Here is a 57,671-nt window from a genome sequence, read left to right as displayed (position 1 = left end):
TTGGGAGATGCAAAAAACAAAATGGCTGTTTCTGCCTATGCCGGATATTATAACTATAATTTCGGTCCTAACTATGTAAGAAACCTGGGAACCATGAATATCGCAGCATCTGATCCGAATTTCATCGGGAATAAAGCCATCGCAGGGCCTGGAAATCTGCAGCCGACTATCGGAACAGGTAATATCATCTACGCACAGGCAGGTTTACTCTTACCAAGTCAGGCAGAAAAGCCAAAGATCAGAATACAGCCTTTTGCGGCATATACTCACAAAAACTTTGAGGCTTTTGATAAATCATCATCCCAGTTTGATGTGGGAGCCAACTGGTTTATAGATGGACATCATGCGAAAATAACAACACAATATTCAACAAGGCCAGTGTATACCAGCCCTACGGAAAGTCCTTCTTCAAAAGGGGAATTCATTGTACAGTTCCAGATTTACCTATAAAAATCAAACCAACCTAAAAACCCGTAACGGTTAAAAATTCAAATTAATATCCTATTCCACTAACATCAAAAACTAATCAATATGAGCGAAAATCATCACGAAAGCTACGAAAATATGACCGACAGGCAGAAAAACCGCACCATCTGGAGTGTGATCACCGCCTCTTCCCTCGGGACATTAATAGAATGGTATGACTTTTACATTTTCGGAAGTCTTGCCGTTGTCTTAGCGACCAAATTTTTCCCTGCAGACAATCCTACTGCGGCATTTTTATCTACTCTGGCAACTTTTGCTGCCGGATTTGTTGTAAGACCTTTTGGGGCTTTATTTTTCGGAAGGCTTGGAGACCTTATCGGAAGAAAATACACTTTCCTTGTAACACTTCTGATCATGGGTTTTTCCACTTTTCTTATCGGATGTATTCCAAGCTATGAAACCATTGGATTCCTGGCACCGGTTTTAGTTTTAATTTTAAGATTACTTCAGGGACTTGCTCTGGGAGGTGAATACGGAGGAGCTGCCACTTATGTTGCAGAATACGCGCAACCTCACCGCCGGGGGTACTGGACTTCCTGGATTCAGACTACTGCTACTGCAGGGCTGTTCATTTCACTGATTGTTATTTTAATTACCAAGACCACATTGTCTGCAGAAGAGTTTGATACCTGGGGATGGAGAGTTCCTTTCTGGATCTCTATTCTGATGGTTGCTGTATCCTATATCATCAGAAAAAATATGAAAGAGTCACCGCTTTTTGCGAAAGCTAAAAGCGAGGGAAAAACTTCTAAAAATCCATTAAAGGAAAGCTTTGGAAATAAATACAACTTCAAATTTGTACTGCTAGCTTTATTCGGGGCTGCTATGGGGCAAGGGGTAATCTGGTACACAGGGCAGTTCTACGCCATGAGCTTCCTTCAAAAGGTGATGAATGTAGAATCTGCTCAGGTAGATTCACTGATGGCTACTGCTTTATTTTTAGGAACACCTTTCTTTGTCTTTTTCGGGTGGCTGTCTGATAAAATCGGAAGAAAAGCAGTGATGATGACCGGAATGCTGGTTGCCATTTTAGCGTACAGGCCTATTTATGACAGCATGTTCAAAAGTGTGAGCCTTGAGAGTAAAACTGTTGCCGCTAATGGAATTACTGAAAAAAGAACAGCAAAAATTCACAATGATATTGCAACAGACAGCCTGGTTACTTTCCATAAAGAAACACTTTATACAGATGGAACTCTGATTAAAAAAGACAGTATTGTTCACTGGTCCCCTGCAGGAGTTGTCATGAAAGACGGAAAAGCTGAAGAACCCAAAGTTTCCCAAAGCTTGAAATTAAGTGACAACACCAAATGGTACCTGATCTTTCTTGTGTTCACCCAGGTGATATTTGTAACCATGGTATACGGACCTATTGCTGCTTTTCTAGTAGAAATGTTCCCTGTGAGAATCCGCTACACCTCAATGTCATTACCTTATCATATCGGAAATGGAGTTTTCGGAGGTCTTTTACCAGCAGTAGCAACATATCTGGTAACCACCGGAAAAGAAGCGGGACACGCGACATGGTACCTTGAAGGATTATGGTATCCGATCGGAGTGGCTACAGTATGTCTCATCATCGGATTATTTTATCTTAAAAATAAGAACAACAATCTTCACGATTAAGCACTGAATCACTCAAATTTTTATTAATTTTAAAACTACTAAAATGAACGGACTAAAAAAAATATTAGGTATTCTCTGGATCGCCGTTGCGGTGATTGTAGGGTATTTCGGAATTACAGTATTGGGAATTCCTAAAATAGCATCTGGAAAACAGGAAGATCTTGTTTTTGGCATCATCATACTTTTTGTATTGATGCCGATTATCTCTGGCGGAATGGCAGTTTTCGGATATTATGCGTTAACAGGAGAATATTCTGACGATAAAATTTAAAAACAATAAAACAGATAATTGGTGGGTGATACATTCATCAATTATCTGTTATCAATTATAAAAAATGGACATCACGATTAAAGCAATTCCTCATCCCTCTGAAGATAAAAGAGTTATTGATCTCATCCACAGATTAAATACTTCTCTTACTACAATCTCTGGTGAGAGTGGAAGCAAAAGTGCAAACCTTGACGACTTTACTCAGGAGAAAGCTTTGTTTCTCATTGCTGTAAGTGATGAAAAAGCCATAGGCTGCGGAGGCTTTCGCCCCCTTTCACCAGAAATATGTGAAATTAAACGCATGTTCTCCCTGGAAAAAAACATAGGACTAGGCGGAAAGATCCTCTCAGCATTAGAAACGGCAGCAAAACAATTTGACTATAAATACATCTATCTGGAAACCCGTAAAAAAAATGACAATGCCGTGAAATTTTATCTGAAAAATGAATATAAGGTCATTGAAAATTACGGAATTTACATCGGACGCGAAGAAGCTATATGCTTCGGTAAGGAACTAAAACAGTTATGAAAAAGAGACATGAACAAAAACTAATCATACTGAGTGTAGGACTCATGATAGCTTTCAGTATTCCTATTTCATTGCTTTTTAACAGTGAAAGAGAGATTTCCGGCTATCCCATGATCCTGATCTACCTGTTCGCGGTATGGATGATCTCTATTATCATTTCTTTTGTAATTGTAAAAAGATATGATGAGTAGCTTCGCCTTATTTTTTGTGGTTTTGTTTTATCTGGCACTTCTGTTCTTAGTGGCTTATTTAGCAGAGAAGAAAAGAAGTAAGATCTGGATCAACAACCCTTATATTTATGCTTTGTCTCTTGCCGTTTATTGTACTGCCTGGACGTATTATGGAAGCATAGGCGTTGCTGCAACAAGCGGATTAAATTATCTTCCGATCTATATTGGTCCTATTATGATCATTCCGGCATGGATCTACATTAATACAAGGATCGTAAGAATTTCAAGAGTCAACAAAATAAGCAGTCTTGCCGATTTTATTTCATTAAGATATGGTAATAGCAGAAGCCTGAGTGCCATCATCACGGTGGTCTGTCTTCTGGCAATTGTTCCTTACATCGGACTGCAGATCAAAGCGATTTCTGAAACCTTCCATCTGGTAACGGAAACACCTATGTCAAAAGATATCCTTACAGATAATTCAACTTTTGTTGTGATTTTAATTGCTTTATTTTCTTCTTATTACGGAACCCGATATGTGGATGCTTCTGAAAAAAGGCTGGGAATTATCTCGGCAATCGCGCTGGAAAGTTTTTTAAAGCTATTTTTCATTATTATTCTGGGATTTTTTGTCATTTATTATGTTTTTGATGGATTCTCAGACATTTATGAGAAAGCCAGTAAATTCGAAGATTTCAAAGAAAAAAATACCTTCAACGGGATTGAAGGTGCTATAAACTGGATGATTCTCTGTATGATTTCTGCCACGGCGATCTGTATCCTGCCAAGACAGTTTCATACGGCCATTGTTGAAAACCGACAGGAGAAACACATCAGAACAGCCATTTGGTTCTTCCCTCTTTATCTTTTGATCTTCACTGTATTTATTTTTCCCATTGCCTGGGGTGGCAGACTGATTTTTGACGGACAAAAAGTAAATCCTGAGTTCTACTCCATTCTGATTCCTCAGCACTTTGACAATACCTTAATTACTGTCTTTGTATTTCTTGGAGGATTGAGCTCGTGTATTTCTATGATTATTATTTCGGCTATTACCCTCTCTATCATGCTTTCCAACAACCTCATCATCCCTTATGGATTGCTGGGAAAACTAAAATCTGAAAACGAGGAACAAAATACCAGAAGTATCACCAATATCAGAAAATTCAGCATTTTTGCCTTGATCATCATGGCTTTTGCTTTCTATAAATATTTCATTCTGAAAACTTCACTGGACTCCGTAGGATTGATCTCATTTGTAGTGATTGCACAATTGGCTCCTGCATTCTTCGGAGCTTTATTCTGGAGAAGAGGCAGTTATAAAGGCGCTGTTACAGGACTTATAGCCGGATTAATAATATGTTATTTCGGACTGATTATTCCTCAGTATTATTTTTCGTACAACCAGGAATTCAAAGGAGTGCTGAGAGACATGTATAATGCTTTCGGCTTTTTCACGATTCCTTATTTAGGAAGAATTCCACAGATATTTTTCTGGTCAATGCTGGTAAATACAGGCTTGTTTACTATTATTTCCGTAAGCTCAAAAGGAAATTACCGCGAAAGAAACTTTGCTGAACTCTACGTGGATATTGATAAATATATTCAGAATCATGAAAATGCCTTTATCTGGCGCGGGACAGCTTATATTTCAGACATTCAGAATATTCTTGAACGGTTTTTAGGTAAAAACAAAACGGAACAGGCCTTAAGAATCTTTAATTTAAAATATAATATCGATTCCAATACGGAGACTGCTGATTCAAGATTCATCAAATTTTCAGAAAACCTTTTAGCAGGAAGAATCGGTACTGCTTCAGCAAAAATATTGATTGAAGGCGTTACCAAAGAAGATAAAATATCCTTAAAAGAAGTATTGAATATCCTTGAAGAATCTCAGGAAAATATCAGTTTGAACAAGAAACTTACGGAACAGTCTGAAGAACTTCAGAAACTTTCCGATGATTTGAGAACCGCTAACGAAAGCCTTATCATCAAAGACCGTCAAAAAGATGACTTCCTGGATTCTGTTGCGCACGAGCTGAGAACTCCGATTACAGCCATCCGTTCTGCAGGAGAAATTTTAGCGGATGACGATGATATTCCCTTTGACATTAAACAGGAATTTTTAAACAACATCATTACAGAATCTGACAGATTGAGTGAAATCATCAACGATATTCTTTATCTGGACAAATTAGAGCATGGTGAAATCTCTTTACACATTCAGGAAAATAATATTATTGAAACCTATAAAAAAGCACTCAATCCTCTTCTTCACATGATACAGCAGAAAAATATTCATTTAAGTGAAGTTAATCTTCTGAATCAGTTTATATTTGAGTACGATGAAGCCAGAATGATTCAACTGTTCCAGAATATCTGGGGAAATGCTTTAAAATTTACAGATGAACAGGGCACCATACAAACCAAATTATCTGAAAAAGACGGTCAGCTGATCATTAATATTTTCAATACCGGGAAACACATTCCCGAAGAGGATCTGGAAATGATTTTTGACAAGTTTTATCAGTCGAAAAATCAAAATATTTTAAAGCCTACAGGAAGTGGATTAGGACTGGCTATTTCAAAAAAAATAGTACAGGCACACGGAGGAAGTATAAAAGCTGAAAACAGTGGATTAGGCGTAACATTCACCATAAGCTTACCCAAAACAACTAAAAAAGAGATTATAAATGAAGTTGAACATCATTAAAACCCTTTTATGAGAAAGATAATCATTGCGGATGACGAGCACAAAATTTTAATGTCGCTGGAATACAGCTTTAAGAAAAACGGATATGATGTCTATATTGCCCGTGACGGAACAGAAGTCCTCGACTTTCTGAAAACAATGGTTCCTGATGTCATTCTTCTTGATATCATGATGCCTAACCTTGATGGGTACAGCACTCTGGATATTATCCGACAGGATGAAAAGCTGAAAGACACCAAAGTCATCTTTCTGAGTGCCAAAAACAATCCCAGAGATATTGAAAAAGGATTGGAAATGGGCGCTGATGCCTATGTCACAAAACCCTATTCGATCAAGAAACTGATCCAGCAGATTGAGGAAATGTTTTAAGAGACTGCTTCGCCTCCGCTCGCAATGACATGACTACATATCCTTGTCAAGGTTTAAAACTTTGACAAGGATAAAAAACCTAAACACAACTAATGATATGAATATAGATAACTTATTTAAACAAAGCATAGAAAATAAAGAAGATTTCTGGAAAGAACAGGCCGGAAAAATACAATGGTTTGAATTTCCCGGAAAGATTCTTTCCAAAGATGAAAATGATTATTCACAATGGTTTGCTGACGGAAAACTCAATATGTGTTATTTATGCATTGACAAACATATTGAGGACGGTTTCGGAGATCAGGTTGCCATTGTTTATGATTCACCTGTAACCAATCAAAAGAAAACCTATACTTTCAGTCAGGCCAAAGAGGAAATAGCAAAACTGGCGGGAGGCCTAATTTCTTTAGGATTAAAAAAAGGAGATACGGCCGTTATTTATATGCCCATGATTCCGCAGACTCTCTTCGCTATGCTTGCGTGTGCGAGAATTGGCGTCATTCATAATGTAGTTTTTGGAGGTTTTGCTCCCCATGAGCTTGTGGTAAGAATTGATGACTGTAAACCTAAAGTTTTAATCACCGCTACAGCCGGTGTGGAAATTGCCAAAAGAATACCTTATCTGCCACTGGTAGAAAAAGCCATTGAACTGGCACAGGATAAAGTGGACAACATTATTGTATACAACAGGAAGCTGGTCGACAATCAGAATGAAATGTTTGACGGACTGATAGATTATGAAGAACTGGTAGAGAAATCAGCTCCGGCAGACTGTATTTCTTTAGAATCAACCCATCCGCTGTATCTGCTTTACACCTCAGGAACAACCGGTAAACCCAAGGGCATTGTTCGCGATACCGGAGGATATGCCACTGCACTACAGTTCTCAATGACTTATGTCTATGGGGTTGAGCCGGGAGAAACCTACTGGGCAGCTTCAGACTTTGGTTGGGCTGTAGGACACAGTTTTTCGGTGTACGGACCATTAATCAACAGAAACACAACGATCATTTTCGAAGGTAAACCCATCATGACTCCTGATGCCGGAACTTTCTGGAGAGTCATCTCAGAATATAAAGTTTCGGTGATGTTTACGGCACCCACTGCTATCAGAGCTATTAAAAAAGAAGATCCCAGCGGAGAACTGGTAAAAAAATACGATTTAACCCACTTCAGAAAACAGTTTATGGCTGGTGAAAGGTGTGATGTAGCCACTTTGGACTGGTTTGCAGAACATATTGGCGTTCCGGCAATAGATCATTGGTGGCAGACAGAATCCGGATGGCCTATGCTTGGATTGCTGACTTATGATGAAAGCTATCAGATCAAAAGGGCATCTGCCGGAAAGCCTGTTCCAGGATATGATATTAAAATCTTTGACGAAAATGGCTTTGAACTGGATCCTCACCATGAAGGTTACCTTGTGATCAAACTTCCTCTCCCACCCGGTGCTATGCTTGGAATCTGGAAAGACTATGACCGTTTTGAAAGCAGCTACCTTTCTCAGTACAAAGGCTACTATTTCTCAGGAGACGGTGCCATACAGGATGAGGACGGCTATATCTTTATTACAGGAAGAGTGGATGACGTGATCAACGTGGCAGGACACAGGCTTTCCACCTCTGAAATGGAGGAAATTGTTTCTTCTCATCCTGATGTTGCCGAATGCGCTGTGGTAGGTATTGATGATGACCTCAAGGGACAGGTTCCTTTTGCGACAGTTGTTTTGAAGAATGGCTCCACTATTCCTGAAGAAGACATTGAAAAAGATATTATCCAGATGGTCCGCAACAAAATCGGAGCAGTAGCTTTTCTAAAAAATGTAATGGTTGTCAAACGTTTACCTAAAACAAGATCCGGAAAGATTTTAAGAAAACTGATCAGGACTTTACTGGACGAAAAAGATTTTCAGATTCCATCAACCATTGATGATGAGAAAATCATTGATGAAATTCAGGAAAAAATCAAGGAATATAAGGCTTAAACGGGAAATTAAACATAAATTTAAAATATAATAAATTCAAATTTCAAAAAACGAAAGGGATATGAGAAATTACTTAATAGAAGATTTACCACAATATTTTGAAGATTATAAAAAATCTATCAAAAACCCGAAAAAATTCTGGGATAAGGTAGCAGATCAGAATTTCGTGTGGTACCAACGATGGAGCAAGGTTGTTAAGTACGATATGAATGAAGCTAAAATTACCTGGTTCAAAAACGCGAAACTCAATATTACCAAAAACTGTATCGACAGGCACCTGGCGATAAGAGGAGATAAAACGGCTATCATCTGGGAGCCCAATGATCCGAAGGAAGAGGCACAACATATTTCCTATAATGAACTCTATACACGTGTCAATAAAACAGCCAATGTGCTTCGTGATATGGGCATTGAAAAGGGAGACAGAGTCTGCATTTACCTTCCTATGATTCCTGAACTTGCCATTACGATGCTTGCGTGCGCAAAACTGGGTGCTGTACATTCGGTTATCTTCGCAGGGTTCTCAGCTTCAGCTGTCGCTTCCAGAGTAAATGACTGCGGAGCAAAAATGGTCATTACTTCAGACGGAAGCTATAGAGGAAACAAGGTATTGGATCTGAAAAGTATAGTGGATGATGCATTGGAAAAGACCCCCACTGTTGAAAGTGTCCTTGTGGTAAAAAGAACCCACAACGAAATCAAAATGAAAGAAGGAAGAGATCACTGGATGGCTGATCTATATGAGAAAGCCTCTCCTGATTTCGTCACTGTGATTATGGATTCTGAGGATCCGCTTTTTATTCTGTACACTTCAGGATCTACAGGAAAACCAAAAGGAATGCTTCATACCTGCGCCGGCTATATGGTATACACCGCTTATACTTTCAAAAATGTCTTTAATTACAAGGAAAATGATATTTATTGGTGTACTGCAGATATCGGATGGATCACCGGACATTCTTATATCCTTTACGGGCCTTTATTGAATGGTGCAACGACAGTAATTTTTGAAGGCGTCCCTACATATCCTGAACCGGACCGTTTCTGGGAAGTGATTGAAAAGCATAAGATCACTCAGTTTTATACTGCTCCTACTGCCATCCGATCTTTGGCAAAAGAAAGTGCAGAATGGGTAGATAAGCATGATCTCAGTTCCCTTAAAGTAATCGGTTCTGTGGGTGAACCTATCAATGACGAAGCATGGCATTGGTTCAATGATCATGTAGGAAGAAAAAAATGCCCGATTGTAGACACCTGGTGGCAGACAGAAACAGGAGGAATTATGATTTCCCCACTTCCTTTTGTAACGCCAACAAAACCTACCTATGCCACCCTCCCATTACCGGGTGTACAGCCTGTTCTGATGGATGATAAACGAAATGAAATTACAGGCAACCAGGTAACCGGAAATCTTTGCATCCGTTTTCCATGGCCGGGAATTGCCAGAACGATCTGGGGAGACCATCAACGATATAAAGAAACCTACTTCACAGCCTTCCCGGGAAAATATTTTACGGGAGACGGCGCATTAAGGGATGAAGTTGGTTATTATAGAATTACAGGCCGTGTAGATGATGTAATCATTGTTTCAGGGCATAACCTTGGAACGGCACCTATTGAAGACAGCATCAACCAGCACCCTGCCGTTGCAGAATCCGCTATTGTCGGTTATCCTCACGATATCAAAGGAAATGCACTTTACGGATATGTAATGCTTAAAGAAACCGGGGAAAGCCGTGATAAGGAAAACCTGAAAAAAGAAATTAACCAGCTTATTTCAGATCAGATTGGCCCAATTGCCAAACTGGATAAGATACAGTTTGTTTCAGGACTTCCTAAAACGCGCTCCGGAAAGATTATGCGTAGAATCCTGAGAAAAATTGCAGAAGGTGACTTCAGTAATTTCGGTGACATCACTACTCTTTTGAATCCTGAAATTGTAGAGGAAATTAAAAATGAAAGAATTTAAATTAATCATTATTTAACCAATAGTGAGGCCCTGGAAGTTTATTTCCGGGGCTTTTGTTTTTTCATACTTTATTTAGTTTTCAAAAAACACGACAACTTTTGTCGCCGTGTTTAGATAATTTTGCATCAGAACCAGACAAAATCATTATAATATGAATATAATCAAATAATGTATAGTATGATTTATATTAAATCGCATTAACGTGAGTTTCGCTTCTTAAAAAGTGTTAAATTTGCAAAGTTTCAAAAAACTAATTACGAACTCAAAAAACAACATTGAATGAGAAAGTTTTATCTCAGTGCACTTACTTTGTGCATGATTCCGGGAGTATCTGCCCAGGAAGTGGTGTGGCAGAAAGACATCAGATCCTCCACCCAGGATTTCCTGAGCCAGGTTACCACAACCATCGATCAGCAATACCTAATTACAGGAAGTTCGATACAGTCAGGAAGCGGAAAACTGGAGGCTGGAAGTAAGCAGAACAACGGTTATGATTTTCATCTGGTCAAGCTGAACCAGCAGGGAGAAGAAATCTGGGAAAAATATTTCTCAGGACAAAATCATGATTATTTATCAGCTACAGTTACCACACAGGATGGAGGATTTCTTTTAGCAGGCACTTCTTATTCAGGGAAAGGGCTGGATAAAAAAGAGGATTCCAAAGGAGGATCTGATATCTGGCTGATCAGGATCAATGAGTTTGGAGATGAATTATGGCAGAAAACCTTAGGCAGCTCTTCTGATGAAGAAGCCAGAGCGGTTATCCAGACTACCGATTTGGGATTCTTTGTCGCGGGTAACATACAAAACGCTGCAAAAGGCTACGGTTCTAAGGATGTCTTCATCACAAAACTGGACAAAGACGGAAAAGAACTTTCACAGCTTATTTTAGGTGGAAAAGGATTGGATGAGGTGGAGAAGATGATTCCAACAAAAGACGGAGGAGCTTTACTAGGAATATATTCAAGAAGTTCAGCTGTACAAAGTAAAATGTATAATGTACAAAGTCCTCAAAATACATCCGACACCCGACATCTGACAACGGTACAAAAACAAAGCGACAACTTTGGCGAAGGCGATTACTGGATCGTAAAGCTGGATAAAACAGGAAAAGTGGAATGGGAAAAGAACTTCGGAGGAAAAGGTGATGATCATTTGAGAACTCTTGCATTAACCTCAACCGGATTCATTATCGGTGGAGAATCCAGATCAGAAAGATCAGGAAATAAAACGGTAGGATTAGAAGAAGGAACGGACCTATGGTTAATTTCTTTAAATGACAGAGGCGATGAACAGTGGCAGAAATCTTACAATTTCAAAAACCGTGATATTCTGATGGGAATGAGTGTTCTTCATTCAGCAGATGACAAATCTTCCAAAGGAATTTTATTGGGAGGTTATACTCAGTCTGAGGGAAGAGTAGAAACCGACGATGAAACGTTCTGGATGCTCTATCTTGATCAGGATGGAAATGAACAGTGGAGAAAGCACGTGAAAGGAGAATCCAGAAAGAAGGAAGAAAGGCTTTCAGATTTGAAACTCAACAGAGACGGTTCTATTATACTGGCCGGAACCAGCGCAGAAGAGCTTGGAAAAGAAAACTGGAAGATTGTAAAGCTGGGAGATAAACAGGTTGACCAGTTAATTGAGAAATACGATATCAAAATCTATCCGAATCCTGTTTCTGATTATGCTTATGTAGAAATTGGCTTTGATTTTAAGGATGCAGATATTCTGTTGTATGATATGAGCGGAAGACAGCTTCAAAGTATTAAAACAAAGAATACGGTGACAAAGATTAATACACAGGCACTGATTCAGGGAGCTTACGTTGTTGTGATAAAAACAGATGCGAATAAAACAGCGAATGCTAAATTAATCAAGAAATAAAAACACAATGACAAAACACTTTATTTTTCTTTTGTTGGCATTTTGTATATGCCTAAAAGCACAAAGTAATCCTACTGAATTCAATAAGCCAATACCTACACTTTCGTATCTGTCTACATATATTGATACACCTATCGATATTTCAACCGGTACTCCTAAAATAGATGTGCCTGTTTTTGACCTACCCACAAGAAATAAGAATGTGAATATTAGTTTGGGAATGTCTTATCACGTTAAAAATTCTGCACGATTTCAAAAATCTTCAGATGTTGGTTTAGGATGGAGCCTGATGAATGTTAATAATGCTATTTCTAAAGTTACAATTGGAGCATTGGATGAAAAAACGGCGAATAACCCCCTTATGAATATGGATTTGTTTCAGTTCGATGATGTATTTTATTTTAATGCATTTGGAATGTCTGGTAAGTTTGTTTTCATAAAAAGTGGTAGTACTATTACTGTTAAGAATTTAGGAACTTCAAAGGAAAAAATCGAATTTACTAACTCAACCAATAAATTCTATGATATTTTAGATTTTAAAATCACTGATGAATATGGTAATCAGTATTTTTTTAATAAAAAAGTTCTAGCTATAGAAAACCATTACCATGAGGTTCACCCAGGGGCTTATTATTTAACAAAAGTATTGGATGCTCAGAATCAAGAGCTTGTTACAATTGAATATGCAGAATATCCTTACTCAGAATATCAACTCGCTATGATGGATTATAAACCTAAAAAAATCATTTCTAAAGATTATGGAGTAATTAATATTGAATATGATTATTTTCCAGAGAATAGGTATATGTCCAATACTACTAATATGGCAGATTGTTACCGTGTCAAAAAAGTAGAATTAAAAGACACACAAAACAGACTTGTACAACAGCTTGATTTGGAATATGGAGGTTTTGCTTATTATAAATACGAGTTCGGTAATACTGTGACTTATAATACAACAACGCTCGATAAGATCACTAAGAAAAATAGCCAGGGAAATGAAATTGAATCCCGATCATTTGTTTATAATACAACAGGAACTGACAGAAATTATGGACCATCACCTAATTTTGGGTTTGATGTATGTCCTAATGATCCTGAACCTGTCAGAGAATGGATTGATAATCCAAAATATTCTGCCATTGGAAGTTTGTCAAAAATGATCTTGCCTACTAAAGGCTATGTTAAATTTAATTTTGAGTCCAATCAATTTGAAATGCCATCCTGGATGTCGGGAACAGGATATATAAGCGGTAAAGAGTCTTATTATTTTAAGCCTATTACTTCTTTCAGTTTTGATACAAAAATTAACAATACTTACGCTTTTAATATAACACCAACGGGAAATCCTCAATATAATTACAGGGCACTTGTTTTTTGTTTTCAGGTCAATGGTTATGATCCCAATCCTTTGCTTGATCCTGAAGCAATTCCCAATATTACCTTCTTCGTAGATGGCCAAACAGTAATGCAGACTGCTGATGGTTATGGAAGAATATATATGCCCGAAGTGTTGGAAGGTCAACATACCATTACGATTTCGGGAAACACGACTGGTGTTGGATCTTTATCTGTTTCAGAAGGAACAGAGGCAGAGTATCCTCAAAGCTATGTAAGTAAATATGGGGTAAGAATTAAAAGTATAGAATATTTTGATACTGAAATTTCAGTCAAGCCTTCTAATTCTAAAACCTATTACTATGAGAAGTTTTCGGATATCAATGGTTCCAGTGGTGTACCTTCTCTGTTCAATAGTTTTAAAAAAAGCTCGGATTTTATAACAATGTATGGAGGATATGAACTCAACAGAAATATCATCTATAAAAATGTGAAAGAAGTAGATCGTGATGGAGGATATACTAAATATACTTTCCTTGGCATGGATGATATAAACCCCTCTATGATTAACAGTTATCCGGATAATCTGGATTATATGGAAGATATTAATAACAGAGGATTGTTAAAAAAGAAAGAAATGTTTGACTCAGCTAATCAAATTGTAGCTTCAGAAAGTCATGAATATACTACGCAAACTTTATCTGCCACGCCTATCATGGTAGAGCAGCCTGGAGGATATTTAAAACTCAATCCTATATACGTCCGAAATCATAAAATTTCAAATACACTTTACTATCCTCAAAATAGATTTGTCACTTCGTTAAATGAAACACAGATAAATAAGTTTGACTTCAATGTAGATTATACTAAAGAAACTACAGAAAGAGGGGTGTATGAAACTTATTATTCCTATCCACAAACTAAGTTATTGAACAAATTATTGGATAAAAATATTTATAAATATCTATTAGAGAAAAAAGAAACTTTCAATGGTAAAACACTATCTCGTGTAGAAACTAAATATGATAATGCTACTAATCTGTTTCCAAGTTCGGGGCTATCTTATGATCTTCAGGATATTCCATCTACAGATATTGTGTATGACCAATATGATTCCCAAGGAAATCTTCAACAATACACTACAAAAGACGGTATTTCCACAGTAATCATCTGGGGCTATAACCTGACCCAACCTATTGCCAAAATAGAAGGAGCGAAATTAACAGATATCCAGCAGTCATTCATTGACTCTATTGTGGCCGCATCCAATACAGATGCATCAGCAGGTGTAAACAATGATGAAACTTCATTTTTATCAGCATTGAATACCTTCAGAGCTAATACTGCATTATCCGCTTATCAGATCACTACCTACACCTATGACCCTTTAGTAGGAGTAAGAAGCATCACTCCACCATCAGGAATCAGGGAAAGCTATATTTATGATTCGGCTAACCGACTTGAAAAAGTGATTGACGTGGATGGCAAAGTGCTGAAGGAAATGAAATACAACTATAAAAACTAAAAACCGATGAAAAAATTATTAATTCCGGCAGGAGCCCTGCTTCTGTCCAACCTTGTATTTGGGCAGGCTTCTACCACAGAAAATTATGTTCAGACCAAAACCTATCTTGACTACAATGGAACTACGCCTACAAAAACCTCTGAAACAGTTCAGTATTTTGACGGGTTGGGAAGACCTAAGCAAATCGTCAATGTAAAAGCATCACCTCTGGGACGTGATGTAGTGACCCATATCGAGTATGACCAGTTTGGAAGGCAGGTGAAAGATTACCTTCCTGTTCCCCAGGGGAACACTTTAAATGGTGCCATTATTCCTAATCCTTTGAGCAATACAGCAGGTACTCCCTATGGTCCGGAAAAGATCTATTCAGAAAAGATCCTTGAGAACTCTCCTCTGGACAGGATTCAGCAGCAGATCCAGGTGGGGAATGACTGGAGTAATAAACCTGTTAAGTTTGAATATGCAGCCAATATAGGAAATGATGCCTACAAGTTTGTTCCTACAACAATATGGGAAAACGGAGCTACAAAAACGACGTTAACCGTATCTGCATATAGCAGTGCCAATCAGCTTTACAGGAATATGGTCACAGATGAAGACGGGAACAGGACCTATGAATATAAAAACGGACAGGGACAGACTATTTTGGTAAGGAAAATGATTTCAGATACGGAATACGCAGACACCTATTATGTATATAATGAATATAACCAGCTGGCTTTTGTTCTTCCTCCCAAGGCTGCTAATCAGAGCCTGACAGATGATCTGCTTAATGCCCTTTGCTACCAGTACCGCTATGACGCAAGAGGACGTCTGGTTGAAAAGAAACTTCCCGGTAAAGCCTGGGAATACATGGTATATGACAGGCAGGACAGGCTGATCATGACCCAGGATGCTGTCATAGGAGCTTTAAAACAGTGGCTGTTTACCAAGTATGACCAGTTCGGAAGAACAGCTTATACGGGAATATATACCAGCTCCCAGGTATACAGTGCCGCAGGAAGAGCGGCAGAGCAGGTGTTGGCAGATGCTAAAGGCAGCAACAATGTAGCCAGATCTGCTACGGTGGGATTCACAAACAGTGGACTGGGAGTGTATTATGACAGTGGTTCTACCAGCTATCCGGGTTCTGTTACTAAATTACTGACTGTCAATTATTATGACACCTATCCTACAGGCTCCTCTGCGGTGACCAATGTATTTGCCCAGCCCCTTCTTACGGATAACCCCGCTAATGCCCAAACCACCAAGGGAATGCTTACCGCTTCCTATATCAAAAATATAGAAGATGACAGATGGACAAAGAACTTTATCTGGTATGATACCAAAGGAAGAAACATTGGCTCAAGAAGTAACAATTATCTGGGAGGCTACACCGTGATCAACAATAAGCTTGATTTTGCCGGGGTTGTCCTTCAAACAAATACCTACCACAGAAGATTGGGTTCAGATCCTGAAAAGGTCATTGTGGAAAAGTTCACTTATGATTCCCAGAACAGGCTGCTGACCCATACCCACCAGGTTGGTAATAATCCTGTTGAATACCTTGCTCAAAATAAATACAATGAAATTTCCCAGCTGGAATCTAAAAAAGTAGGAGGAACAGCTGCTGCATCCCCATTACAGGCTGTAGATTATAAATACAATATCCGCGGCTGGATGACCAGGATCAATGATCCTGCCAACCTGAACGGGAAATTATTTGGATATGAAATGAAGTATAACAATCCTGTGTATACCAATACTTCATCAGGAAGTTTTAATGGAAATATCACAGAGATTGATTGGAATATTTCCAGTGCAGAGGGTTTGAAAAGATACAATTATCAGTATGACCCTTTAAACAGGATGTTAAAAGGAGTGTATTCCGAGCCCAATTCTTCTGTAGCCCAGAATAATTACTTTAATGAAGAGCTTACTTATGACCTCAATGGAAACATTAAAACCTTAAAAAGATTTTCATGGCCTGTTTCCGGGGGAACGACTGCAGAGAAGATCGATGATCTGGTCTATAACTATCAGAATGGGGACAAAAGTAATACCCTGGACAGAATCACCCTTCCTCCTGGTGTTATTAACAACAGTTCAGGATATAATGCTTTGCAGGGAACCATGGGCTATAACCTTAATGGGAATATAACGGATCATCCTGATAAGAAAATGAATATCAGTTATAATTATCTGAATCTGCCTAGTTATATTTCAGTTAACGAAGGGTTGATAGGTATTTCCAACACCAGCTACACCTACAGGGCAGATGGCACGAAAGTATCTAAAACATATAGTATGAACGGATCCATAGAAACCAATTATCTAGACGGTTTCCAGTATGATAACAGGCATGCCTATGATACGTCAGCATCTCTTTACACCGTTCCGGTATTGAAATTTGTACCCACCTCAGAAGGGTATTATGATTTTACTGAAAATAAGTATATTTACAATTACACGGATCATTTAGGAAATATAAGAGTGAGCTATAAGAATAATGGTACTGCACTGGAGGTTATTGATGCCAACAGCTATTATCCTTTTGGGTTAAAACACCAGAACGGACCTGTTGTACCGGCTCCTTTTGCAGGTGTGCCTTATAATTACAAGTACAATGGGAAGGAATTACAGGAGACGGGAATGTATGATTATGGAGCAAGATTTTATATGCCGGATATGGGTAGATGGGGTGTGGTGGATCCGCTGGCAGAGAAGATGAGAAGGCATAGCCCATATAATTATGCCTTTAGTAACCCTGTTAATTTTATAGATCCTGACGGTAGAGAAGGATTAGGATGGATACATCAGGTTATAGGAGATCAACATAATTTAATATACAATGCTAATATCAGTACTGTACAAGAAGCATTGGATGCAGGTTATGCGAGTGTATATGGTGTTGCAGAAACAGGTGAGGTTACAGATCAGACTACAGGTGATGTGAAGTATACCTTAAATGCAGATGGAACTTATACTGATGCAAACGGTAAGACATCCTATGGAGCGACAACAACACCTGGAGGAATGTATATAAAAGGTCAAGGTGCTTTTGATCTTACCAGATATCTTTCTCATTTAGGAAATGAAGGTGGTAACTTTTATACAAATTTAGGAGGTGCTGGTCCTTTAAACTATACTAATCCTTTCTTTAGAGGAGATATTGATAAAATTGTAAGCTTGGATGGTTTTATGGGAGGAATAGTTAATAGTTTAAGCAGAGGAAATGACTGGAAAGATCTTATGGCTTACAGGGTCGATATAATGGCATTAGGAGATTTAGCATATACATTTTTAGGAGGAAAGGTGCAACCTGTCAATAAAGATACAATTATTAATGCTACAGTACCACTTGATGATAAAGATTCTATTATGAAATTTAAAGTACCAAAAACAGGAAATATATATCAAAACTGGCATACAGGAAATAATTATGACGAAATTTCAAATCCATATGTAAAGGCAAAAGTTGATAGTGTAATAAAGTCTAAACAAAAATAATATGAAGAACTTAGGTTTTACGATTGGGATAATTGTTCTTTTGCTACAGTCTTGTAAAAAAGAAAATTATGTTGAATGGATTAAAACGAATGAGACTAATACAAAAGCGACATTCAGTAAAGGAAGATTAGTAAGTTCAGAAGTATTTGATAAGAATGCTAAATTAGATAGTAAGTATATTTATCATAATGGTACTGTAATTAAAATTTATAAATATTATCCAAATAAAAAGATAAGTAGCTACTCCTATTTACATAAAGCACCCAACCATTTTACTTCAACAATCTATTTTAATAATGGAAAAATTGCAAGTGAGGGAGAAATAGATTTTTATAAAGGTAAAAATTTATACTTAAAAAGGGGGCCTTGGATTTTTTACAGTAAAACAGGAGAGCCATATGCTGTATATACATTTACTCATGATAATAAAAGTCAATATATAAAAGGTGAAATGCTTTTTGATACGATTAAAAAGAAAATTATTCGAGATGTAATATTTGATCCCCCTGTTTTAGCAGAGAAAGAAACAAAAGAAGTTGTTCATCTTTTTAACCCTAAATAATGTTATGATGTCTCAATGAGATTCTTAAATAAGTACAGATGATGATCTGACTAATAGCCAAACAACCCATCGCAATTGCGGTGGGTTTTGTATTTCTAATAAAGCATAGAAGCTTTCAAAAGTGACACTGAAGACTTCCCCTTTTTCAAACTGTTGATAAATATAAAATATCTTCTAATAGATTAAATATTCTTAGCATATAACCAAGGGCTAAGTCCATTCAAAGATTTATGTGGATGATTACTATTATAATCAATCTGCCACTCATAAGCAATTGCATTTACCTCTATCAAAGATGTAAATAGATAAGCATCTAAAACATCTTCTCTGAATGTACGATTTAAACGTTCAATGTATGCATTTTGTGCAGGCTTTCCAGGCTGTATATACTGCAGTTCAATATCATTAACTTTACAGAAGTCCACAAAGACATTGGAAAGAAATTCCGGGCCGTTATCGGTTCTTATGCGCTTGGATTTAGGTCTGTATATGATTAATTCCTTTAGCTTTTGCACTAACCTGATGCCTGGAATTGAATAGAACGCTTCGTTGATCAATGATTCTCTATTGTAATCATCAATGACATTCAATACCCGAAACCTCCGGCCATTAGACAAAGCATCACTCATAAAATCAATTGACCATGTCTCATTGACTTTGCCCGGAACGATCAATTTCTCTTTTATACGACTTGGAATACGAGCTTTACGTTTAACCCTTAGTTTCAAGTTCATATTCCGATAAACACGAAGCACTCTTTTTCTGTTCCAAAGCAAACCTTCCAAACGAATCTTACCATAATAGGTTTCAAATCCTCTTGTAGGATACCTGGCTGCTAAATCCAGTAATTTTGAAATAACAGTTTGGTCATCCCCCCGCTACCGCACGATTGGATCGTGTGGCAGACAGATAAAAAACCTCGCATTTTGCGAGTTTTTTTGCTTGTTTAGTTTTAAAATTTTGTATAATATTACCAACGAGAAAGAACAGATATGCTTTTGTTGCAGGATCAAGCTTGTCGATATCTTCAATGCCCTTGCTGTCGCACGAATCATTCGTTTGGAACTTATACTGTCAAATCAATATCTATCGTGTGTGATGTTGATATAGTAATTCAGAATAATAAAGAGCTTCTGTTAAAATATAAGAAAACAAAAATTTTTAGGAATTCAATCTGATAGTTTGATCTATAGTTTTAAACTAAACCACACTAAAGGATTCGTGCGGTAGCGGCGATATGAAAAAGTTTGCTAGTGCTGTACAGTCACAAACCGAAGCCATTTTTAATAAAATAGATAATACAGTTTCTGCAAATATAAACATTAGAACTATAGATGATAAAGAAGATCTTAAAAGTATGGATACACTAATTGAAATAAAAGATTCTTCCTCTAAAGAATTCGATGTTTATAAAGACAAAAAGACAGATGTTGTAGGAAGAGCTATGAATGGAAAAGAAATTTATGTAAATGAGAAATATGTAGATGATTTAATGAGTGGAAGGAATAGCAAAACATTACCACATGAAATAGGGCATACGGGTGGATTACAACACCCAGCCATGGCAACAAGGGAAACTCTGTTTGATTTATCTGAAACATCTTCAACACTTAAAAGTAATTTTATGATACAAGGAGCTATACGAAAACCGACTGGTTTGAATGTACATCAAATAAATAGAATGTATAGGTTATATAAGACTGGTAAATTAAATAATAGAAAAATTGAACCTAGACTTGAAAAATGAAAAACATAATTTTAACACTATTTTTAATTGCTTTTTCTTGTAAAGAAAAAGATACTTTAACTGAAAAAAAAATATTTTTTTCAAATTTGACTGAACCCCAAAAAAATATTTATATTGAACTATTGTACTATTATCCAGCAAAAGATAAAAAGCAATCAAATTTTTATATTGTAAAAGATATCCATACTAATGACACATTGTATGTTGTTGATAAAGATAGTCTTCCTGTATCTGATTTTATTAAGAATTATAATGGAATAGAAAATACAGGCATAGTTTTGAGAAGAGGAAACTTAAAAAATAAAAAAGAATATTTATTAAATGTTCCTTCAAATTATAATTTGAGTAATAAAAAACTGTACTTAGGAGAGCTTATCAGAATAATTGATTAATCCCCCGCTGCGCATTCTATGACACTAAGCAAATAAAAATTGTTAAAATTTAAGATGCAAATTTATAAGTATTAATATAAGGAGTTTGTCTTTCTATTACGGCGAATACCCTGCTTATAAGTTTGCATCTAATATTATCTAAAATAAGCATAGGATTTTTACCTTCTTATTTCTTTTTGTAATAGTATTCTTTTATTTGAATGTCATATTTAATAGCTGTCAATGCACACATTTGTAGTAAAGATTTCATTTTTTTATCTGCAAGATGATTGACTTTTGTTCTTCCTTTTATACTTGAACCCGAGGAGTATTGAAAAGGAGCTACCCCAGAATTTTCTCCAGTTTTTAAATGCTGTAAAACCCTTTGTAGCAATGATGAAATAGAGGCATGTCTGTTCCCCGATTCCAGGAACTGATTTTATAAGTTCAGCTTGTTTGTGGAGTTCCCCTCGCTACCGCACGATTGCCCCGCTACCGCACGATTGGATCGTGTGGCAGACAGATAAAAAACCTCGCATTTTGTGAGTTTTTTTTGCTTGTTTAGTTTTAAAATTTTGTATAATATTACCAATGAGAAAGAACAGATATTCTTTTGTTGCAGGATCAAGCTTGTCGATATCTTCAATGCACTTGCTGTCGCACGAATCATTCGTTTGGAACTTATACTGTCAAATCAATATCTATCGTGTGTGATGTTGATATAGTAATTCAGAATAATAAAGAGCTTCTGTTAAAATATAAGAAAACAAAAATTTTTAGGAATTCAATCTGATAGTTTGATCTATAGTTTTAAACTAAACCACACTAACTAAAGGATTCGTGCGGTAGCGGGGGAGTCGGCCAAGTTAGAGGAACAAATTTAAAAGTTAATTTTAATAGTTCAGATCAGGCAACTACTCAATGGTATTATGGAGGGGGTTGGCAATATTTAAAGAAAGATCAAAAACCCACTAATCTCCCATCCGGAAACTTTAAAGCTTATCCTTAAAAATTTCACTCATGAATAAAAAAATAATCTTAGGAATATTTTTTCTGCTGCTAACGCTCTTAATTTTTTATTTTGTTAATAAAGAAAAGAAAGTAGAAACAGAATTTACAGGTGAGTATAATTATAAAGTTTTTAATGATTCTCTTTTTAAAAATTCATATTTTAATGAGAGTTTTGGATATATAATATCTGATTATGATTTAAAAAATATTGGTATTAGTTTTTTATCAAATAATAAACTTAACGCAAAAGATGAATATATTTTCGTTATCAACCATCCAATTAAAAAAGTTGTAGAATATGATGATGGGATTGATTATGTAAAAAAGATCCCAATAAAAGTTGAACTTGATTCGACAAAGAATACAAACAAAATATATGTTTATCGTTTAAAGAATCAAAATAAATATAGACTTATATTACCATAGTCTTCCTCCCCGCTAGCGCGAGCGTCTCGCTAGTGTCTGTAATTAAGAAAACCTCGCAACTTGCAAGGTTTTTTGCTTGTAACTTTCTATTTTCAAATGGAAAACAAAACTAAAGAGACGAAAAGTTCTCAAAAGACAGGTATTATCCAATCACTAAAATTAAACACCCGTTCAATAATTATTTTTAAACATTGCTCTACTCTATTGCAAACAGAATGTTAATTAACAAATTTTATTGCTTTAAATACAATGATAATCGGAAAATAATTACTAACTTTAGTCATAACTTTAAACCAATTAACTATGTCAAATATACTAGCTGGACTATTTGAGCATCACAGCGACTACAAGAAATTAGAGAGTGATCTGGAAAATTCGGGATTTGAAAATGAAGATTACATTATATACCTTAATAGTGATTCTAACAATCCTCAATACCTGGCAAGTGTTACAGTAAAAGATAATAACCAGATTGATCTTGCACGGAATGTATTTATTCAGAATGCAGCCCTGAAATCATACTTATTTGAAAATATGAACGTCAGCGAAACGAATTATGACACGATTAAAAAGTATATCGACGCAAGAAACAGAGCAGAAATTCACAACAGTCCTGATATTAAGATCAAAACATCAAGCGACGGGATGAATTCTGAAGTAAAATTCTAATCATATAAAAACTTGATAACCGGAGATCCGCAGTGTATTCTGCGGATCTTTTATGTTTGAAAAAACTAAAAAATTTCGTATTTTCGTCTAATTATAGGCATGTGCACAAATGAGTTACGATTTAGAACAAGAGAATAAGGAGATCCTCGCAAGATATAAGGACCTGATTTCTAACACATACAGAACACTGGATGAGGAAAACAACAAACTCATCCGAAAGGCATTCGATATTGCGCTGGATGCCCACAAGGATCAAAGGAGAAAATCCGGAGAGCCTTACATCTACCACCCTATTGCTGTTGCTAAAATCGTAGCGACAGAAATTGGTCTGGGAGCTACTTCTATTGCCTGTGCACTGTTGCATGATGTAATTGAAGATTCTGACTATACCTATGAAGATCTGAAAAAAATATTCGGGGAAAAGATTGCCAATATCGTGAATGGACTCACCAAGATATCCATCATGAACCATCAGAATATCTCTGTTCAGTCTGAAAACTACAGAAAACTGTTATTAACCTTATCCGAAGATTTCAGAGTGATCCTGATCAAAATTGCAGACCGCCTCCACAACATGCGGACCCTGGAAAGCATGGCTCCGGACAAACAGAAAAAAATCGCTTCAGAAACGGTGTATATCTATGCTCCGATGGCCCACCGTCTTGGATTGTACAACATCAAATCCGAGCTGGAAGATCTTTCTTTAAAATACAATAATCCCGAAGTATATAACGAAATCACGGAAAAATTGGAATTGGCCAAAGAAAGCCGTGAAAGGTATATTGAAGAATTCAAGAAAGAAGTATCCGAAAGACTTCATGAAGAAGGCCTAAACTTTAAAATCAAAGGCCGTGCAAAAGCCATCTCTTCTATTTACAGAAAAATGCTGAAGCAGGGCGTTTCCTTTGAAGAAGTTTTTGACAACTATGCCATCAGGATTATTTATAAATCGGATGCCAAAAATGAAAAATTCCTGGCCTGGAAGATCTATTCTATCGTTACGGATGTTTATCACAGTAACCCTTCAAGAATGCGTGACTGGATTACACAACCCCGTTCTACAGGATATGAAAGTCTTCACCTAACCGTTTTAGGCCCTGATAAAAAATGGATTGAAGTACAGATCCGTTCAGAAAGGATGGACGAAATCGCTGAAAAAGGGGTGGCCGCCCACTACAAATACAAAGAAGGTTATAAACAAAGTTCTGATGACAGAAACTTTGAAAAATGGGTAACCGAAATCCGTGAAGTACTGGAGCAACAGCAAAACCTTTCCACTTCAGAACTTCTGGATAACATTAAACTTAACCTGTATTCCAAAGAGGTATTTGTCTTTACACCAAAAGGAGAGATTAAAATCCTTCCGACCAATGCTACAGCTCTTGATTTCGCTTTCTCTGTCCACTCGGACCTGGGAATGAAATGCTTAGGAGCCAAAATCAATGGAAAGTTGGTCCCTATTTCTTACATCCTTCAAAACGGAGATCAGGTGGATATCCTTTCTTCTCAGAATCAGAAGCCAAAATCTGACTGGCTGGAATTTGTGGTAACTTCAAAAGCCAAGTCCAAAATCAAAAGTTACCTGAATTCTCAGAAAAATCAACTGGTAGAAGAAGGAAAAGAAATTCTGCAGCGAAAGCTCCGTCATGCGAAAATCAATTTCAACGATGAAGAAATTAACAAGCTTCAGAAATTTTTCAATTTAAAATCATCTCAGGAACTCTTCCTTAAATTCCAAAGCAACGAACTGGATGTCAGCAGCCTGAGAAGATATATAGAAAGTAAAAATGTATTCAACAACTTACTTTCAAGATTCAGAAAATCGCCTAATAAAAGCCAGCATTTTGAGGAACAGAAAGAGGAAAACCTTGATATGATTGTCTTTGGAAAAGATGAGGAAAAACTTAACTACAGCTATGCAAAATGCTGTACCGTAATTCCGGGAGACAAAATTTTCGGATTCATCACCATTTCAGATGGAATCAAGGTACACAGTGACAACTGCCCGAATGCCATCAATCTCAGAGCACAGTATGATTACCGTGTTATTCCTGCCAAATGGGTGAATGCCGAAAGCTTCAAAAACAGAGTAAAAATTGAGATTGAAGGACTGGACAGAATGGGGATGATCAACGATATCACGACGGTCATCAGCGGAAGTATGGGAATGGATATGAAAAGTATGTCTATTGAATCCAACAACGGCGTTTTTACAGGAAATATCAATCTGGAAGTCAAAAATAAAGGTCAGTTAGAGGAAACCTTTAAAAAACTTAAAAGTATTAATGGAGTTTCCAGAGTGAGACGACTACAATCATAGCATGAATTTAACTCTTTATTTTAAAAAATTTTTCAGTAACAGTCAGTCTTCAGGAATTATTCTTATTTTCTGTGTGCTGATTTCATTGCTTATTGCCAACTCAACTTTAGCAGAAGGATTTCAGCATTTTTTAGACAAAGAAGTGGGCACTCATCTTTTTGGGTTGGAATATCCTGTCAGCATCTGGATCAATGACGGACTGATGGCCATATTCTTCCTTCTGGTAGGTCTTGAAATAAAGCGTGAACTTGTAGAAGGTGAGCTTTCATCTTTTAAGAACGCTTCCCTTCCTATTTTTGCTGCCGTAGGCGGAATGCTCGTTCCAGCCGTAATCTACAGCATTTTCAATACAGGGACAGAATACAGCAATGGCTGGGGAATTCCTATGGCAACCGATATTGCTTTCTCCCTGGCTATCATTTCAATGTTGGGTAAAAAGATTCCGAATTCTATCAAAATATTTTTAGCAGCATTGGCTATTGTAGATGATCTGGGAGCTATTCTTGTAATTGCAGTTTTTTATACAGAACAAATTCACTGGAGCTATCTTCTCCTGTCTTTTGGGGTAACGGCTTTACTTTTTATCTTAAACTTCCTAAAAGTAACCAAGACTGTATTTTACATTATTCCGGGACTCTTTCTATGGTACTTCCTTCATCATTCCGGAATTCACGCTACCATAGCAGGTGTTTTACTGGCCTTTTCAATTCCTACCAATGCTTCCAATGTTGAGATTTCGCCGCTGGAAAAACTGGAGCACCGGCTTCATATTCCGGTAAGCTTTCTGATTATGCCCATATTTGCTTTAACGAATACGAATATCACTTTTTCCAATGAAATGGTTGCCGGAGCTACAAGCACCCTGGGATTGGGCATTATTTGTGGTTTAGTATTAGGCAAGCTGCTTGGGATTAATTTATTCTCATTGATTGCCATTAAATTAAAACTCAGCTCTCTGCCTCAGAACAGTACCTGGCTGCAGATGATGGGTGTAGGATTATTGGCCGGAATCGGATTTACAATGTCAATCTTTATTGCCCTGCTTTCTTTCAAAGACGAAATACAGATTCAGGATGAGGCTAAATTTGCCATTTTAATAGCTTCCTTCATCGCTGCAGTTGCCGGATTTATTATACTAAGCTTAAGCTCAAAAGAAAACCCGGAACTGGAAGAGAATTAATCTTTTTTCCGGTCCTCCATCTTTCTTTTGTGCTCTTCATCACTCTCGAAGTCAGGTTCTTTAATCTGGCCGTGATATTGTATAGCTTCTTTCTGAATCTCATCAGACAGCAGCTTTTCTATTCTGAGTTTTCGGATCGCCATATTCAGTTCATTCCCAAACAGAAGGAGATAGACATTCACATTTACCCACACCATCAGCAGGATCATGCTTCCAATAGATCCGTATAGCACGTTATACCTTGCAATATCCTTCACATAAATAGCGAAAATATAAGTAGTGACCACAAACAATACGGTGGTCAGAATAGCTCCCGGAACCGCCTGCCTGAATCTTGTAATCTTTACAGTTCCCAACCAGTAAAATAAGGTTAAAAGGATAAAGTAAAAAAGCGGAAAAGAGACAAATCCAATAATTTTGGAGAGATTATTCACCAGCCATGAAATATCATAAGCCGGCGTAAAAGGTTTTAATACGACTTCTGCATAATACACTCCAAAAAGTGCCAGGAATACAATAGTAATAAAGCCTATTGTAATAAAAAACGAAAGAATGAATTCTTTCACATCACTGAGTTTTTCATCAGAATTTTCATTGAATCCGTTGATCAGGGAAAACGTTCCGTTGGTTGCAAAAAGCAGTGCCAGCACAATGGTCAGATTACTGATGCCTTTCATATTGGGAACAATATTGGCCTCAATATATCCCCGTATATCTCCTTCCATGTTGGATGGAAAAACATTATGCATTAATACTTCAAAAATATAGAACTGCAGTTTCGCATAATGCGGCATATACGGTAAGACCGAAAGCAGGAACAGAATAAACGGAAACAGACTTATCGTAAAGCTCCATGAAATAGCCGCTGCTTTTCTTCCTATCTTTCCTTTAAAAATCCCTGAAATATAGATCTGAAACATCTGCCAAAGCGATATTCCCAAAACAGGAATATGAATGTTGTCAAAAAACTCCTGAATCTTCAAAATAAATTTTGGAACCTTTATACTCATCTATCTGCTTGTCTTTTTACAAATGTAGGGGAATTAAATTAAATAGGGAAAAGATAAAAGGTAATAGGCAGCAGGAATCAGATAGCCGGAATTAAGGAATAATAACTTAAACCAGCAACATTGAACCCAAAACTTTGAAATTTACTCCCTGAAGTCCTATCTTTGCATCTGAAACTTCTTACAATGCGAATCAGCTTACTTTGTATCGGTAAAACAGATGATAAGGAAATTACCTCTTTAATCAATTATTATCTGAACCGCCTTCCCAAACACTGGAATTTTGAAATTACTGAAATACCGGATGTTAAAAATGCGAAAAATCTGTCACCCAAACTTCTCAAAAAAGAAGAAGCAAAATTGTTTCTAAACCATTTCGATAAAAATGATCTGGTGGTACTCCTTGATGAAAAAGGAAAACAGCTGACCAGCCGGGAATTTTCACAGAAAATAGATACATGGATGAATTCATCAGTCAAAAAAGTACATATACTCATCGGTGGTGCATACGGCTTTTCAGAGGATATGTACAGCAGAGCCAATGAAAAAATGTCTTTATCCAAAATGACCTTTACCCACCAAATGATCCGCCTGTTCATTGTTGAGCAGCTTTACCGTGCTGATCAGATTCTGCAGGGAAAACCTTATCATAACGATTAAGACAAAAAAAGTAGCTTCAAAAGTAACGTTCTATTCCTTTGAGCGTTGAGGATTCAGAATTATTATTTCAGGCTGATCTGTCTTTTTGCTTCACCTACTACAAAGGCAACAGAATTAGCAATATTAAAACTCCTGATAAGTTTCGACATAGGAATTGTCAGATGATTTTCAAAACGGCTTAAAACCTCTCTACTTAATCCTGCACTCTCCTTTCCGAAAACCAGCCAGTCTCCATCCTGAAAATCAGTTTCCAGATAAGATTTTTCAGCATGCGAACTCATTAAAAAAACACGTGACATGTCGGGAATATTTTTAATCCATTCTTCTACATCCGCATATTCAGAAACATCAAGATGTACCCAATAATCCAATCCGGAACGTTTCAGGTTTTTATCATTAATTATAAATCCAAATGGATGAATAAGGTGCAATCTGCTTTCGGTTCCTACACACAATCTTCCGATATTTCCTGTATTATTAGGTATTTCGGGCTCTACAAGAACAATATTCAACATCTTTCTATCTCTTTATTCTTATTTAACCGTTATACGGTTATTGCTTTGGTTGGTTTATTGAATGATTTGGAAGAATTAATTTTCAATTACTTTTTTACACATTTAGCATAAAAAGCTGTCAGCACTGCTTTTTCGTATCCCAAAGCTACCGCTTTATCGAGATTTTCGCAGGCTTCCTTCAGCTTGGAAGCTTCAAACAGAATCATAGACTTGCTCACATAAGACTGGGCAAATTTTGGATCTATAGAGATGGCTTTATTGGCATCTGCCAGTGCTTCTTTATATTTTTTCATTTTAAAATATACATCTGCACGGCCATTATAAAGCAGTGATTCAGGTTTTTCAGAAATAAGCTGGTTATAATCCTTTAAGGCTCCGTCAAGATCTCCATTATTTTTCTTCAGATTAGCCAGTCCGGTTTTAGCGAAAATATTATCGGGTGCAAAAGTAAGAATCTGATTAAGATCTTTGATCGCAAGATCTGTTTTCCCCTGGCTGTCGTAGATTTTGGACCGTGTAAGATATAAATCAGGAGTTTCAGGATTTACTTTGAGCCCTTTTTCAACATATTCCAGAGCCTTTGCCTTATTTCCTTTCTGGCTGTACAGTGATGACAAATTTACATACACAGAAACCGACATAGGATTGGCTTTTAAAGCAGATTCATAAGATCTGAAAGCCTGGGTAGCCTTCCCCTGCCTTCTCTGAGACGTTCCAAGATAGTCGTAATATTCTGACTGGAATTTTTGGATCTGCTCTTTCTCTGCCAGTTTTAAATACTGTTCTTCAGCACACTTATAGTCAGCTTTTTTAAAACAATCTTCTGCCAGTTTCTTATCCTGGGCATGGAAATTAAGAGAGAAGCTGAGGGAAATTATAAATAATAAAGTTTTTTTCATGAGGTTATTGCTTGTTTGTTGATCACTTTTTTGGCGAGTGCACCAAATATCACTCCCAATAAAGATCCAACAAACGCCCCCACCAAAATATCTATCGGGAAATGCACTCCTAAATATATGCGGCTGTAGGAAACTACCAGAGCCCATACAAATATAGCATATGGAAACCATTTAAGTTTCTTTTTTAATAAAATACTTAAAAAAGAGGCTAAAAAGAAAGTATTGGAAGCATGAGCAGAATAAAACCCAAACTGTCCGCCACATTTTACAATTCTCATATGATGCTCCAATGTAGGATCATGACAGGGTCTTAGCCTTGCCACACCATATTTGAAAACACTTGCCAACTGATCAGAAACCGTTGCTCCGATAGCTAAAAACAACAGGATAAAAACCAACGACCTTAGCTGGTAATTTTTATATAAAAAATAAAGAAATATGATGTAAAGAGGTACCCAGATCCAGGTACTTGAAATCATCATCCAAAACTGATCGAAAGACGAATCGCCCAAATTATTAAGGTAAAGAAATACCTTTTTATCTTCCTGAATGATTTCCTCCATGATTATCTGCTTACAGGTCCTTCGTAAGTTTCATCATCCGCAGGTTTTGGCTTTGGAGTTTCATCAGAAGCAATAGTACCGGGCTCTGTAAGAATATCTTTCTTGATATCATTTACAGGATTGAAATCTTTGGCAGCATCTTTTACCTTTTCAATTTCACGTTTAATTTCAGAAACAGGATTATCTGTTTCCTTCATAATTTCAGTTTTGATATCTTCCACTGCTCCACGCATTTTTCTAACGCCTGCACCTAAGTCACGCGCAATCTGAGGCAGCTTATCCGGACCGAATAATACAACGATTGCAATGGCAATGAGTGCCATTTCTCCAATGCTTAATTCCATGGGGTAAAATTACGAAAGATTATTGCATTTATTGACTGTAAACTAAAAATTTAAACAAATTTTAAGATTTTATAAAATATTTCATGATGCAAAGTTCAGGGTTTCAGGTTTGAGGTTAAGAAATTGAGTATGACTGATTATGCTGAAGAGTTCTATCGCAATACCTCTGCATAGCCTATATTCTCTTTCACTTATTAATTAATAAATATTTAATTCAAAACAATGAGAATTATAGTATAAATTACTATATTTACGTAGCACAACCAAAATATTTATTATGAAAAAACTAGTGACTACTTTTAAGGTTTTCGCCGTTTTATCGGTATTGGCACTTAACAGCTGCCAGAGTGAAAACAACGAGATCAACCAGCAGGAAACAGTTCAGGCAAAGGTAAACACCGATGACCTGAAAAAAGAACTAGCTCCTCTTCCCTCTCAAATTATTCCTGAAGCGGTACAGTTTCAACTGAATGAATCCGGAAAAAATCTTGAAGCATATCTGAAAAATGATTTACAGATTACAGGAGTGGCTGCACTGGGAAAAATCACAACCCAGAAAGGCCTTGAGCTTGCTCAAAACATCATTTCTGATAAAGACCAGTTTATTGCCTCCGGGAATATCATGGAGCCTTCTTCAGTAAAGGTCGGAAAAATCGGGGATCTTTATCGCGGGGATGACCTTACAATCGCCCGTCAGGGATTAAAAGAAGCCATCTCCGAAGAGGTCAAGTCAGGTACAAATGTTATGGAAATAACCTGGAACAGTAAAAACGGAACATTTAAAACATTGTGTTTTTACAGTGATTCCGGAATTATCTGGGACAATATCTTCGGAGGTCTGGTGATGATGGACATCCGTGGGAATTCTGAAGCATCCAGCAACAATCAGGCTGCAAGAGTCGTTTCTACATGGTATAAACAATGGTGGACAGCAAATTGGCTGTGGGGATCCAAGAGAGGTGAAATGGGCTATCAGATTACCATTTATTACTCCGGTGCAACTGTGTCTAATGCAGATGTTAATGACTGGGGATATATCAGCTTAGGAAAGGCAAAAAGCGAGAGTAAGATTATAAAGAAAACGGGAGCCTACGGACAGTGCCGTTACGCACTGGGGCTTTGTACACCTACCGGTTCTTTAAGCTTCAATTCCAGTAATTTCTCAGTGTCATTCTCAGGACTGGGCAGTAATATCGTGAGCAACGGGACAAAATCCCTCTATCCATAATTTTCGTAAAAATCAGTGTAAAAGCCGGCAAGTTCTCTGAACTTGCCGGCTTTATATTTTAAAGACAGAATTAATATTCTATCAATTTTTGTTTTTTGACTTTAAGGCTTCTACTGCATTTTCCCGTAGTCCGAAAGTATTGATCAGTATTTCATACAGCTGTATATCATTTCCTATCGCTATAGATTCTTTTGCCCCATCATCAGACCGGATATTCAGCACATGATCCGTATAGGTATACCGGGCATTTTCATCTACTTTTGAAAGAATCAGCTTATTTTTAAAATGTGAACCAGGATGGGTAGACAGATACCAGTTGGAAATTTCAAGATCAGCAGGTTCCACATGTTCACGTACAAATCGGTACACCGGAAGCCATTGATCTTTCCACATCCAAAGCGTATAAACGTCTTCTTTTTGGGAAACTTTAAAAATACCATTCGGAGTTGTCTGCTGCTGTTCTTCATGTAAAAGCAGAGGAGTCGTAAGGGTAGCCGTCCCGAATCCGCAGTCGACAATATATTTCTTTTCTTCAAAGTCAACAATAAGCAACAGATGAGTCTGCGGGGCAACACTGTCTTCCTGCCTTCCCCATACCACCCTCCCCAACTGGAGCCTTACATTGAATCCCAGATATTTTAAGACCTCACTTAAAAGCAGGTTTTGTTCATAGCAATATCCTCCTCTTGATTCCACAACCAGTTTTTTAAATACATCATCCACATTCAAAGAAGGCACTTTTCCTGTGTAAGGGTCTATGTTTTCAAAAGGAATATATTTAGGATGAAGCTGATGAATTTTTCTCAATGTTTCCATATTCACCTCCGGAACACCCGAGAAATGAATCCGCTCAAAATATTTTTCCAGGTCTGATGTATTCATAATTTGTTTTTTCTTGTTTCAAAAATACACAAAACTGATCCAATATAATTATTGATAGATTGACATCCTGAAATGATCTGTATTTTCAGAATAGAAAAACATCTATTCTTTCCAAAAATCTTTTTCTGATGTCATATCAATTAAATCTTTATTTTTTTTCTTAAAAGCTGAGTAGGTAATCACGACACTGATTGCCATTAAGATAAATGCCAGGAAAAACGGTGCTCCTGAAAACTTGAAAGGCGCTTCATCATGCGTGAAAAAATAAAACAGGTTCGTCATCATAGGAGGCCCGATGATGGAAGTAGCACTCATTAAGCTCGTCAATGCACCCTGAAGTTCTCCCTGCTCATTCGAAGGGACACTTTTCGTAATGACAGACTGTAAAGCCGGCCCGCAAATTCCTCCCAGGCAATATGGAATCAGAAAGACAAACATCATCCAGCCCTCAGATGCAAAAGCAAATAAGAACATTCCAACCGCATAAAAAGCTAATCCATAATAGATGCTTTTCTGCTCTCCAAGTCTTGGAGTCGTCCATCTGATAAGACCTCCCTGTACAAGACCAACCAATAAACCGACTACTCCTAAGGAGATTCCTACCATTCTTTCCGTCCAGCTGAATTTATACATCGTAAAGAAGCTCCAGTTACTCTGTACAGCATGACCTGCAATATAAATTAAGATCAGTGAAACGATCAGTCCGGAAATCTCAGGATGTTTCCCTAAAAACTTAAACGAACCTATAGGATTGGCACGTTTCCAGTCGAATTCTCTTCTTTTATCTTTATCTAAACTTTCAGGAAGTATGAAATAGCCGTAAAGGAAATTAAGAAGACACAAACCTGCAGCAGCATAGAAAGGAACTCTGGCACCGTAATGCCCCAGAACACCTCCCAGAACAGGACCAATGATAAATCCGAGCCCAAATGCCGCTCCTATCAGTCCAAAATTTTTAGCTCTGTCTTCATCAGTGGAAATATCGGCAATATAGGCACTGGCAGTGGTCACACTTGCACCGGTAATTCCGGCAATAATCCTTCCCAGAAACAGCCACCAGATTGTGGGAGCCAGTGCAAGGAAAATATAATCTATGGCAAACCCGAAAAGAGAAATCAGGATAATAGGCCTCCGTCCATATTTATCACTCAGGTTACCGACAAGCGGAGAGAATATAAACTGTGTAAATGCATAGGCAAATCCCAGCCAGCCTCCATATTTTGCGGCTTCACTAATATCTGCATGAATAAGCTCCTCAATCAATTTGGGAACAACAGGAATGATGATTCCCCACCCCGTAATATCGATCAGTAAAGTAATAAATATGAAGCCTATGGCTGCTTTTTTCTTTGAATTTTCCATGATGGTGCAAAATTAATCAAATCTGAAAAATAATGATTCTAAATAATGAATTGTTAATATAAATACTAAAAAAAGACCGCTTCTTGCGAAACGGTCTTTACTAATTTATTGTAGTTTGTATTACTTTGAAGCAAGTTCTTCTTTCGCAGAAGTAGATCTTCCGTGTACCTCTTCTTCTTTTCCGGTTTTAAGGAAATCATAAGCAATTGCAGACGCAATAAAGATGGATGAGTAAGTACCGAATCCAATACCGATTAACATGGCAAACATAAACCCTCTCAGGTTATCTCCACCGAAAATGAAGATCGCAAGGATAACCAGAATTGTAGTGAATGAGGTGTTGAATGTTCTACCCAGTGTACTTGAGATAGAATCATCAAAAAGACCTGCCAATGTTAAAGATTTTTTCTCTCTCAGGTATTCTCTGATTCTGTCGAAGATGATTACCGTATCGTTGATTGAGTAACCCAATACTGTAAGGATTGCAGCAATGAAATCCTGATTGATCTCCATGTTGAACGGCATATATTTGTGAAGCAGTGAATATGCTCCTAAGATAATTACCGCATCGTGGAATAGAGCAGCAACTGCTCCAAGAGAGAACTGCCATTTTCTGAATCTTACAAGGATATAGATGAAGATCATAGCCAATGCAGCCAATACCGCATAAATACCGTGAGTCTGGATATCATCAGCAACCGAAGGACCTACCTTCTCAGAAGAAATAATTCCTGCGTGGTCTTTATCAGCAGATTTGAAATCCTTCAAGGTTGTACCTGCCGGTAACTGTGATTTTAATCCTTCAAATAATTTTTGTTCGATAATCTGGTCAGCTTTTAAAGATTCATCCTGGATAAGGTAATCTGTAGAAATCTTTAATTGTTTATTGTTTCCGAAAGTTTTAGCTTCTACAGAAGAGTTTTTTCCGTCTTCCGTTTTGAATAATGCCACTAATTTTTCTTCAACATCTTCAGCTTTTACATCTTTGTCAAATCTTACCACATAGTTTCTACCACCGGTAAAATCAATCCCATACTTGAAGCCGTGTGTTGCAATTGAAATGATACATACTACTGTAAGAACAGCAGAAATGATGTAGGCATATTTTCTCTTTCCGATGAAATCGATCCAGGTATTTCTGAATAGATTCTTTGTTGCCGGAGTCCATACAGAAAGACCTTTTCCTTTATTTAATCTTGAGAAGATCATTACTCTTGAAAGCAATACTGATGTAAATAATGTCATTGCAATACCGATCATCAGCGTTAATGCGAAACCTTTGATAGGTCCTGTTCCGAAGAAGAACAATACAACCGCCGTCAGGAAAGTCGTAGTGTGACCGTCAATAATAGCATTCAATGCATGTTTGAAACCATCTTTATAAGCTTCAAGAATACTTTTCCCTGCAAATAATTCTTCTTTGGTTCTCTCGTAAATAATAACGTTCGTATCGACTGCTACTGCCATCGTAAGAACGATACCCGCGATACCTGGAAGCGTAAGCGTAAAGTCTCCCGAATCCATAATACCGAAAATGTAGAATAAGTTGATCACCATTGCAATTACTGCATACACACCAGCACCACCGTAGTAGAAAATGATATAAACGATGATGATCGCAAATGCAATCAGGAATGACATTAAACCTGAATCAATAGCCTCCTGTCCTAAAGACGGACCTACAACCGTAGCCTGAACTACTTTTGCACCTGCAGGCAATTTACCGGCACCTAACACGTCTACCAGTTCTTTAGCTTCTTCCTGAGAGAAGTTACCAGAGATCTGAGTTCTACCGTTAGGAATAGCACCGACAACGTTCGGAGCAGTATATACTCTGTTATCAAGAGTTACTGCAACTGGTTTTCCAACGTTTTTCTCCGTTAATGTTTTCCATTCTTTTGCTCCTTTAGAGTCCATCTGCATGTCTACCACTACTCTGCTTAGTTCATCGTAGCCGATATTCGCAGTTTCAACAGCACCATCTACCGGAGCTTTTTGATTGATGTTACCTCTGATCGCATACAATACCAAGCTTTCAGCATCAGTAGCCTCAGGTTTGTAACCCCACATGAACTGTGTATATTTAATGTTAGCCGGACGTAAAGACTGAGCTACTTTGCTGTTTAAGATTTTGTTTACAACTGCTGTATCAGATAATTTTACGCTGGCAACCCCATTACTTCTTAATTTGTCAAGCTGTAAAAGGTTCATAAAGTTGACATTCTTTGCCACTCCCATAGAATCTCCTTTTGCAGCAACCATAGTTGTTAAAGTCTGGAAATAAGGTGCAATTTCAGGAACCTGCTGTACTTCCCAGAACTGAAGTTTTGCAGAGGTCTGAAGCATTTTTTTCACTTTATCAATGTCCTTCATACCAGGCATTTCCACAGAAATTCTAGCTGTACCAGGTACTCTCTGAACGTTGGGCTGGATAGCTCCCAGCTTGTCAATTCTCGTTCTGATCACCTCAAAAGCTGTTCCTACAGAAGCATCAATTTTTCTTTTAACAATACTTTTTACCTGCTCATCAGGAGTATTGTATTTCACTTCAGTAAGGGTTGTATTTCCGAAGATTTCCGGATCTGCCAACTTAAGGTTTGCACCTTTAGCTTTGTTCACTACATCAAACTGCTCAAAGAAGTTGTCGATGTAAGGTTTAGTAGAATTCTTCTGTGCTTCATCAGTTTTGTTTAAAGCCTCTATAAGAATAGGGTTTGTAGAATAATTGGTTAAATCATTCACAAGATCCCTTTGGTTGATTTCCAAAAGAACGTTGATCCCTCCTTTAAGGTCAAGACCAAGTTTCATTTCCTTGTCTTTGGCTTTAGTGTAATAAAGTTTTGTGAATCCTAAGTTCAAAGTATCTTTAGAAAGTCTTGCGATTTCTTTCTGATACTTCTCCGGATTGTCTCCTGCAATAGCAGTCGCCTGCTTTTCAATTTTGCTGGCGTACCATGTTGGTAATAGCTCGTTTAAGCAAATCAACCCTAGTACAATAGCGACAATTGTAATAAGTCCTTTTCCTTGCATTTTATTATAACTACGTTAAATTAAGTCGGCAAATATAATGATTTTCTTGTATTTTATGAATTTTTAACAACAGAAATGGTTTATTTCCAGATATATTGGTATTGTGATTTCGATTTAAGATTTAACAATTTTTCCATGCTATCATAATGAAGTCTTCAAAATATGATTGGTATAAAATTTTCATACTATTTCTCAACACACTAACTCTCAAAATATTATGAAAAAATTACTTTTTAGCATCAGTATTTTTTCTTCCTTAATTGTTAATTCTCAAAGTATTAATTTGGAAGAATTTGTCACGGGACTAACCAATCCTGTAGAGATTACGAATGCCAATGACAGCCGTCTTTTTGTTGTTCAGCAGAACGGTATCATTAAAATTATTCAGCCTAATGGGACTGTTAACTCCACTCAATTCCTGAATATAAGTTCAAAAATTATTTTTGGCGGTGAAAGAGGTCTTCTTGGTCTCGCATTTCATCCACAGTACTCTACTAATGGGTATTTTTTTGTGTATTATAACAATACAGCCGGAAATGTTACTGTCGCGAGATACAGTGTAAGTACAGCAGATCCCAATGTTGCGGATCCCAATTCTGAGAAAATCCTTCTGAGTATTCCGAAACCTTTCGACAATCACAATGGAGGAAGCATTCATTTTGCTCCGGACGGAAAGCTCTGGATCATCACAGGAGACGGAGGAAGCGGCGGGGATCCGAATAATAATGCCCAAAACAAAAATTCATTACTGGGAAAGATGCTGAGAATAGATGTAGATGCTACCGGTCCCTATAATATCCCTCCAGATAATCCTTTTGCAGGAGCAGGGGTAGACGGTGCAGACGAAATCTGGGCTTATGGGCTCAGAAATGCATGGAAGTTTTCTTTCGACCTGACAACAGGTAATGCTATGATTGCAGATGTCGGACAGGGAGCTATAGAAGAAATCAATAAAATGCCTATTACACAGGCTGGCTTAAACTATGGCTGGCGTTGTTATGAGGGTAATAATGCCTACAATACGGCAGGATGTGCCGCACAGTCCACCATGACCTTCCCTGTTGCGGTATACGATCATTCCGGAGGGAAATGCTCTATTACAGGAGGGTATGTGTACCGGGGAACTCAGTATCCTACACTGCAGGGAAAATATTTCTTTGCAGATTACTGCTCTACGCAGATCGGGATTCTTGACAGCAATAATACCATCACATGGACGACTCCTTATTCCGGAAATAATTTTTCCACTTTCGGGCAGGATAATCAGAAAGAGTTATATGTGGCAGCCGTGAACAGCGGAAAGATTTTCAAAATCACCACAGGAACTTTAGCAACTCAGGAAAATAATACCTTAGGAACTATAAAAGTTTATCCTAATCCAGCTTCTAAAGAAATTTTTATTGAGGGAATCAAAGATGAAAAAGCTACTTTGGAGATTATAAATTCCGAAGGAAGAAAAGTATTGACAGCAGATAAAATCTCTAATGGAACAGGAATCAATATTTCAGGAATTCCTGCCGGAGTATATTTTATCAATCTTAAATCTGGAACATTGAAATCTTATAGTCAGAAATTGGTTATCAAATAGCAACAGCTGGCTGTAAACACAAACGAAACGCTAAGATTTTTAAAATTCTATGAAAAAGATCGCCAGGGTTTTTCACTCAGAAAAAATCCTGCTCAATACAGAGACTTTGCGAACATAAAGATCAATCAAACATTATAAAATCTTTGCAGACATTGTATTTAAATAAAAAAGATCAAAGGGCAATAAAAAAGCGGTTCATCTCTGAACCGCTTTTATTATATTGTCATGGAGAAAATCCTCGTTTCGGGTTTATTTCTCATCATTCTCAGGTCAAAAACCATGGCTACGTTTCTTGTAAATGCTCTACCTGCTTCCGTAATTCTGACTTCTGTTCCGTGGATTTCAACCAGCCCGTCATTTTCCATCTCTTTCAGCATTTCCAGCGCATTTTCAAGCTCCGGGAAAGAGTTGTTTATATCAAAAGTGGTTTCAAGCTGGCACATCAGATTGAGAATATGTCTTCTTACTGTCAGATCTTCATCACTCAGAACATGTCCTTTTACAACAGGAATTTCACCTTCTTCAACCATTTTCTGGTATTCTTCCACTGTTTTCACATTCTGGGCAAAAGCATACCATGAATCTGATATTGCAGACATCCCAAGGCCTACCATCAGCTGGGTTTTACTGGAAGTATATCCCATGAAATTTCTGTGAAGTTTTTTATGAATCAAAGACTGGTAAAGATCATCATGCTCAAGAGAGAAGTGATCCATTCCTACTTCAATATATCCTAAATCCTGAAGAAGCTTCTTCCCATCTTCATACAAACGGCGTTTTTCTTCACCGCTTGGCAGGTCATTTTCATCAAAACCTCTCTGTCCTACTCCCTTCACCCATGGAACGTGTGCATAAGAATAGAAAGCTAATCTGTCCGGTTTCAGTTCCATTGTTTTTCTGATGGTATGTTCCATTGCTTCCCAGTTCTGGTGGGGCAATCCGAAAACCAAATCATGGCTGATTCCTCTGTATCCGATTTCCTTTGCCCATTCAGTAACATTTTTTACATTTTCAAAAGGCTGTATTCTGTTAATCGCTTTCTGAACCTTAGGATCATAATCCTGAACACCAAAGCTTACTCTTCTGAAACCAAAATCATATAAAGTCTGAAGATGTTCTTTTGTTGTATTATTGGGATGTCCTTCAAAAGAAAACTCAGGGTGTTCTGCGATATCTACCGTTGAGAAAATTCCTTCCAGCAATGTTCTCAGATTCTCGGGAGAAAAAAACGTGGGTGTTCCTCCTCCCAGGTGTAATTCTTTCAGTTTTGGTCTTTCGCTGAAAAGATCAAGATACAGTTTCCATTCTTTTAAAACACTTTCAAGATAAGGAACTTCAACACTGTGCTGCTTTGTAATACGCTTATGACAGGCACAGAACGTACACAATGCCTCACAGAAAGGCAAATGGATATAAATAGAAATTCCCTCCGCTGCATTACTCTCATCAAAAGACCTGATGACAGTTTCTTTCCATTTTTCCGGTGAAAATGTTGATTCATCCCAGTACGGAACAGTAGGATAAGAAGTGTAACGCGGTCCTGGAATATTATACTTATCTATTAAAGAATTCATTTGAAAATTAAAATTTTATAAGGGCATGAAATTGAAACATCATTAAATTTCATCTTACAAAATTAACCATTAGTTATGAATTTTAACCTATGAATTATATTAGGTTCTATTTTATAATGAGTCTAAATACGTTTGATCAGGCTTTTGACCAATAGTGATAAATTCTATTCCTGATATTTAAAATTTTAATTTCATTACCGCAATTTTACTATTTCCTGCAAGAACCACCCTATTGCTATCAATCCATTGGCAGACAAAGAAACCTTTTTCTTCTGAAATCTTCTTCCATGTTTTACCAAAATCTGAGGAATAGCTGATATGTTGGTCCCCTACAGCAATGATTTCTTTTCCTTTTGATCCCGGCTTTATTTTCACACAGGTGGTATACCCCGCATTCTGCCCTGAAGCCTGAATCTGCCAGGTCTCACCTCCATCATTTGTAGTTGCAATATTATTAATATTAGCGTCCTGTTTGGTATAATCTCCTCCTGCTGCAATTCCGAAACGGTCATCATAAAAATCAATGGAATACATTCCCTGAGAAGATTCTCCCTGTACAAAAGGAGTATTGAAAACTTCAAACTTTTCATCTTTCAGAGTCATTCTCAAAATTCTTGAAGCTTTTCCTCCTGTGGCGATCCACAGATATTTCTTAGCTGATGATATATTGGTATTACTTGCAGCAAAGGCAGCTTCCCCTTCGTTTAATTTTAGATTATTCTTAAACATGCTCCATTTTCCATTCCTGTATACTGCCATTTTCAGAATGTTATCCTTATCTGCATCACTAAATGTGTAGGCCAGTTTATCATTAACAAAATGTAGGGCATCATAGAAAGCTGTTTTGGTGGTATCCGTAAAAACTATTTCGGATTTTAAATCATGCTTGTTGATTTTAAAAAAACGGCCGGGACTTACTATATTAATGGCATAAAAAGAAATTTTATCCTGTCCCAAGGTCCTGAATTCAAGTTTCTCTTCAGACAGTCTTATCTGCTTCTGGTTTTTATAATCTTTAAGATCTACAAACCCGAATTTGGAATCTGTACCACTGTACCAGACCTTATTGTTATATAGCTCCAGAGCTCTGATGCTGATTTTATCATTAAGAATCGTTTCAAGGCTTTCCACCTGTTGGGAAAACGCGGTAAGTCCTAAGGACAGAAATAAAATGGTGAAAGTTTTTTTCATATACTATTTTTAAAACAAAAAAAACCGCCGAAGCGGTTTATATGATTAATCTTGATTCTGATATTTTTCAGGATTGTTAAGTTTACTGTTTGATTTTCCGTAAAGGAAATACACCAAACCTCCAAAGAACAGCCATACTGCAGAAAGTTCCAATGCATGAGCACTTAAGTTGAAGATCAAATACAGATTGATAATTACTCCTAATGCTACTACAATCTTATAAGCAGGCACCTTAAAAGGTCTTATCAGATTAGGTTCTTTTTTTCTCATTATCCAAACGGCGATACACACCAGAGTAAATGCAAACAGGGTCCCGAAACTTGTCATATCTGCCAGTGTAGAAATTGGAGTAAACGCAGCTACAAATGCTACTACGATTCCCAGCAAAATAATTCCTTTGTAAGGCGTTTTTGTTTTTGGGTGAAGCTGTCCGAAGAATTTAGGAATCAATCCGTCTTTTGCCATTCCGATGAAGATTCTTGACTGTCCCATCATCATTACCATTACTACGGAAATCAATCCTACAGTAGCAGCAATTGTTACAATATTACTGGCCCAGTGTTTTCCTGCAATTTCAAAAGCATAAGCTACAGGAGCTTTAATGGCATCCGGATATTTCCCTTCCGGGTTGAAGTCTGTGTAATGCATCATTCCTGTTAACACAAGAGACACACAGATATATAAAGCTGTACAGATCAATAATGAAGCGATGATGGCGAAAGGCACATCTTTTTTAGGATTAATAGCCTCTCCTGCCTGTGTAGAAACAGCGTCAAAACCAATATAGGCAAAGAAAATAGCTGCTGCTCCGGAAATGATTCCTTTAATCCCATATGCAGAGACCATATCGCCTTCAGAATTTTTAATCTTGATCGGATCCGGAATAAAAGGTTTCCAGTTTTTAACCCCATCTACAGCATTATAAAGATCAGTATTGGAAAAAATAATATAGACCCCTGCTATAATTACAAAGATAACGGCTGAAGTCTTCATTAAAACGATCAGGTTATTGGCTCCAGCAGCTTCTTTAGTTCCTTTTACCAATAATGCAGTAATTAAAAGAACGAGAATGAATGCAGGCAGGTTCATAGAAAACCCTTCTCCGGTATAACTTGCCGGATCTGACGTTAAATATGCAGGCAAATGAATATTAAAAATTTTCAAAAATTTGTTAAAATATCCGGACCAACTCACGGAAACCGCCATACTTGCCATGGCATACTCAAGGATGAGACACCATCCCATGGCCCATGCAAAAATTTCTCCAACAGTTCCATACGCGTAAGCATAAGCTGAACCTTCTACAGGTATAATGGAGGCAAACTCTGCATAGCATAATGCAGCAAAAACGCAGGCGATCCCTGCTATAATAAAGGAAATTGCAAGTGCTGGTCCTGCATGATAATAGGCTCCCGTTCCGGTAAGAACGAAGATTCCACCACCGATGATAGCACCCACTCCAATAGCTGTTAAACTCCATTTTCCAAGGACTTTTTTCAGCTCACTTTTCTTCATATCTGCCTCATAGGCACTTAGTGGCTTTTTAACCCAAATTTTCGACATGTTTTTTTATTTATTAAGGATTTACGAAAATATAAAAAATTTATAAACTCTCACGTTAATCGTTAAAATTTCATCATTTATTTTACATTAAAGGCTCTAAAAATCTGATCAGCACCTTCGTTATAGTATTTCTGAAAGTGTTAAATTTTCTTTATTTTTGATCACATGAATTTATATGATCTTTTCATAAAGCCTTATGAGAGCTATAATGCTTTGCAGATTATACTGGAAGCTTCGGGAGCCGTTTTCGGAATGCTGAGTGTATATTTTTCAATCAAAAAAAATATATGGGTATACCCTACCGGCATTATTTCTACACTCATCTATGTTTATATACTCTTCAACTTCGGGTTACTGGGTGATTGTCTGATCAATGTATATTATACCGTAATGAGTGTCTACGGATGGATACTATGGGCCAGAAATTCTAAAGATCATATTCATGTCGATGTCACATGGGCTACACGAAAAGAATGGATTTATGCCACTGTACTTTTTATTCTGAGTCTTGCTCTCGTTACTCTTATTTATTATTACAAACCTTATATTGATAATAAATTCTCCATGGAAGGAACCAGTTTAGGATTATATCATCTGGACTGGGCAAACTGGATGGATGTTTTTACCACTTCAATATTTTTAGTAGGAATGTGGTTGATGGCCAAACAGCGCATTGAGAACTGGATTTTCTGGATCATCGGAGATTTTATTTGCATGCCTATGATGATTTTTAAGGGACTTGGAATCACTTCGGTTCAATATTTGGTATTTACTATAATGGCTATCTTAGGATACGTCAATTGGAAAAAAAGTTTTAAAGAAAAAAGTACAATAAAGTCATGAAAAATTTATTTAAAATAGCAGTCAGTATTTTTGCTATTGCCAGTTTAACATCTTGTTTAGCATATACCGACGGATACGGCAGCAATAACGGAGGTTATTACGGAGATCCCTATTATAACAACGGTTACTACTATGCACCTTCCGGATATTACGGAAGCGGTGGATATTGGGGCAATGACGGCTATTATTACAGAAACAACGTTAATTACTACTATGATAATGGAGTTCCTTATTATTACTACAATTATAATAACTCCAGAAGAAAAGTGTATGTGGAAAGAAGATCTACGGTAACATCACAAAGACCTGAGAACGGATTCCAGAATACCCGTACTACCAATAGTAACGGATCTTATAATAATGGCGGCGGTTTCAATAATAATGGCAACAGAAATAATAATGGCGGATTCAGAAACCAGAACAATGGCTATCAGAACAACCAGGGAAATCAGAATAACCAAAACAACAGTGGATTCAGAAACCAGAACAGTGGCGGATTCAGAAATCAAAGCAGCGGATACCAGAACAATCAGGGAAGCCAGAATAACAGCGGATTCAGAAACCAAAACAGTGGTGGATTCAGAAATTCTGAGAGCAGCAGCAGGTCAGAATCTTCAGGAGGCGGATTCAGAAACAGCTCAGGCAGCCAAAGCAGCAGCTCAAACAGACAGCAGAGCAGCGGAGGCGGCTTTAGATAAAACGATTATAAATAAGGAAACGAACAGCTAACACTGTTCGTTTTTCATTTTAAATATATTAATTTTGCTACTTTATTTTAGACAAGATAATATGGAATTTTATAAATATCAGGGAACAGGGAATGATTTTGTAATGGTAGATAACCGAGATCTGCAATTTACTAAAGATAAGGATATTATTGAAAAACTATGCGACAGACGTTTCGGAATAGGTGCTGACGGACTTATTCTATTGGAAAATGATCCCAATTATGATTTCAAAATGGTGTACTACAATTCTGACGGAGGAGAAAGTACCATGTGCGGAAACGGAGGAAGATGCCTTGTAGCTTTTGCATTTTTTCTGGACATTTTTGAAGATAAGTGCAGATTCACCGCTACAGATGGTGAACATGAAGCTGAAATTCACAACGGAATCATTAAACTAAAAATGATCAATGTAGACACAGTCTCACATGACGGAAACGACTTTGTTCTGAATACCGGTTCTCCTCATTATGTAAAATATGTAGAAAATCTGAAAGATTATAACGTTTATGACGAAGGATATGGTATCAGAAATTCTGAAACTTATAAAGAAAAAGGAATCAATGTGAACTTTGTGGAAAAAATTTCTGATAATGAAATTTTCGTAAGAACCTATGAACGAGGCGTTGAGGACGAAACTTACAGTTGTGGTACAGGAGTTACAGCTTCTGCTTTAACTTTTCTGCAAAAACATAATCTAACCTCTGTAAAAGTTAAAACTTTAGGCGGAAACCTTAAAGTATATGCTGAAAAAAGCGGTGATGCATTCCAGAATATATGGCTGGAAGGTCCTGCAAAGCAAGTTTTTAGAGGTAAAACTGATCTTCTTTAAAAACAAAAAACTTTTAATCAATATTGATAAGAATGAAAAAAGCTATTCTCATTATCATTCTGCTTGTTTTTGTAGTAGCAGGATTTTTTGGTTTGAGATTTTATAATAAATATTTAGGAAACAACGTAGAAAAAGAAGGCTATGTACTGATTCCTCACAGAGCAGGTTTTAAGCAGATCCTGGATTCTATTGCTCCTTATATCAAAGACAGGGAATCTTTTGAAGCTGTAGCTAAGGAAAAAGGTCTTGCTACCAACTTTAAAGCTGGGCGTTACCATATCCTAAGCGGAACTGGAAACAAGAACCTTGTCAATATGATTAAAGCAGGTAACCAGACGGCCAACTCTTACAGAATTGGTGATTTTGGAGACATGTACCAAATGATCGGTAAGGTTACTAAAAAAACGGAAATTGACTCACTGCATTTTGTAAATGATCTCGACGCCGTTGCACAGGAGAAAGGCTATAAAAATGTTGAAGACTTAAAAAAATATTTTTTCATTGACACTTATAATTTTTTCTGGACTGTAAGTCCGAGAGAATTTTTTGCCAAGTTTGAAGATCAGTATAATGACTTCTGGACAAGTGAAAGAAAAAATAAAGAACAGCAATCCGGTCTTACAAGAGATCAGATTTATGCCCTGGCTTCTATTGTCTATAAAGAATCCGGAGGAAAAAAAGATGAAATGAAAACGATTGCCGGATTATATTTAAACCGTTACAGAAAGGGAATGAAGCTTCAGTCTGATCCTACGGTGATCTATGCAATCAATAAACAGACGAATTTTAAAGAACCCATAAAAAGGGTATTATATAAGCATTTGTCAACACCATCACCTTATAACACGTATGCTAATGCAGGTATTCCTCCGGGACCTATCTGTGTAGTGGATAAGAATTCAATAGATGCTGTTTTAAATGCTGAAAACAACAATTATATTTTTATGTGTGCTGACCCGGCAAGGTTTGGATACCATAAGTTTACAGCAAGCGCTGAAGAGCATGCTGTAAATGCAAAGGCTTATCAGGACTGGCTCAACTCAAAAAATATAAAATAAGCTTAGAAAGCACCTAAAATTTATACAGTTAGAAAAACAATAAACGCAACCATAATATTCTGATAATCAAATTGATATGGATATTCAAAATATTAAGGGTTATTCTTTCACGATCTTATACAAAAAAATAACCTATGAAGAATAAGACAGAAATTGTCAATATTTTCACCCGAAAAACGCTAGGACTTACGTTGGTACTTTCAGCAGCTGCAATGGCTTTTGCACAGGAGAAAGCAGGAATTTCAGGAACTATTGTCAACAAAAAAAACCAACCGGTTCCCTATGCCTCTGTAACTTTCACCAATAAAGCCAACAAAACGCTAAGTGATGCTGCTCTGACTGATGAAAAGGGACAGTATAAGCTTCAGCTTATGCCTGGTGACTATGAAATCACAGTAGAAGCTATTGATTACAAAAAAAGTGTTGTCAACAAAAATATAGCAGCAACAGGAAATATCGGGGCATTATCTATTGAAGCTGAACCTACCTCTACTGTTGATGGTAAGACGAAGGAAATACAGGGAGTTGTTATTACCGCATCCGCTACCAAACCCTATAAAGTAGAGCTTGATAAAAAGACATATGATCCTTCACAGGATATTGTAAGTAAAGGAGGAACCCTTCAGGATGTTTTAACTAATGTTCCTTCAGTTTCTGTAGATACAGACGGAACAGTATCCATGAGAGGAAGTTCCAATGTAAAGTTCCTGATCAATGGGAAGCCTTCTGCCCTGCTTGGGATTGACGATGGTGCAAATGCACTGCAAAGTATTCCTGCTGATCAGATCGATAGGATCGAGGTTATTACGAATCCTTCTTCTAAGTTTGAAGCCAGCGGAACTGCCGGTATTTTAAATATTATTTTAAAAAAGAATAAAAAAACAGGTTTTAACGGAAGTGTTACAGGAACGTTAGGATACCTTCCACAAACTTCTCTAAATACCAATTTAAGCTGGAGAAAGGGTAAATTCACATGGTTCCTAAACGGCGGTGGCGGCTACAGAGAGTCTAAAAATACAAACAGAAATGACGCCTGGTTCAACAGCGGGATCAACAAAGAAACCCATAATGAGTCCATCAGCAAAAATAAAAATGACAACTACAATGCTACCGGAGGTCTGACTTATGATATTTCTGATAAAACATCTGTAAATGCATCCGGTACCGTAAGAACCTTTGACAGCGACAACACAGGAAATATTAACTATTTTGACTATCCTTTCAGCGGAGGAAATATTTTCAGACAGAGAGCCAGTATTGGAACAGGAAATAATCTTGCATTTCAGGGAGATTTTGGTTTAGATCATAAATTTGATGATAATGGCCAGAATTTATCTGTTTCACTAAGCTTACAGAGAAACCGTTCCAACAATGATAATGACATCAATGATACGACAAACGGTATTTTCCAGCTTCAGGACCTTGTCAATCAGAGTACACTTAATAAATCTATTATTGCTAAAGCCGACTACGAGCTTCCTATCGGGGAAAACTCCAAAATCGAAGCTGGTTACAGACTGGATCATAACGACAATGATTATAGCAATGATGTGAGACAAAGACCAGCATTAAACCCTGCATTGGTGTATCTTGATAAATACACCTACAATGCAAATTACAAAGAAATGTTTAATGCATTTTATCTTCAGTTTAAAAGTAAAATAGGAAAGTTAGGCTATCAGATCGGGCTTAGAGACGAATTATCAAAAGTAGATGTTGATTATCTAAACCGTGAGGGTACTGCTGTAAATAAATCTAAAACTTACAACAACCTTTTCCCAAGTGTATTTTTAAGTTATGAAATTGCAAAGGACAATCAGTTTTTAGTGAACTATTCAAGAAGGATAGACCGGCCTCGTTCTTTCTTTTTAATCCCGAATCCAAATTATAATGATAATCAGAATCTTTTTGACGGAAACATTGATCTGAATCCCTCTTATGTAGATTCTTATGAGATTGGGTACAGTATTTCTAAAAAGAATTTTACCATCAATCCTACAATTTATTACAGGCATACCACTGATGATGTAAAAATGTTGGTATATGATGAAAATGTTGCCTATACTGATGCCAATGGAAATCCACAGACTTTGGTTGCTTTCCATACCAAGCCAATTAACTTGGGAACTGATGATCGTTACGGATTGGATCTTAACTTCAACTGGGATGCTACAAAATGGCTTAAATTCTTAGGAAATGTAGACTTATTCGGATATAAAACAACTGGAGTTTATTTTGATCCTGAAATCATGGAAAAACCGGCGCCTTTTGAAGGAAGTGGATTTTCCACAAGAGCAAGGCTTACTTCTACGTTCAAAATCGATAAAACTCTGAACTTCCAGCTTCAAGGATTCTACAGAGGAGGTCAAAAAACGGCAAGTATAGACAGAAGAGATATGTATGCACTTAATTTTGGAGCCTCAAAAACAATATGGAACGGAAACGGAACCATCAGTTTTAATATTCAGGATATTTTCAATACAAGATCTATGAGGTCTACAGCATATGGTCCTAACTACACCAGAGATAGTTATATGCAATGGCAGCCAAGACAGTTTGCCCTGTCATTTACTTATAGATTTAAGCAGGGAGAAAAAATTGACCAGCCTAAAAAGAAAAAGGATATCAATTCCAATGCAACGGGCGACGACCAACAGGGCGGTCCAATGTAACAGAATGTAATACAGCTAAAAAATCCCGAAAATATTTTCGGGATTTTTTTATTAATGTCCATTTGCATTTCAATGGCAAAAATTACGAAACAAGAATATAAATAACTGATAATAAGGTTAAAAACTTTTATATTTACCTCATAAAATATAAAAATATTTTTTAAACTACAATAACCTATGAACCTATTTCAAAGAATTCTGCCAATACTACTGCTATCCTTTCCGATCTTTACCTTAGCACAGACGCCTGACAAACAAAAATTGAAAGAATATATTATTCCTGATAAAGGGGATACGGTACGTTTTTACATCCATACTGCAGATAATTTACCAAAGGAGAAATTATTTATCTATCTGCAGGGAAGTGGTGATTTACCTATGGTAAATGGTGATGATACAGAACCCTGCTGTTATAATAACTATCCCAAAAAATTAATGGCAGAGTTTCCAAAAGATTATGCATTCGTTTATATACAGAAAGTCGGACTGCCTTATTACTCAAAAACATTAAATAGCTATACACCCTCCTCTACATTTATTCGCAGGAACAATGTGTCAGACAGAGCTGAAGTTGCCAATAAGGTTGTTAATTTCATAAAGAAAAAAATTTATCCCAATGCTAAAATAATCGCTGTGCTCGGCCATTCTGAAGGTAGTGATGTGGTAGCAAAACTGGCAGCTCTCAATAAAAATATTACTCATATTTGTTTTTCAGCAGGGAATGCGACACCTCAGATATTTAATGACATACTTTTTACCAGAAGACAAATGCAGGAAGGAAAATTAAGTGCCAGCCAGGCCCAGGATAAAATTGATGAATTGATGAGGGGATATAATCAGGTGTATCAGAACCCTGACTCGGTAAAAGATTATTTTAATGGCGATACCTACAAATGGAATGTTGCTATAAATGAACCTCCTGTAGAAAATCTTCTGAAATTGAAAATTCCTATCTTCATCACTATTGGAAGCCATGATGATAAGGTTCCTGTAGAAACCAGCGATTTAATTACTGCAGAATTTATCCGTCATAGAAAAACAAATCTGAAAAGTAAGGTCTATCTGAACTGCAATCATAATTTTGAAGAAATAAAAGAAGACGGAACCAAAATAAACCATTGGAAAGAAATGTTTTTTGACTTCATCAACTTTGTTGAAAAAGATTTTAAATAGAAAAATTTTAGAGAACATATCCGCTATAAACCGGCCTGTAAAATAAAAAACAGTTGTAAAGAGTTTTCTCTACAACTGTTTTTTATCGCGTGTAATTTTTAAATTATTTGTTAGAAAATTACTTTACAGGTTCTTTTTTTGCATCTTTTTCTTTTTCCGCTTCATAGATTCTTCTTCTAAGATCACTGGTAGAAAATCTGTGATCTCTTTTGTTGTAAAAGATCTCAATACCCTTTTCTTCACAGTATTGTTTGCCGGTAAAGTCTTTGTCCATATAATCATCTCCTATGATTCTTACATCAATCACAAAAGATTTTAAAATATCCAACAGATCTTCTTCTGTATAATAAGGAATGATCTCATCCACAGCATTCACTGCTTTCAGCTGAATATATCTTTCAACGATAGTCTGGCTTGGCTTATTTTTGTTGGGACGATCGTGAGATGGATCGATCTGAAGCCCAACAATTAAATAGTCACATACGGTTTTAGCTTCTTCAAGCATTTTAATGTGCCCTGCATGCAATAAGTCAAATGACGAAAATGTAATACCTATTCTCTGTGTCTTCATATTAATTTCTAAATTAAAACTTCACTGAAATAAATGTTCTTAGGGAATTTTCAGGGAAGATGTTTTGTAATTTGTTTTATGATCTTTTAAATTATTATTTCATGTGATAATCAAATAATCAAATATTTTTTAATATTTGATTTCTATGAATTTCTGCTGCTTAAATATTTCTGCCATTCCCAAACCGTTCTCAAAGACTCTTCCAGGGACGTTTCAGACTTCCAGTTAAGTTCTTTCTCTGCTTTTTCAGGGTTGGCGTAGGCTATAGTAATATCCCCCTCTCTTCTGGCACAGATCTGATAAGGAACTTCTACATTATTGGCCTTTTCAAATGCTTTAACCACTTCCAGTACGGATGATCCTTTTCCTGTTCCAAGGTTATAAATATCAATCACTGTTTCTGCTGAAGAATCTTCTATCAGTTTTTTCAATGCTGCAACATGCGCTTTTGCCAGGTCTACAACATAGATATAATCACGCACAGCTGTTCCGTCTTCTGTAGGATAATCATCTCCCCATACATTTAATTTCTCACGCACTCCTGAAGCGGTCTGCATTACATAAGGTACCAGATTATTGGGAATTCCGATTGGCAATTCGCCAATTTTCGCAGAGGGATGTGCCCCAATTGGATTGAAATATCTCAATAACGATATTTTACTTTTATAGGCTTTTGCAAAATCAATCAGGATCTCCTCTCCCATTTGTTTTGTTTTCCCATATACACTTTCAGGCATTTTTAAAGGAGTATTCTCATCAATTGGCATTACATCTGCCTGCCCGTACACGGTACATGACGAGCTGAAAATAAAGTTTGAAATCTTTCTTTCTTTAAATTCCTGAAGAATATTAATCAAAGAAAATAAATTATTTTCATAATAATCCACAGGTATTACCTGGCTCTCTCCTACGGCTTTAGAAGCTGCAAAATTGATACATCCGTCAATCTGATGAGCATCAAAAACCTGATTAAGAAGTTCTTTTCTTCTCAGATCAAAAGGATAAAAAGCAGGCTTTACTCCTGCAATTTCCTCAATATTATTTAAAATAAACCTCTCCGTATTGGATAAATCATCAACAATAACCACTTCAAAGCCATTATTGATAAGTTCTACCACAGTGTGAGAACCAATATATCCAAGTCCTCCGGTAACAAGTATTGCCATTTTTATTTTTTAATCTTCGCTTTTTCCTATTTGTTCTATTTCATATACTCCGTCAATTTTTTTCACCTTAAAAACATTTACAATCAATAAACACAATATGAATATGAGTAAAAATCTAAAAGTAAAATGTTCCAAAACATAATATCCGTTTAAAAATCCAAACAATAAAGGATAACCTAAAACAATTATGGATAATAATAAACTGAGATTCAGAAACAAAATAGCTTTATCATATTTTTCAATCAGATTGACAAATGCAAATGAATTAATAACTAACGAAATAATAATAAGTAATGTTTTAAACAGGCTAAAGTCATTAAATATTTCAAGAATCCAAAATGCTGATATTATAAAAAGTAGTAAGCTGGTGATTACCGCTAAGTAGTATACCAGCTTATATTTAAATATCTTTCTTTTCATTATCCCATAAACTCAAGCACAGCATCCGTAATATACTTCAGCTGCTCTTCGTCTAATTCCGTATGCATGGGTAAAGAAATTACCTGATCCAAAAGTTTATCGGTATTTACAAAGTCTGCCGGATTGCTTTCCTGGAAGTATGCTTTTTGCTTTCTCAGTGCCACCGGATAATAGATCATTGCTGGAATTTCTTTTTCTGCCAAAAATTTCTGAAGTTCGTTACGTTTTCCGTTCAGGATTCTTAAGGTATACTGGTGGAATACATGGGTAGAATTTTCGGCTCTTTTAGGAGTAAGGATATTCGGATGTCCTGAAAATGCTTCATCATAAAAGTCTGCAGCTCTTCTTCTTGCTTCGTTGTAGGAATCAAGGTGAGGAAGTTTCTTTCTTAAAACCGCAGCCTGAATGCTGTCCAGACGAGAGTTTACACCTACCTCATCATGGTAATATCTTTCGTACATACCGTGGTTTACAATTCCTCTTAAACGGTGAGCCAGCTCATCATTATTGGTAAAAATAGCTCCTCCATCCCCGTAGCATCCAAGGTTTTTGGAAGGGAAAAAAGAAGTTGTTCCAACAGTAGACATCGTTCCGGCCTGTTTTACCGTTCCGTCAGAGAATGTATATTCTGAACCGATTGCCTGGGCATTGTCTTCAATGACATATAAATTGTGCTCCTCAGCAATTTTTAAAATTTCCTCCATATTGGCACACTGTCCGAAAATATGTACCGGGATAATTGCTTTTGTTCTTGGGGTAATTGCTTTTTTAATCTGATCCGTAGAAATTGTAAATGTATCATAATCTACATCTACCAGTACAGATTTTAACTTAAGCAGGTGAATAACTTCCACTGTTGCAGCAAAAGTAAAATCAGCTGTAATAATTTCGTCTCCTTCTTTCAGATCCAAAGCCATCAGGGCAATCTGTAGTGCATCTGTACCATTGGCACATGGAATCACGTGTTTTACATCTAAATAAGACTCCAATTCATTCTGGAAAGACTTTACTTCAGGACCGTTGATAAATGCCGCAGAATCCATTACATTCAAAACTGCATTGTCTACATCATTCTTTATTTTGTAATACTGACTCTGCAAGTCGACCATCTGAATTTTTTTCATATAAATAAATATTTCTGTAAAAATAAGGAATTTAAAATCCTATCAAAAATTTTATTGATTTTGTTTTTATCTTTATACAAATAAATTTTATGAAAAAACTTTTACTCTTTTGTTTCCTAACAGGTTATCTTACTGCTTCTGCACAGACAGAGCTTGTTTTTGTGCACTTCACAGATAAGCCGAATAAGGCTGCATTTTATGCAAATCCACTCTCAGAACTCAGTCAGAAATCACTCAACAGACGGACTATGCTGGGAATACCACTTAATGATCAGGATGCTCCCATTGAACAGTCTTATATTCAGAACCTGCAAAATTTAGGATTTACCGTTACAGATTATTCAAAATGGCTTAACGGAGCTGCCGTAAATGCCACTCCTGCACAGAAAATTTTGCTGCAGGCTCAATCTTATGTGTTATCAGTTGAGAGCTTTGCCCGAAACAATTCACCGGTATTGAAAACAGCACCCGGAAAATGGAAAGATGACACAAGTATCAATAAAACACTCACCAACTTTAATTATGGTTCCGGTGCAGCACAAATTGATCAGGTTAATATACGACCGCTTCATCTGGCCGGATATACCGGAACGGGGATTTCCATTGCAGTGATTGACGCAGGATTTCCTACAGTGAATACAGGAACTGCTTTTTCAAGATTATGGACCGGCAACCATATCAAAGCAGCCTACGATTTTGTGACCAAAACCGGAGATATCTACAATACGACTCTCAGCACACATGGCACTGTTGTTTTAGGGACAATCGGAGGGTACCTGCAAGACACTTTTGTAGGCGCAGCACCTGATGCAGATTTCTACCTTTACCGCAGTGAAAATGCCACTGTAGAAATTCCTGAAGAGGAATTATATTGGATTGAAGCCGCTGAAGAAGCAGACAGAAAAGGTGTCGAAATTATTACCTCATCATTGGGATACAATGTTTTTGACGACAGCCGTTACAACTATACCTATGCCAATATGAACGGAAATACTTCTTTTATTGCCAGAGGTGCTGGTATTGCTGCTGAAAAAGGAATTTTTGTTCTTGCTGCCGCAGGCAATTCAGGGCAGCAGCCATGGCATTATCTTTTGACACCTTCTGATAATGCAAAAGTATTCTCCATAGGCTCTGTAGACGCTGCCGGAAATGCATCCGGATTTTCTTCTTTCGGGCCGAATGCTCTCGGGGTAGTAAAGCCAGACGGAAGTACCCAGGGAACCGGAACCACAACCGTTTACGACAATGCTACTTTAACAGTGAATGGTACATCTATTGCCACCCCCATAGCCGCAGGCGGTGTAGCATGTCTTATTCAGGCATTTCCAACAATGGATAGAGAACAGATGAGAACAAAATTAAGACAAACCGCATCACTTTACCCCTCACATTCAGATCAGACAGGTTACGGTATCCTTAATTTCGGAAGCTTATACAACCTTGTTCTGAATACTTCCGAAATGGTAAAAAAGGAAAAGCTCTCCATATTTCCCAATCCAGTTAAAAGTATCCTCAATATTGCATCAGAGCAGGAAATTCTGTCTTTAGAAATCTATGATAACCTGGGAAGGCTGATCAGAACAAGCAACAGGCAGAAATCCATAAAAGTGGAGGATTTTGCAAAAGGAACGTATTATCTGAAGATTCAGGTGAAGGATAAGGTCTTCTATGAAAAATTCTTGAAGGAATAACTATTTTGTCTTCCGCACATTCAACAGGTTTTGTTGAATGTGCGGAAGATATTATTCTCAAACTGCATATCCTATGTTTTGGCTGAAGCCGAAGGATTGACTGATAAAAAAAGAATGGGCTAAAGCCCATTCCTATTGATATAATATTGTACGATATGTACAAAAATTTCTTAATAATTTATGCAGAGTTTCTACTGGCATTAATATTTCCGAATAGTGAACGCGTTACAAGCTTTTCATAAGCTTCTTTATTTCCTTCCCCTTTCTGAATTTTCATTAAAGCGTACTGCTGGATACTCAGCAATGGAAGCACGATTTTTTCACGGATCTTCACTGATTTTCTGGACAGCGGATCTTCTTCCTGAAGCATTTTGAATCCTGTAAGCTCCAGCATAATATCTCTTGAAAGCTCATATTCATCAAAAAGGACATTCCAGAATGCTCCGAACTTAGGGTTATTTTTAATATAATAAGTCAAAGGAAAATAAGATTTGTTCATACTCATCATCGAATTCAAAACTAAAGTTTTAAAGAAATCCGATCCTTTGTAAAGTTCCCTTACTTCTTCAAATCTACCTTGCTCTTTCATCTTTTGCATGGCATATCCGAAGCCGAAGAAACCAGGCACATTCTGCTTCAGCTGTGACCATGAACCTACAAATGGAATAGCCCTCAGATCTTCAAATTTCAGTTCACTTCCATTTCCTCTTTTCGAAGGGCGGCTTCCGATATTCGTTTTCCCATAATATTCAAGAGTACTCATCTCCTGAAGGTACGGAACAAACATAGGGTGTGCTTTCAGATCAGAATATTTCCCATAACTGATATCCGCCAGTTCTATAATTAAGGCTCTCTCCTTTTCTGTAAGTTCTTTTTTGGCATTTTTGAATACATCATTTTCAACCCCTGCGGTGAGAAGCTGTTCAAAGTTATACTTTGCCTGTTCTTTGTTTCCAAAAATACTGGTAATGGTTTGGCCCTGGATGGTCAGTTCAATCTTATTATTGGCAATTGTTTTTCCCTGAGAAGCATAGAAATCATGGGTCTTTCCTCCTCCTCTTGCCGGAGGTCCGCCTCTGCCGTCAAAGAATACCACTTTAATATTATTCTGCTCAGAAAGTTTTGTCAATACTTCTTTGGCCTTATAAATTTCCCAGTTGGCTTTTAAATATCCTCCATCTTTGGTTCCATCCGAGAATCCAAGCATAATCGTCTGCTGATTTCCCCGTTTTTGAAGATGTTTTTTATAAACAGGATTCTGATAGAGTTCATTCATCACCTGCTCAGCATTGGCAAGACCTTCCATGGTTTCAAATAAAGGAACAATATCCATATTGATATCTTCATCTTTATAACCGCATATCTTAAAGAATGCATAAACATTCATGACATCTTTCACAGCATCCGAATTGGAGATAATATATCGGTTCATTCCTCTCAGTCCGTTCAGATTCTGAATGTCTGTAATCTGTGAAACGGTTAATAAAGTATCTTTCACAATATCTTCAAAATCTTCAGGATTTACTTTTTGTGAAATCTGAATGAGCTTATTGAATTTCTGATCATAATCAGCATCTTCACTTCCGTATACCTTTTCAAAAACCTCATCAATAACCTTCTGATGAATCCTGCTGTCCTGGCGGATATCCAATGTTGCAAAGTGAGTTCCGAAAATCATCACACGATCCCTGAAATTAACCAAAAGGTCTAAAAACAAAGAATTATGTTCATTGACCAATATTTTTTCCGCCTCATCAGCCTTCTTTAAAATATCATTGGCTGTAATGTTCTTTCCGTCAAAAATAGCAGCGTACAGCTCCTCGCTTAATTGCGTTAAGACTTCCGAAACACCTCTGAAACTTAATCTCCTTCTGATAAATTTCAAATGGCTGTAATAGGATTTCAGAATCGCTGAACGAAGTTCTTCCGCTACTCTTTTTGTTACCTCTGCTGTTACAAAAGGATTTCCGTCTCTGTCTCCGCCAGGCCAGAAGCCGAGCTGAATAATATCTTCATGAAGGTGAAAATGTCCGTTTCCGAAAGTTTTTTTGATCTTCGTAAACAGTTCACCAATGGTATCGTAGTAAACATATCTCAGATAAGAAATAATACTTAAAGCTTCATCTATCGGGGTGGGTTTTTCTTTATTGACAAAAGGGGTTTTTCCCAACTGCTGAAGAAGCATATCAATCTGTGTAACAGAGTCATGGGTAATTGCTCCTCGTAAGTCCTGAATAATTCTCTGTACTGAGCTTGGATAAAACTGGGTAGGGTGTGCCGTAAACACAACTTTTACACTGAAATCTTTCAGTTTTTCCCGCACTTTTTCAATTTTATGATCC

At 37.0% G+C, this 57,671-nt stretch carries 47 protein-coding genes (2 of these 47 cut by a window edge); 29 read left to right on the top strand and 18 right to left on the bottom strand.

Going from position 1 to position 57,671, the window contains the following annotated elements; all coding sequences use genetic code 11:
• The 13 genes from AC3FI7_RS00470 to AC3FI7_RS00410 all read left to right on the top strand — a co-directional run.
• Positions 1-450, top strand: the 3' portion of a protein-coding gene (locus tag AC3FI7_RS00470; RefSeq protein ID WP_142722106.1) for a porin. It extends 930 nt beyond the left edge of the window; the window shows 450 of its 1,380 coding nt (coding positions 931-1,380); its start codon lies beyond the left edge, outside the window; the stop codon is at positions 448-450.
• An 81-nt stretch (positions 451-531) separates the two neighbouring features.
• On the top strand, positions 532-2,112 hold the full coding sequence (locus tag AC3FI7_RS00465; RefSeq protein WP_491461120.1) for an MFS transporter: 1,581 nt from the start codon (positions 532-534) through the stop codon (positions 2,110-2,112).
• A 43-nt stretch (positions 2,113-2,155) separates the two neighbouring features.
• The gene (locus AC3FI7_RS00460; protein WP_142722104.1) at positions 2,156-2,383 is read left to right on the top strand and encodes a DUF6814 family protein; all 228 of its coding nucleotides are present in this window, start codon (positions 2,156-2,158) and stop codon (positions 2,381-2,383) included.
• A gap of 64 nt (positions 2,384-2,447) precedes the next feature.
• Positions 2,448-2,912 (top strand): GNAT family N-acetyltransferase, encoded by a 465-nt coding sequence (locus tag AC3FI7_RS00455; protein ID WP_491461119.1) that lies wholly within the window; start codon positions 2,448-2,450, stop codon positions 2,910-2,912.
• Positions 2,909-3,103, top strand: a complete 195-nt coding sequence (locus tag AC3FI7_RS00450) for a hypothetical protein (protein WP_142722102.1) — start codon at positions 2,909-2,911, stop codon at positions 3,101-3,103. The genes AC3FI7_RS00455 and AC3FI7_RS00450 overlap by 4 nt, the downstream gene beginning before the upstream one ends.
• Positions 3,096-5,798: an ATP-binding protein gene (locus tag AC3FI7_RS00445; protein ID WP_491462117.1), complete on the top strand. Its 2,703-nt coding sequence runs from the start codon at positions 3,096-3,098 to the stop codon at positions 5,796-5,798. Before AC3FI7_RS00450 ends, AC3FI7_RS00445 begins: the two co-directional genes overlap by 8 nt.
• Positions 5,799-5,807: 9 nt before the next feature.
• Positions 5,808-6,167, top strand: coding sequence for a response regulator transcription factor (locus tag AC3FI7_RS00440; protein ID WP_142722100.1), 360 nt, complete (start codon positions 5,808-5,810; stop codon positions 6,165-6,167).
• 97 nt (positions 6,168-6,264) lie between these two features.
• Positions 6,265-8,151: an AMP-binding protein gene (locus AC3FI7_RS00435; protein ID WP_491461118.1), complete on the top strand. Its 1,887-nt coding sequence runs from the start codon at positions 6,265-6,267 to the stop codon at positions 8,149-8,151.
• A 61-nt stretch (positions 8,152-8,212) separates the two neighbouring features.
• The gene (gene acs, locus AC3FI7_RS00430; RefSeq protein WP_491461117.1) at positions 8,213-10,120 is read left to right on the top strand and encodes an acetate--CoA ligase; all 1,908 of its coding nucleotides are present in this window, start codon (positions 8,213-8,215) and stop codon (positions 10,118-10,120) included.
• A gap of 279 nt (positions 10,121-10,399) precedes the next feature.
• Complete coding sequence (locus tag AC3FI7_RS00425) at positions 10,400-12,010, top strand: T9SS type A sorting domain-containing protein (RefSeq protein WP_491461116.1); 1,611 nt, start codon at positions 10,400-10,402, stop codon at positions 12,008-12,010.
• A gap of 7 nt (positions 12,011-12,017) precedes the next feature.
• A complete protein-coding gene (locus tag AC3FI7_RS00420; protein WP_491461115.1) occupies positions 12,018-14,873 on the top strand; it encodes an RHS repeat domain-containing protein in 2,856 nt (951 codons plus the stop codon).
• A gap of 6 nt (positions 14,874-14,879) precedes the next feature.
• Positions 14,880-18,362, top strand: a complete 3,483-nt coding sequence (locus tag AC3FI7_RS00415) for a DUF6443 domain-containing protein (protein WP_491461114.1) — start codon at positions 14,880-14,882, stop codon at positions 18,360-18,362.
• A gap of 1 nt (position 18,363) precedes the next feature.
• A complete protein-coding gene (locus AC3FI7_RS00410; RefSeq protein WP_491461113.1) occupies positions 18,364-18,924 on the top strand; it encodes a toxin-antitoxin system YwqK family antitoxin in 561 nt (186 codons plus the stop codon).
• Positions 18,925-19,106: 182 nt separating this feature from the next.
• On the opposite strand, the gene AC3FI7_RS00405 is transcribed toward AC3FI7_RS00410, so the two are convergent.
• Positions 19,107-19,658 carry an integrase core domain-containing protein gene (locus AC3FI7_RS00405; RefSeq protein ID WP_491461112.1) on the bottom strand — a complete coding sequence of 184 codons (552 nt, stop codon included), beginning with the start codon at positions 19,656-19,658 and terminating at the stop codon, positions 19,107-19,109.
• A 503-nt stretch (positions 19,659-20,161) separates the two neighbouring features.
• Between AC3FI7_RS00405 and AC3FI7_RS00400 the strand changes: the two genes are divergently transcribed.
• On the top strand, positions 20,162-20,671 hold the full coding sequence (locus tag AC3FI7_RS00400) for a zinc metalloprotease (RefSeq protein ID WP_491461111.1): 510 nt from the start codon (positions 20,162-20,164) through the stop codon (positions 20,669-20,671).
• A complete protein-coding gene (locus AC3FI7_RS00395; protein ID WP_142722095.1) occupies positions 20,668-21,063 on the top strand; it encodes a hypothetical protein in 396 nt (131 codons plus the stop codon). The genes AC3FI7_RS00400 and AC3FI7_RS00395 overlap by 4 nt, the downstream gene beginning before the upstream one ends.
• A 166-nt stretch (positions 21,064-21,229) precedes the next feature.
• Here the strand turns inward: AC3FI7_RS00395 and AC3FI7_RS00390 are convergent, their stop codons facing one another.
• Both AC3FI7_RS00390 and AC3FI7_RS00385 read right to left on the bottom strand, forming a co-directional pair.
• Positions 21,230-21,355 carry a hypothetical protein gene (locus AC3FI7_RS00390; protein ID WP_491462116.1) on the bottom strand — a complete coding sequence of 42 codons (126 nt, stop codon included), beginning with the start codon at positions 21,353-21,355 and terminating at the stop codon, positions 21,230-21,232.
• Complete coding sequence (locus tag AC3FI7_RS00385; protein WP_491462115.1) at positions 21,318-21,467, bottom strand: hypothetical protein; 150 nt, start codon at positions 21,465-21,467, stop codon at positions 21,318-21,320. The genes AC3FI7_RS00390 and AC3FI7_RS00385 overlap by 38 nt, the downstream gene beginning before the upstream one ends.
• Positions 21,468-22,062: 595 nt before the next feature.
• Here AC3FI7_RS00385 and AC3FI7_RS00380 point away from each other — a divergent pair.
• The 4 genes from AC3FI7_RS00380 (at position 22,063) to nhaA (ending at position 26,648) form a co-directional block, all read left to right on the top strand.
• On the top strand, positions 22,063-22,479 hold the full coding sequence (locus AC3FI7_RS00380) for a hypothetical protein (RefSeq protein WP_491461110.1): 417 nt from the start codon (positions 22,063-22,065) through the stop codon (positions 22,477-22,479).
• A gap of 303 nt (positions 22,480-22,782) precedes the next feature.
• Positions 22,783-23,148, top strand: a complete 366-nt coding sequence (locus AC3FI7_RS00375) for a hypothetical protein (protein WP_142722091.1) — start codon at positions 22,783-22,785, stop codon at positions 23,146-23,148.
• Between the two features lie 109 nt (positions 23,149-23,257).
• Positions 23,258-25,468 carry a RelA/SpoT family protein gene (locus tag AC3FI7_RS00370; protein WP_491461109.1) on the top strand — a complete coding sequence of 737 codons (2,211 nt, stop codon included), beginning with the start codon at positions 23,258-23,260 and terminating at the stop codon, positions 25,466-25,468.
• 1 nt (position 25,469) lies between these two features.
• Positions 25,470-26,648, top strand: coding sequence for a Na+/H+ antiporter NhaA (gene nhaA / locus AC3FI7_RS00365; RefSeq protein WP_142722089.1), 1,179 nt, complete (start codon positions 25,470-25,472; stop codon positions 26,646-26,648).
• On the opposite strand, the gene AC3FI7_RS00360 is transcribed toward nhaA, so the two are convergent.
• The gene (locus AC3FI7_RS00360; RefSeq protein WP_142722088.1) at positions 26,645-27,658 is read right to left on the bottom strand and encodes a YihY/virulence factor BrkB family protein; all 1,014 of its coding nucleotides are present in this window, start codon (positions 27,656-27,658) and stop codon (positions 26,645-26,647) included. The two genes, nhaA and AC3FI7_RS00360, sit on opposite strands and share 4 nt — an antisense overlap.
• 183 nt (positions 27,659-27,841) lie before the next feature.
• Here AC3FI7_RS00360 and AC3FI7_RS00355 point away from each other — a divergent pair, with 183 nt between their 5' ends.
• The gene (locus AC3FI7_RS00355) at positions 27,842-28,315 is read left to right on the top strand and encodes a 23S rRNA (pseudouridine(1915)-N(3))-methyltransferase RlmH (RefSeq protein WP_491461108.1); all 474 of its coding nucleotides are present in this window, start codon (positions 27,842-27,844) and stop codon (positions 28,313-28,315) included.
• Positions 28,316-28,377: 62 nt separating this feature from the next.
• Here AC3FI7_RS00355 and AC3FI7_RS00350 read toward each other — a convergent pair whose 3' ends face one another.
• The 4 genes from AC3FI7_RS00350 to AC3FI7_RS00335 all read right to left on the bottom strand — a co-directional run bounded on the left by AC3FI7_RS00350 (position 28,378) and on the right by AC3FI7_RS00335 (position 30,636).
• Positions 28,378-28,830, bottom strand: a complete 453-nt coding sequence (locus AC3FI7_RS00350; RefSeq protein ID WP_142722086.1) for a tRNA (cytidine(34)-2'-O)-methyltransferase — start codon at positions 28,828-28,830, stop codon at positions 28,378-28,380.
• 86 nt (positions 28,831-28,916) lie between these two features.
• The gene (locus tag AC3FI7_RS00345) at positions 28,917-29,729 is read right to left on the bottom strand and encodes a tetratricopeptide repeat protein (protein ID WP_343657767.1); all 813 of its coding nucleotides are present in this window, start codon (positions 29,727-29,729) and stop codon (positions 28,917-28,919) included.
• Positions 29,726-30,292: a phosphatase PAP2 family protein gene (locus tag AC3FI7_RS00340; protein WP_142722084.1), complete on the bottom strand. Its 567-nt coding sequence runs from the start codon at positions 30,290-30,292 to the stop codon at positions 29,726-29,728. The genes AC3FI7_RS00345 and AC3FI7_RS00340 overlap by 4 nt, the downstream gene beginning before the upstream one ends.
• Positions 30,293-30,294: 2 nt before the next feature.
• Positions 30,295-30,636: a Sec-independent protein translocase subunit TatA/TatB gene (locus AC3FI7_RS00335; protein ID WP_142722083.1), complete on the bottom strand. Its 342-nt coding sequence runs from the start codon at positions 30,634-30,636 to the stop codon at positions 30,295-30,297.
• Between the two features lie 277 nt (positions 30,637-30,913).
• Between AC3FI7_RS00335 and AC3FI7_RS00330 the strand changes: the two genes are divergently transcribed.
• Positions 30,914-31,864, top strand: coding sequence for a hypothetical protein (locus tag AC3FI7_RS00330; RefSeq protein ID WP_491461107.1), 951 nt, complete (start codon positions 30,914-30,916; stop codon positions 31,862-31,864).
• Between the two features lie 81 nt (positions 31,865-31,945).
• Here the strand turns inward: AC3FI7_RS00330 and AC3FI7_RS00325 are convergent, their stop codons facing one another.
• From AC3FI7_RS00325 to secD, 3 genes are all read right to left on the bottom strand, one after another.
• The gene (locus tag AC3FI7_RS00325; protein WP_491461106.1) at positions 31,946-32,746 is read right to left on the bottom strand and encodes an arylamine N-acetyltransferase family protein; all 801 of its coding nucleotides are present in this window, start codon (positions 32,744-32,746) and stop codon (positions 31,946-31,948) included.
• Positions 32,747-32,848: 102 nt separating this feature from the next.
• Positions 32,849-34,108, bottom strand: a complete 1,260-nt coding sequence (locus tag AC3FI7_RS00320) for a TCR/Tet family MFS transporter (RefSeq protein ID WP_142722080.1) — start codon at positions 34,106-34,108, stop codon at positions 32,849-32,851.
• Between the two features lie 120 nt (positions 34,109-34,228).
• Entirely contained in the window at positions 34,229-37,138 is a 2,910-nt protein-coding gene (secD, locus tag AC3FI7_RS00315) for a protein translocase subunit SecD (protein ID WP_142722079.1), read from the bottom strand.
• A gap of 217 nt (positions 37,139-37,355) precedes the next feature.
• Here secD and AC3FI7_RS00310 point away from each other — a divergent pair, with 217 nt between their 5' ends.
• On the top strand, positions 37,356-38,726 hold the full coding sequence (locus AC3FI7_RS00310) for a PQQ-dependent sugar dehydrogenase (protein ID WP_142722078.1): 1,371 nt from the start codon (positions 37,356-37,358) through the stop codon (positions 38,724-38,726).
• 215 nt (positions 38,727-38,941) lie between these two features.
• Here AC3FI7_RS00310 and hemN read toward each other — a convergent pair whose 3' ends face one another.
• The 3 genes from hemN to AC3FI7_RS00295 all read right to left on the bottom strand — a co-directional run bounded on the left by hemN (position 38,942) and on the right by AC3FI7_RS00295 (position 43,054).
• Entirely contained in the window at positions 38,942-40,300 is a 1,359-nt protein-coding gene (gene hemN / locus AC3FI7_RS00305) for an oxygen-independent coproporphyrinogen III oxidase (RefSeq protein ID WP_491461105.1), read from the bottom strand.
• Positions 40,301-40,477: 177 nt separating this feature from the next.
• Complete coding sequence (locus AC3FI7_RS00300) at positions 40,478-41,491, bottom strand: WD40/YVTN/BNR-like repeat-containing protein (RefSeq protein ID WP_491461104.1); 1,014 nt, start codon at positions 41,489-41,491, stop codon at positions 40,478-40,480.
• 45 nt (positions 41,492-41,536) lie between these two features.
• Complete coding sequence (locus AC3FI7_RS00295) at positions 41,537-43,054, bottom strand: amino acid permease (RefSeq protein WP_142722075.1); 1,518 nt, start codon at positions 43,052-43,054, stop codon at positions 41,537-41,539.
• 165 nt (positions 43,055-43,219) lie between these two features.
• On the opposite strand from AC3FI7_RS00295, the gene pnuC reads away from it, so the two are divergent.
• From pnuC to AC3FI7_RS00265, 6 genes are all read left to right on the top strand, one after another.
• Complete coding sequence (pnuC, locus tag AC3FI7_RS00290; RefSeq protein WP_142722074.1) at positions 43,220-43,897, top strand: nicotinamide riboside transporter PnuC; 678 nt, start codon at positions 43,220-43,222, stop codon at positions 43,895-43,897.
• A complete protein-coding gene (locus tag AC3FI7_RS00285) occupies positions 43,894-44,595 on the top strand; it encodes a hypothetical protein (protein WP_142722073.1) in 702 nt (233 codons plus the stop codon). Before pnuC ends, AC3FI7_RS00285 begins: the two co-directional genes overlap by 4 nt.
• A gap of 91 nt (positions 44,596-44,686) precedes the next feature.
• The gene (gene dapF / locus AC3FI7_RS00280) at positions 44,687-45,454 is read left to right on the top strand and encodes a diaminopimelate epimerase (RefSeq protein WP_491461103.1); all 768 of its coding nucleotides are present in this window, start codon (positions 44,687-44,689) and stop codon (positions 45,452-45,454) included.
• 32 nt (positions 45,455-45,486) lie between these two features.
• Positions 45,487-46,512 carry an endolytic transglycosylase MltG gene (gene mltG, locus AC3FI7_RS00275; protein WP_343657756.1) on the top strand — a complete coding sequence of 342 codons (1,026 nt, stop codon included), beginning with the start codon at positions 45,487-45,489 and terminating at the stop codon, positions 46,510-46,512.
• A 134-nt stretch (positions 46,513-46,646) separates the two neighbouring features.
• On the top strand, positions 46,647-49,184 hold the full coding sequence (locus AC3FI7_RS00270; protein ID WP_142722070.1) for a TonB-dependent receptor domain-containing protein: 2,538 nt from the start codon (positions 46,647-46,649) through the stop codon (positions 49,182-49,184).
• Between the two features lie 177 nt (positions 49,185-49,361).
• Positions 49,362-50,357 carry a hypothetical protein gene (locus AC3FI7_RS00265; protein WP_491461102.1) on the top strand — a complete coding sequence of 332 codons (996 nt, stop codon included), beginning with the start codon at positions 49,362-49,364 and terminating at the stop codon, positions 50,355-50,357.
• Between the two features lie 118 nt (positions 50,358-50,475).
• On the opposite strand, the gene AC3FI7_RS00260 is transcribed toward AC3FI7_RS00265, so the two are convergent.
• The 3 genes from AC3FI7_RS00260 to AC3FI7_RS00250 all read right to left on the bottom strand — a co-directional run bounded on the left by AC3FI7_RS00260 (position 50,476) and on the right by AC3FI7_RS00250 (position 53,638).
• Complete coding sequence (locus AC3FI7_RS00260) at positions 50,476-50,928, bottom strand: adenylyltransferase/cytidyltransferase family protein (RefSeq protein WP_291903755.1); 453 nt, start codon at positions 50,926-50,928, stop codon at positions 50,476-50,478.
• Between the two features lie 143 nt (positions 50,929-51,071).
• Positions 51,072-52,094, bottom strand: a complete 1,023-nt coding sequence (gene galE / locus AC3FI7_RS00255; protein WP_491461101.1) for a UDP-glucose 4-epimerase GalE — start codon at positions 52,092-52,094, stop codon at positions 51,072-51,074.
• 419 nt (positions 52,095-52,513) lie between these two features.
• Positions 52,514-53,638: a DegT/DnrJ/EryC1/StrS family aminotransferase gene (locus AC3FI7_RS00250; RefSeq protein WP_142722065.1), complete on the bottom strand. Its 1,125-nt coding sequence runs from the start codon at positions 53,636-53,638 to the stop codon at positions 52,514-52,516.
• Between the two features lie 89 nt (positions 53,639-53,727).
• On the opposite strand from AC3FI7_RS00250, the gene AC3FI7_RS00245 reads away from it, so the two are divergent.
• Positions 53,728-55,329, top strand: a complete 1,602-nt coding sequence (locus AC3FI7_RS00245) for a S8/S53 family peptidase (protein ID WP_343657752.1) — start codon at positions 53,728-53,730, stop codon at positions 55,327-55,329.
• Between the two features lie 178 nt (positions 55,330-55,507).
• Here the strand turns inward: AC3FI7_RS00245 and AC3FI7_RS00240 are convergent, their stop codons facing one another.
• Positions 55,508-57,671 carry the 3' portion of a phosphoenolpyruvate carboxylase gene (locus AC3FI7_RS00240; protein ID WP_343657750.1) on the bottom strand. It continues 371 nt past the right edge of the window, so 2,164 of the gene's 2,535 nt are visible here — the last part of the coding sequence; its start codon lies off the right edge, out of view — the gene reads right to left on this strand; the stop codon is at positions 55,508-55,510.

It is taken from the genome of Chryseobacterium sp. TQ-BC-N36 (genome assembly GCF_058382295.1).
The sequence above is the reverse complement of the archived record's forward strand: the minus strand, read 5'-3'. Positions and strand labels throughout refer to the sequence as shown.

Excerpts from the sequence above, each read along its gene's own strand:
- AC3FI7_RS00285 (WP_142722073.1), top strand. The coding sequence starts at position 43,894 with ATGAAAAATTTATTTAAAATAGCAGTCAGTATTTTTGCTATTGCCAGT.
- AC3FI7_RS00445 (WP_491462117.1), top strand. The coding sequence starts at position 3,096 with ATGAGTAGCTTCGCCTTATTTTTTGTGGTTTTGTTTTATCTGGCACTT.
- AC3FI7_RS00360 (WP_142722088.1), bottom strand. The coding sequence starts at position 27,658 with ATGAGTATAAAGGTTCCAAAATTTATTTTGAAGATTCAGGAGTTTTTT.
- mltG (WP_343657756.1), top strand. The coding sequence starts at position 45,487 with ATGAAAAAAGCTATTCTCATTATCATTCTGCTTGTTTTTGTAGTAGCA.
- AC3FI7_RS00400 (WP_491461111.1), top strand. The coding sequence starts at position 20,162 with ATGAAAAAGTTTGCTAGTGCTGTACAGTCACAAACCGAAGCCATTTTT.
- AC3FI7_RS00265 (WP_491461102.1), top strand. The coding sequence starts at position 49,362 with ATGAACCTATTTCAAAGAATTCTGCCAATACTACTGCTATCCTTTCCG.
- AC3FI7_RS00245 (WP_343657752.1), top strand. The coding sequence starts at position 53,728 with ATGAAAAAACTTTTACTCTTTTGTTTCCTAACAGGTTATCTTACTGCT.
- AC3FI7_RS00395 (WP_142722095.1), top strand. The coding sequence starts at position 20,668 with ATGAAAAACATAATTTTAACACTATTTTTAATTGCTTTTTCTTGTAAA.
- AC3FI7_RS00405 (WP_491461112.1), bottom strand. The coding sequence starts at position 19,658 with ATGAACTTGAAACTAAGGGTTAAACGTAAAGCTCGTATTCCAAGTCGT.
- AC3FI7_RS00350 (WP_142722086.1), bottom strand. The coding sequence starts at position 28,830 with ATGTTGAATATTGTTCTTGTAGAGCCCGAAATACCTAATAATACAGGA.
- AC3FI7_RS00435 (WP_491461118.1), top strand. The coding sequence starts at position 6,265 with ATGAATATAGATAACTTATTTAAACAAAGCATAGAAAATAAAGAAGAT.
- pnuC (WP_142722074.1), top strand. The coding sequence starts at position 43,220 with ATGAATTTATATGATCTTTTCATAAAGCCTTATGAGAGCTATAATGCT.
- AC3FI7_RS00270 (WP_142722070.1), top strand. The coding sequence starts at position 46,647 with ATGAAGAATAAGACAGAAATTGTCAATATTTTCACCCGAAAAACGCTA.
- AC3FI7_RS00410 (WP_491461113.1), top strand. The coding sequence starts at position 18,364 with ATGAAGAACTTAGGTTTTACGATTGGGATAATTGTTCTTTTGCTACAG.
- AC3FI7_RS00340 (WP_142722084.1), bottom strand. The coding sequence starts at position 30,292 with ATGGAGGAAATCATTCAGGAAGATAAAAAGGTATTTCTTTACCTTAAT.
- AC3FI7_RS00310 (WP_142722078.1), top strand. The coding sequence starts at position 37,356 with ATGAAAAAATTACTTTTTAGCATCAGTATTTTTTCTTCCTTAATTGTT.
- AC3FI7_RS00460 (WP_142722104.1), top strand. The coding sequence starts at position 2,156 with ATGAACGGACTAAAAAAAATATTAGGTATTCTCTGGATCGCCGTTGCG.
- acs (WP_491461117.1), top strand. The coding sequence starts at position 8,213 with ATGAGAAATTACTTAATAGAAGATTTACCACAATATTTTGAAGATTAT.
- secD (WP_142722079.1), bottom strand. The coding sequence starts at position 37,138 with ATGCAAGGAAAAGGACTTATTACAATTGTCGCTATTGTACTAGGGTTG.
- AC3FI7_RS00355 (WP_491461108.1), top strand. The coding sequence starts at position 27,842 with ATGCGAATCAGCTTACTTTGTATCGGTAAAACAGATGATAAGGAAATT.
- AC3FI7_RS00250 (WP_142722065.1), bottom strand. The coding sequence starts at position 53,638 with ATGAAAAAAATTCAGATGGTCGACTTGCAGAGTCAGTATTACAAAATA.
- AC3FI7_RS00420 (WP_491461115.1), top strand. The coding sequence starts at position 12,018 with ATGACAAAACACTTTATTTTTCTTTTGTTGGCATTTTGTATATGCCTA.
- dapF (WP_491461103.1), top strand. The coding sequence starts at position 44,687 with ATGGAATTTTATAAATATCAGGGAACAGGGAATGATTTTGTAATGGTA.
- AC3FI7_RS00295 (WP_142722075.1), bottom strand. The coding sequence starts at position 43,054 with ATGTCGAAAATTTGGGTTAAAAAGCCACTAAGTGCCTATGAGGCAGAT.
- AC3FI7_RS00450 (WP_142722102.1), top strand. The coding sequence starts at position 2,909 with ATGAAAAAGAGACATGAACAAAAACTAATCATACTGAGTGTAGGACTC.
- AC3FI7_RS00260 (WP_291903755.1), bottom strand. The coding sequence starts at position 50,928 with ATGAAGACACAGAGAATAGGTATTACATTTTCGTCATTTGACTTATTG.
- hemN (WP_491461105.1), bottom strand. The coding sequence starts at position 40,300 with ATGAATTCTTTAATAGATAAGTATAATATTCCAGGACCGCGTTACACT.
- AC3FI7_RS00325 (WP_491461106.1), bottom strand. The coding sequence starts at position 32,746 with ATGAATACATCAGACCTGGAAAAATATTTTGAGCGGATTCATTTCTCG.
- AC3FI7_RS00375 (WP_142722091.1), top strand. The coding sequence starts at position 22,783 with ATGTCAAATATACTAGCTGGACTATTTGAGCATCACAGCGACTACAAG.
- AC3FI7_RS00440 (WP_142722100.1), top strand. The coding sequence starts at position 5,808 with ATGAGAAAGATAATCATTGCGGATGACGAGCACAAAATTTTAATGTCG.
- galE (WP_491461101.1), bottom strand. The coding sequence starts at position 52,094 with ATGGCAATACTTGTTACCGGAGGACTTGGATATATTGGTTCTCACACT.
- AC3FI7_RS00300 (WP_491461104.1), bottom strand. The coding sequence starts at position 41,491 with ATGAAAAAAACTTTCACCATTTTATTTCTGTCCTTAGGACTTACCGCG.
- AC3FI7_RS00335 (WP_142722083.1), bottom strand. The coding sequence starts at position 30,636 with ATGGAATTAAGCATTGGAGAAATGGCACTCATTGCCATTGCAATCGTT.
- AC3FI7_RS00425 (WP_491461116.1), top strand. The coding sequence starts at position 10,400 with ATGAGAAAGTTTTATCTCAGTGCACTTACTTTGTGCATGATTCCGGGA.
- AC3FI7_RS00380 (WP_491461110.1), top strand. The coding sequence starts at position 22,063 with ATGAATAAAAAAATAATCTTAGGAATATTTTTTCTGCTGCTAACGCTC.
- AC3FI7_RS00415 (WP_491461114.1), top strand. The coding sequence starts at position 14,880 with ATGAAAAAATTATTAATTCCGGCAGGAGCCCTGCTTCTGTCCAACCTT.
- AC3FI7_RS00370 (WP_491461109.1), top strand. The coding sequence starts at position 23,258 with ATGAGTTACGATTTAGAACAAGAGAATAAGGAGATCCTCGCAAGATAT.
- AC3FI7_RS00345 (WP_343657767.1), bottom strand. The coding sequence starts at position 29,729 with ATGAAAAAAACTTTATTATTTATAATTTCCCTCAGCTTCTCTCTTAAT.
- AC3FI7_RS00320 (WP_142722080.1), bottom strand. The coding sequence starts at position 34,108 with ATGGAAAATTCAAAGAAAAAAGCAGCCATAGGCTTCATATTTATTACT.
- AC3FI7_RS00330 (WP_491461107.1), top strand. The coding sequence starts at position 30,914 with ATGAAAAAACTAGTGACTACTTTTAAGGTTTTCGCCGTTTTATCGGTA.
- nhaA (WP_142722089.1), top strand. The coding sequence starts at position 25,470 with ATGAATTTAACTCTTTATTTTAAAAAATTTTTCAGTAACAGTCAGTCT.
- AC3FI7_RS00465 (WP_491461120.1), top strand. The coding sequence starts at position 532 with ATGAGCGAAAATCATCACGAAAGCTACGAAAATATGACCGACAGGCAG.
- AC3FI7_RS00455 (WP_491461119.1), top strand. The coding sequence starts at position 2,448 with ATGGACATCACGATTAAAGCAATTCCTCATCCCTCTGAAGATAAAAGA.